51 protein-coding genes and 2 pseudogenes (2 of these 53 only partly in view) are annotated in these 57,671 nt (G+C 64.8%); 40 read left to right on the top strand and 13 right to left on the bottom strand.

Annotation, left to right across the window (positions count from 1 at the left end; genetic code table 11):
- On the bottom strand, nt 1-851 hold the 5' portion of the coding sequence (locus ACUDP5_RS17295) for a LysR family transcriptional regulator (RefSeq protein ID WP_445656708.1). It extends 58 nt beyond the left edge of the window; only the first 851 of its 909 coding nucleotides appear in the window; its start codon is at nt 849-851; its stop codon lies beyond the left edge, outside the window.
- A gap of 86 nt (nt 852-937) precedes the next feature.
- Here ACUDP5_RS17295 and ACUDP5_RS17290 point away from each other — a divergent pair.
- The 5 genes and pseudogenes from ACUDP5_RS17290 (at nt 938) to ACUDP5_RS17270 (ending at nt 4,898) form a co-directional block, all read left to right on the top strand.
- Nucleotides 938-1,723: pseudogene (locus ACUDP5_RS17290) on the top strand (SDR family oxidoreductase).
- Nucleotides 1,716-2,126, top strand: a complete 411-nt coding sequence (locus ACUDP5_RS17285) for a GlcG/HbpS family heme-binding protein (RefSeq protein WP_445656707.1) — start codon at nt 1,716-1,718, stop codon at nt 2,124-2,126. Before ACUDP5_RS17290 ends, ACUDP5_RS17285 begins: the two are co-directional and overlap by 8 nt.
- A gap of 129 nt (nt 2,127-2,255) precedes the next feature.
- A complete protein-coding gene (locus ACUDP5_RS17280) occupies nt 2,256-3,398 on the top strand; it encodes a DUF3883 domain-containing protein (RefSeq protein ID WP_445656706.1) in 1,143 nt (380 codons plus the stop codon).
- Between the two features lie 112 nt (nt 3,399-3,510).
- A complete protein-coding gene (locus tag ACUDP5_RS17275; RefSeq protein ID WP_263914141.1) occupies nt 3,511-4,539 on the top strand; it encodes a MerR family transcriptional regulator in 1,029 nt (342 codons plus the stop codon).
- 8 nt (nt 4,540-4,547) lie between these two features.
- Nucleotides 4,548-4,898, top strand: a complete 351-nt coding sequence (locus ACUDP5_RS17270; protein ID WP_025136157.1) for a VOC family protein — start codon at nt 4,548-4,550, stop codon at nt 4,896-4,898.
- A 12-nt stretch (nt 4,899-4,910) separates the two neighbouring features.
- Here ACUDP5_RS17270 and ACUDP5_RS17265 read toward each other — a convergent pair whose 3' ends face one another.
- Nucleotides 4,911-5,897: an AraC family transcriptional regulator gene (locus ACUDP5_RS17265; RefSeq protein WP_445656705.1), complete on the bottom strand. Its 987-nt coding sequence runs from the start codon at nt 5,895-5,897 to the stop codon at nt 4,911-4,913.
- A gap of 170 nt (nt 5,898-6,067) precedes the next feature.
- On the opposite strand from ACUDP5_RS17265, the gene ACUDP5_RS17260 reads away from it, so the two are divergent.
- Both ACUDP5_RS17260 and ACUDP5_RS17255 read left to right on the top strand, forming a co-directional pair.
- Nucleotides 6,068-6,919, top strand: a complete 852-nt coding sequence (locus ACUDP5_RS17260) for an SDR family oxidoreductase (protein WP_263914029.1) — start codon at nt 6,068-6,070, stop codon at nt 6,917-6,919.
- A gap of 111 nt (nt 6,920-7,030) precedes the next feature.
- On the top strand, nt 7,031-8,092 hold the full coding sequence (locus tag ACUDP5_RS17255) for a hypothetical protein (RefSeq protein WP_445656704.1): 1,062 nt from the start codon (nt 7,031-7,033) through the stop codon (nt 8,090-8,092).
- A 15-nt stretch (nt 8,093-8,107) separates the two neighbouring features.
- Here ACUDP5_RS17255 and ACUDP5_RS17250 read toward each other — a convergent pair whose 3' ends face one another.
- Together ACUDP5_RS17250 and ACUDP5_RS17245 are read right to left on the bottom strand one after the other, a co-directional pair.
- Complete coding sequence (locus ACUDP5_RS17250; RefSeq protein WP_445656703.1) at nt 8,108-9,589, bottom strand: FAD-dependent monooxygenase; 1,482 nt, start codon at nt 9,587-9,589, stop codon at nt 8,108-8,110.
- 123 nt (nt 9,590-9,712) lie between these two features.
- On the bottom strand, nt 9,713-10,837 hold the full coding sequence (locus ACUDP5_RS17245; protein WP_445656702.1) for an MBL fold metallo-hydrolase: 1,125 nt from the start codon (nt 10,835-10,837) through the stop codon (nt 9,713-9,715).
- Between the two features lie 78 nt (nt 10,838-10,915).
- Between ACUDP5_RS17245 and ACUDP5_RS17240 the strand changes: the two genes are divergently transcribed.
- The 29 genes from ACUDP5_RS17240 to ACUDP5_RS17100 all read left to right on the top strand — a co-directional run bounded on the left by ACUDP5_RS17240 (nt 10,916) and on the right by ACUDP5_RS17100 (nt 34,135).
- Nucleotides 10,916-11,563, top strand: coding sequence for a TetR/AcrR family transcriptional regulator (locus tag ACUDP5_RS17240; RefSeq protein WP_263914017.1), 648 nt, complete (start codon nt 10,916-10,918; stop codon nt 11,561-11,563).
- Between the two features lie 198 nt (nt 11,564-11,761).
- A complete protein-coding gene (locus ACUDP5_RS17235; RefSeq protein ID WP_445656701.1) occupies nt 11,762-12,394 on the top strand; it encodes a putative 2OG-Fe(II) oxygenase in 633 nt (210 codons plus the stop codon).
- A 164-nt stretch (nt 12,395-12,558) separates the two neighbouring features.
- On the top strand, nt 12,559-13,566 hold the full coding sequence (locus ACUDP5_RS17230) for a hypothetical protein (RefSeq protein WP_263914015.1): 1,008 nt from the start codon (nt 12,559-12,561) through the stop codon (nt 13,564-13,566).
- Nucleotides 13,556-13,822, top strand: a complete 267-nt coding sequence (gene fliQ, locus ACUDP5_RS17225) for a flagellar biosynthesis protein FliQ (RefSeq protein ID WP_025136168.1) — start codon at nt 13,556-13,558, stop codon at nt 13,820-13,822. Before ACUDP5_RS17230 ends, fliQ begins: the two co-directional genes overlap by 11 nt.
- A 7-nt stretch (nt 13,823-13,829) precedes the next feature.
- The gene (locus tag ACUDP5_RS17220) at nt 13,830-14,594 is read left to right on the top strand and encodes a flagellar biosynthetic protein FliR (RefSeq protein WP_263914014.1); all 765 of its coding nucleotides are present in this window, start codon (nt 13,830-13,832) and stop codon (nt 14,592-14,594) included.
- Nucleotides 14,594-15,673 carry an EscU/YscU/HrcU family type III secretion system export apparatus switch protein gene (locus ACUDP5_RS17215; RefSeq protein WP_445656700.1) on the top strand — a complete coding sequence of 360 codons (1,080 nt, stop codon included), beginning with the start codon at nt 14,594-14,596 and terminating at the stop codon, nt 15,671-15,673. The genes ACUDP5_RS17220 and ACUDP5_RS17215 overlap by 1 nt, the downstream gene beginning before the upstream one ends.
- Nucleotides 15,670-17,748: a flagellar biosynthesis protein FlhA gene (locus tag ACUDP5_RS17210; RefSeq protein WP_445656699.1), complete on the top strand. Its 2,079-nt coding sequence runs from the start codon at nt 15,670-15,672 to the stop codon at nt 17,746-17,748. The genes ACUDP5_RS17215 and ACUDP5_RS17210 overlap by 4 nt, the downstream gene beginning before the upstream one ends.
- 17 nt (nt 17,749-17,765) lie before the next feature.
- Nucleotides 17,766-18,494, top strand: a complete 729-nt coding sequence (locus tag ACUDP5_RS17205; RefSeq protein ID WP_263914011.1) for a flagellar hook-basal body protein — start codon at nt 17,766-17,768, stop codon at nt 18,492-18,494.
- Nucleotides 18,495-18,505: 11 nt separating this feature from the next.
- Nucleotides 18,506-19,288, top strand: coding sequence for a flagellar basal-body rod protein FlgG (gene flgG / locus ACUDP5_RS17200; protein WP_445656698.1), 783 nt, complete (start codon nt 18,506-18,508; stop codon nt 19,286-19,288).
- Nucleotides 19,289-19,296: 8 nt separating this feature from the next.
- Nucleotides 19,297-20,259, top strand: a complete 963-nt coding sequence (flgA, locus tag ACUDP5_RS17195; RefSeq protein WP_445656697.1) for a flagellar basal body P-ring formation chaperone FlgA — start codon at nt 19,297-19,299, stop codon at nt 20,257-20,259.
- Complete coding sequence (locus ACUDP5_RS17190; protein WP_263914008.1) at nt 20,256-20,861, top strand: flagellar basal body L-ring protein FlgH; 606 nt, start codon at nt 20,256-20,258, stop codon at nt 20,859-20,861. The genes flgA and ACUDP5_RS17190 overlap by 4 nt, the downstream gene beginning before the upstream one ends.
- 23 nt (nt 20,862-20,884) lie before the next feature.
- Nucleotides 20,885-22,000, top strand: coding sequence for a flagellar basal body P-ring protein FlgI (locus tag ACUDP5_RS17185; RefSeq protein ID WP_445656696.1), 1,116 nt, complete (start codon nt 20,885-20,887; stop codon nt 21,998-22,000).
- Nucleotides 22,001-22,020: 20 nt separating this feature from the next.
- On the top strand, nt 22,021-22,398 hold the full coding sequence (gene flgB, locus ACUDP5_RS17180) for a flagellar basal body rod protein FlgB (RefSeq protein WP_263914006.1): 378 nt from the start codon (nt 22,021-22,023) through the stop codon (nt 22,396-22,398).
- Between the two features lie 2 nt (nt 22,399-22,400).
- Nucleotides 22,401-22,838: a flagellar basal body rod protein FlgC gene (gene flgC, locus ACUDP5_RS17175; protein WP_263914005.1), complete on the top strand. Its 438-nt coding sequence runs from the start codon at nt 22,401-22,403 to the stop codon at nt 22,836-22,838.
- Nucleotides 22,835-23,137 (top strand): flagellar hook-basal body complex protein FliE, encoded by a 303-nt coding sequence (gene fliE, locus ACUDP5_RS17170; RefSeq protein WP_263914004.1) that lies wholly within the window; start codon nt 22,835-22,837, stop codon nt 23,135-23,137. The genes flgC and fliE overlap by 4 nt, the downstream gene beginning before the upstream one ends.
- A 17-nt stretch (nt 23,138-23,154) precedes the next feature.
- Nucleotides 23,155-24,582: a flagellar basal-body MS-ring/collar protein FliF gene (gene fliF, locus ACUDP5_RS17165; protein ID WP_445656695.1), complete on the top strand. Its 1,428-nt coding sequence runs from the start codon at nt 23,155-23,157 to the stop codon at nt 24,580-24,582.
- Entirely contained in the window at nt 24,582-25,103 is a 522-nt protein-coding gene (locus ACUDP5_RS17160) for a hypothetical protein (RefSeq protein ID WP_263914001.1), read from the top strand. Before fliF ends, ACUDP5_RS17160 begins: the two co-directional genes overlap by 1 nt.
- Complete coding sequence (locus ACUDP5_RS17155) at nt 25,100-25,879, top strand: FliH/SctL family protein (RefSeq protein WP_445656694.1); 780 nt, start codon at nt 25,100-25,102, stop codon at nt 25,877-25,879. Before ACUDP5_RS17160 ends, ACUDP5_RS17155 begins: the two co-directional genes overlap by 4 nt.
- A complete protein-coding gene (locus ACUDP5_RS17150; protein ID WP_445656693.1) occupies nt 25,876-27,213 on the top strand; it encodes a FliI/YscN family ATPase in 1,338 nt (445 codons plus the stop codon). Before ACUDP5_RS17155 ends, ACUDP5_RS17150 begins: the two co-directional genes overlap by 4 nt.
- Nucleotides 27,210-27,668: a flagellar export protein FliJ gene (locus tag ACUDP5_RS17145; protein ID WP_445656692.1), complete on the top strand. Its 459-nt coding sequence runs from the start codon at nt 27,210-27,212 to the stop codon at nt 27,666-27,668. Before ACUDP5_RS17150 ends, ACUDP5_RS17145 begins: the two co-directional genes overlap by 4 nt.
- Entirely contained in the window at nt 27,655-28,338 is a 684-nt protein-coding gene (locus ACUDP5_RS17140) for a hypothetical protein (RefSeq protein WP_445656691.1), read from the top strand. Before ACUDP5_RS17145 ends, ACUDP5_RS17140 begins: the two co-directional genes overlap by 14 nt.
- A gap of 5 nt (nt 28,339-28,343) precedes the next feature.
- Nucleotides 28,344-28,733 carry a flagellar hook assembly protein FlgD gene (locus ACUDP5_RS17135; RefSeq protein ID WP_025136186.1) on the top strand — a complete coding sequence of 130 codons (390 nt, stop codon included), beginning with the start codon at nt 28,344-28,346 and terminating at the stop codon, nt 28,731-28,733.
- An 11-nt stretch (nt 28,734-28,744) separates the two neighbouring features.
- Nucleotides 28,745-29,944 (top strand): flagellar hook protein FlgE, encoded by a 1,200-nt coding sequence (locus ACUDP5_RS17130; protein WP_445656690.1) that lies wholly within the window; start codon nt 28,745-28,747, stop codon nt 29,942-29,944.
- On the top strand, nt 29,944-30,708 hold the full coding sequence (locus ACUDP5_RS17125; RefSeq protein ID WP_445656689.1) for a FliM/FliN family flagellar motor C-terminal domain-containing protein: 765 nt from the start codon (nt 29,944-29,946) through the stop codon (nt 30,706-30,708). The genes ACUDP5_RS17130 and ACUDP5_RS17125 overlap by 1 nt, the downstream gene beginning before the upstream one ends.
- Before the next feature lie 75 nt (nt 30,709-30,783).
- Nucleotides 30,784-31,098 (top strand): FliM/FliN family flagellar motor switch protein, encoded by a 315-nt coding sequence (locus ACUDP5_RS17120; protein WP_263913992.1) that lies wholly within the window; start codon nt 30,784-30,786, stop codon nt 31,096-31,098.
- A gap of 50 nt (nt 31,099-31,148) precedes the next feature.
- Nucleotides 31,149-31,421, top strand: a complete 273-nt coding sequence (locus ACUDP5_RS17115; protein WP_263913990.1) for a flagellar biosynthetic protein FliO — start codon at nt 31,149-31,151, stop codon at nt 31,419-31,421.
- On the top strand, nt 31,418-32,167 hold the full coding sequence (fliP, locus tag ACUDP5_RS17110; protein ID WP_445656688.1) for a flagellar type III secretion system pore protein FliP: 750 nt from the start codon (nt 31,418-31,420) through the stop codon (nt 32,165-32,167). The genes ACUDP5_RS17115 and fliP overlap by 4 nt, the downstream gene beginning before the upstream one ends.
- Nucleotides 32,168-32,178: 11 nt before the next feature.
- A complete protein-coding gene (locus ACUDP5_RS17105; protein WP_263913989.1) occupies nt 32,179-32,955 on the top strand; it encodes a sigma-70 family RNA polymerase sigma factor in 777 nt (258 codons plus the stop codon).
- 61 nt (nt 32,956-33,016) lie between these two features.
- On the top strand, nt 33,017-34,135 hold the full coding sequence (locus ACUDP5_RS17100; RefSeq protein ID WP_445656687.1) for a hypothetical protein: 1,119 nt from the start codon (nt 33,017-33,019) through the stop codon (nt 34,133-34,135).
- 24 nt (nt 34,136-34,159) lie between these two features.
- Here ACUDP5_RS17100 and ACUDP5_RS17095 read toward each other — a convergent pair whose 3' ends face one another.
- The 6 genes from ACUDP5_RS17095 to ACUDP5_RS17070 are packed head-to-tail and all read right to left on the bottom strand — an operon-like array spanning nt 34,160 to nt 39,531.
- Entirely contained in the window at nt 34,160-34,546 is a 387-nt protein-coding gene (locus ACUDP5_RS17095) for a hypothetical protein (RefSeq protein WP_263913987.1), read from the bottom strand.
- Between the two features lie 8 nt (nt 34,547-34,554).
- Nucleotides 34,555-35,118, bottom strand: coding sequence for a tetratricopeptide repeat protein (locus ACUDP5_RS17090; RefSeq protein WP_263913986.1), 564 nt, complete (start codon nt 35,116-35,118; stop codon nt 34,555-34,557).
- A gap of 25 nt (nt 35,119-35,143) precedes the next feature.
- Nucleotides 35,144-36,262, bottom strand: coding sequence for a hypothetical protein (locus tag ACUDP5_RS17085; protein ID WP_445656686.1), 1,119 nt, complete (start codon nt 36,260-36,262; stop codon nt 35,144-35,146).
- Nucleotides 36,259-37,161: a hypothetical protein gene (locus ACUDP5_RS17080; RefSeq protein WP_445656685.1), complete on the bottom strand. Its 903-nt coding sequence runs from the start codon at nt 37,159-37,161 to the stop codon at nt 36,259-36,261. Before ACUDP5_RS17080 ends, ACUDP5_RS17085 begins: the two co-directional genes overlap by 4 nt.
- Before the next feature lie 11 nt (nt 37,162-37,172).
- Entirely contained in the window at nt 37,173-39,353 is a 2,181-nt protein-coding gene (locus ACUDP5_RS17075) for a YcaO-like family protein (protein WP_445656684.1), read from the bottom strand.
- 43 nt (nt 39,354-39,396) lie between these two features.
- Nucleotides 39,397-39,531 carry a hypothetical protein gene (locus tag ACUDP5_RS17070; RefSeq protein WP_255358774.1) on the bottom strand — a complete coding sequence of 45 codons (135 nt, stop codon included), beginning with the start codon at nt 39,529-39,531 and terminating at the stop codon, nt 39,397-39,399.
- A gap of 242 nt (nt 39,532-39,773) precedes the next feature.
- On the opposite strand from ACUDP5_RS17070, the gene ACUDP5_RS17065 reads away from it, so the two are divergent.
- From ACUDP5_RS17065 to ACUDP5_RS17050, 4 genes are all read left to right on the top strand, one after another.
- A complete protein-coding gene (locus ACUDP5_RS17065; protein ID WP_445656683.1) occupies nt 39,774-54,890 on the top strand; it encodes a LysM peptidoglycan-binding domain-containing protein in 15,117 nt (5,038 codons plus the stop codon).
- 11 nt (nt 54,891-54,901) lie between these two features.
- Nucleotides 54,902-55,162, top strand: coding sequence for a hypothetical protein (locus ACUDP5_RS17060; protein ID WP_445656682.1), 261 nt, complete (start codon nt 54,902-54,904; stop codon nt 55,160-55,162).
- Between the two features lie 157 nt (nt 55,163-55,319).
- Nucleotides 55,320-55,886: a hypothetical protein gene (locus ACUDP5_RS17055; RefSeq protein WP_445656681.1), complete on the top strand. Its 567-nt coding sequence runs from the start codon at nt 55,320-55,322 to the stop codon at nt 55,884-55,886.
- A 179-nt stretch (nt 55,887-56,065) separates the two neighbouring features.
- Entirely contained in the window at nt 56,066-56,656 is a 591-nt protein-coding gene (locus ACUDP5_RS17050) for a hypothetical protein (protein WP_445656680.1), read from the top strand.
- Nucleotides 56,657-56,807: 151 nt separating this feature from the next.
- Here ACUDP5_RS17050 and ACUDP5_RS17045 read toward each other — a convergent pair.
- The 3 genes and pseudogenes from ACUDP5_RS17045 to ACUDP5_RS17035 all read right to left on the bottom strand — a co-directional run.
- Nucleotides 56,808-56,948: pseudogene (locus ACUDP5_RS17045) on the bottom strand (IS110 family transposase); the annotation flags it as partial.
- 109 nt (nt 56,949-57,057) lie between these two features.
- Nucleotides 57,058-57,402, bottom strand: a complete 345-nt coding sequence (locus ACUDP5_RS17040) for an antibiotic biosynthesis monooxygenase family protein (protein WP_445656679.1) — start codon at nt 57,400-57,402, stop codon at nt 57,058-57,060.
- A 34-nt stretch (nt 57,403-57,436) separates the two neighbouring features.
- Nucleotides 57,437-57,671, bottom strand: partial view of a zinc-dependent alcohol dehydrogenase family protein gene (locus ACUDP5_RS17035; RefSeq protein ID WP_445656678.1) — the 3' end only. Its footprint extends 749 nt past the window's final position; 235 of the gene's 984 nt are visible here — the last part of the coding sequence; the start codon falls outside the window, past its right edge; the stop codon is at nt 57,437-57,439.

Below are 57,671 nucleotides of genomic sequence, written 5' to 3'. Positions count from 1 at the left end.
TGCCCCGAGTAATACAGACACAGCCCCGGATACGCCGGGCACCAATCGTCCAGCACCCGTTCCAGCCTGCCGTCCTCCAGCGCCTGCACCGCAAGATGGTCCGGCACGAAGGCAATGCCGATGCCATCCACCGCCGCGTCCACCATCAGCGGCTGGTCCGTCAGCGTCAGCGGCCCGTTCACGTTGATGCTTTCTTGCACCCCATGCCGCACGAACTCCCAGCGGTACAGGCCCCCGCTGTCAAAGCGAAACCGGATGCAGTCGTGCTGATGCAGATCCTGCGGCACCGTGGGCCGGCCTCGCGCCGCGAAGTAGGCCGGGGATGCGACGGCCGCGAAGCGCACCGGGCCGCCGACTCGCACCGAGATCATGTCCTGCGGCACGGCCTCGGCCAGCCGGATACCGGCGTCGAAGCCTTCGCCCACCACGTCGCTCAGCCTGCCGTCGCACACGATATCCAGATGCACCTGCGGATACGTGCGCAGGAAACGCGCCAGCAGCGGGCGCAGGACCAGCCGCACCGCGCCTTCGCTGGCGTTGATGCGCACCGTGCCGCGGGGCGTCTCGCGCAGGTCGTCGATTTCCTGCAGGGCTTGGCTGAGCGATGACAGGGTCGGGCGCAGCCGCGCCGCCAGCCGCTCGCCGGCATCGGTCAACGACATGCTGCGCGTGGTGCGGTTGAGCAGCCGTACGCCCAGCCGTTGTTCCAGCGTCTTGATGGAATGGCTGACCGCCGATGCCGTGATGTCGACTTCCTTGGCCGCCGCACGAAAGTTGCGGTGCGCAGCGACGGCCAGGAAGACGTTCAGGGCCAGCAGGTCGCAGCCTTTGAATTGGTGAATGAGATTCATCGAGTCGCCAAGCATTGATGTGATTGTTTTGATAGTAGCGTGTTCCTACACTGGCTGGCAGCAGTGCACATCTCAGTACGGAAGGAATGCAAACCATGTTTCAGAAGATCTTGATTACAGGTGCCAGCTCGGGTTTTGGCCGGGGCGCCGCAATTGAATTGGCGCGTCAGGGCCACCAGGTCGTGGCCACCGCCGAAACCTGGCCGCAGGTGCGCAGCCTGCGGGCAGATGCCGCGTAGGCGGGCGTGGCCATGGAGGTCATCAAGCTCAACCTGCTCGACAGCATCGACATCGCGCACGCCGGCCGTTTTGATCCCGACGTGTTGGTGCTGAACGCGGGCGTGATGGAAGGCGGCTCGATTGCGGATATCCCGATGCAGCGGGTCCGTGAGTCGTTCGACATCAATGTGTTCGGACATTTGCAGCTGGTGCAGGCCATCGTGCCCAAGATGGTGGCGCGCCGGTCGGGGAAGGTGGTGTGGACGTCGTCGATGGGCGGCATTCTGGTGGTGCCGTTTCTGGGCATCTACTGCGCGACGAAGCACGCCATCGAAGCGATTGCCGGATCGATGAAGGCCGAGTTGGAACCCCATGGCGTGAAGGTCGCCACCGTGAACCCCGGCGTCTTTGGCACGGGTTTCAACGACACGGGCGCAGAGAGCTTCGTGCAGTGGTACGACGCCGACAAGGCGGTGGTGCCGATGCCGGACTTCAGCGCAAGCCTGCTGAACCAGGCCGATCCGCAGGAAATGATCGACGCGATGGTCGAGATCATTCCCGCCGAGAAACACCTGTATCGCACCATGCGGCCGCTTGCGACGATCGATGTGGCCAAACAGTGGCAGGCCACGGAGTGGTCACAGAATGCCTGACATCGCGATTGACGAGGCGCATCGCCTGGTGGCCCGTGGCCGCCAGGCCGCCGAGCAGGCCGGGGTGAAGGCGGTGTTCGCGGTGCTGGATCGCGGCGCGAACCTGGTCACGTTTACGCGCATGGACGATGCGTGGCTGGCATCGAACGAACTGGCGCTGGCCAAGGCCCGGGCATCGGTGATGTTCCGGATGCCCAGCGAAGCGCTGAATGCGCCGTTGCAGGTGGGCGTGCCGGCGCCGCATTTTGATCATGTGCACGCAGGTGGGCTGTTGCTGATGGGCGGCGGGATACCGCTGTTTGACGAGCAAGGGGCGTTGCTGGGGGCGCTGGGGGTGTCCGGCGGTACGCCGGAGCAGGATGCGGCGATTGCGCGGGCGGCGTCAGGTCACGGCCGTGAGTAATACGGCAAAGTAGGATGCTGTAGCATCGAGTGTTACTTCTAAATTCTTAGTCGTCATACTTTCGATGCCACAACGTGAATGCATCGCCTGCGGCAGGCATTGCCGGGCAGGCAATAGGGTGGGGGCCTGATGGCAGTGGAACTGTCCCGCTTGCAGAGCCCGGCCGCCGTTCAACGCGCACTGGACGAGTTTGCGCAACTTGGCCGAACGGCCTTTCTGTCGCGTTACGGGTACGCGAAGTCGCGCAGCTATCTGGTGCGCGACGCCAAGACCGGGCAGTTGTGCGATTCCAAGGCCATCGTCGGCGTGGCGTTTGGCTATCAGTTTCCCGACGAGGGGCCGCTGAAACCCACGGACTTTTCGGGTGGCGAGGCGACCGTCGTGTCCCGGCTGCAACAGCTGCATTTTGACGTCGTGACCATTGGCGAGGATTGGACCGCGGACGAGGTGCAGGCGACCGTGGCGTCGTACTTCGAGATGCTTCGGCTGGAAGCCGCGCAACAGGGCTATGTGAAGTCGGAATTCAATGCGCAGCTGCGTCCGCAATTGCGCAACCGCAGCAAAGCGTCGGTGGAACTGAAGTACCAGAACATCAGCGCGATCTTGAACGGTCTGGAATTGCCGTTCATTCGTGGCTACAAGCCTCGAGGCAATGCGCAATTGCTGCTGCGCCAGGGGGTGCAGCGGTTCATTCAAGCGCAGCCGGCCCTGGTTTCACAGGTCGTTGACGCGCTCGAGGAAGTCAAGACGCCGGGCGAACGGACGTTTCATGCGTCGTTGGTGGAGCCGCCGGCCCTTGAGACGGTGGCGCAGCTGGAAAAGGGTGCGTCCAAGCTCAGGTTGCCGCGTAAAACCAACTGGGCGCAGCGCGACGAAGCGAACCGAAAGTTGGGGCGTGCCGGCGAACACTGGGTGATCGGGTTCGAGCAACGCCGCCTTGTCGAAGCCGGGTATCCGGAACTCTTCGAACAGCTGGACTGGGTGTCGGATCGGCTGGGCGATGGCATCGGTTACGACATCCTGTCGCACGAAACACCCAGCCAGCACCGCTTTATCGAGGTCAAAACCACGAACGGTGGCCATGCGTCGTCATTCATCATCAGCCGCAACGAACTGGAATTCTCCGAGGAAGCGGAAGATGCATTTCACCTTTACCGTGTATTCCAGTTCAGCGAAGCGCCCAAGCTTTACATACTGAAGGGCCGGCTGCACGATCAGCTTCACCTGGAACCGATTGATTATCGGGCGTCATTTCGGCGCGTGGCCGGGTAGCGCACGGCCGCCGAATGTCGCTTGACCGAGGTCGAGCGGACAACGGATGCTTGACCCGACCCCTGGGGCCACCCTCACGCTGACGGCTCTTGGTCAACATAAAGGGTGATGTATGCGTGCTTCTCAATCGTGCATGAGTGCTTCCGAGGCCGCCAGGCAACTTGGCGTGTCGGTCAAGGCGTTGCGGCTTTATGAGCGCCAGGGCTTGGTCAACCCGGGCCGCAGCGAGGCGGGGTACCGAATGTATGCCGCCGCAGACATGGCGCGTGCGGCGAAGGTGGCGGCGTTGCGCGGGTTGGGGCTTAGCCTGGCGCAGGTGGCCAGGGTGCTGGATGGCGATCCGGCTAGCCTGCAAGCGGCGTTGGCGGCGCACGATGCGGCGCTTGCCGGTGACATCCAGGCGCTGGCGGGCAAATTGGATAAAGTGCGGAGCATTCAGGCGGATCTGGCGCAAGGCCAGATGCCGTCGGGCGCGGCGCTGGCCGGCTTGCTGGGTCCGACGGCAGACATCCGTGCGGCGTTTGCGCTGCCCTGGCCGTGGGGCGGAGAATGGTTCGAACTGCGGGACGTCCGGCCCTTGAATTACCTGATCGGCTCGTTGGGTAGCGGCAAGACCCGATTGGCGCAGCGCCTGGCCCAGGCCTTGCCCAATGCCGCATTCCTGGGCTTGAATCGCCTGGACGACGGATGCGCTGCTGCCAAGGCGCAACTGGCGGCCGACGCAGCGCTGCAGGCACGCGTCAATGAGGCGCTGGCGTGGCTGATCGGCGAGGGGGCGACGCGATCCGACGCCCTGGTGGCATTGCTGGGCAGCCTGCTGGCCGACGGGCCCGACGTGTGGGTGGTGGATATGGTCGAGCAAGGGCTGGACCACGCCACGCAGCAAGCCCTGATGGCGCATCTGCGACATCGCGCCAGGCATGCGGGCCCGCCGCTGTTCTTGATGACGCGCTCTACGGCTATTCTTGATCTTGCTGCAGTCGGCCCGGACGAGGCGATTCTGCTTTGCCCGGCCAATCACAGTCCGCCACGTCGCGTCGCGCCCTATCCCGGCGCGCCAGGCTACGAGGCTGTGGCGATGTGCCTGGCATCGCCTGAGGTGCGGGAACGCATCGCGCGACACTCACCTGACCACCCATAGGACGCCCCATGCAAGTCAAGCGCATCATCGCCAATATCCCTGCCGCCGATCCTGCCGTGGTGGACCGGTTCTATCGGGAAATCCTCGGCTTGGACCTGGCCATGGACCATGGCTGGATCCGCACGTACGCAGGGTCGGCCAAGATGACGGTACAGCTCAGTGTCGGCAGCCAGGGCGGCGCGGATACGCCGCTGCCGGCGCTGTCGATCGAGGTGGATGACCTTGCCGAGGCGCTGCGCCGGGTCGAGGCGGCAGGTGTTGCCGTCGAGTACGGCCCGGTCAGCGAACCCTGGGGCGTGCGCCGGTTCTATGTCAGGGATCCCGTGGGGACATTGGTCAATATTCTGCAGCACGAATAGCGTGCGCCGCGATCAATGCGTCGACGCCACGGCTTCCAGCTGCGCCGCCGGCAACAGCGCAAACGCGAATTTCATTTCCCGCGCTTCTTCCCCCGGGCTGCGCCCGAACTGCCGCTTGAATTCCCGGTTGAACTGCGAGGCGCTTTCGTAGCCGACGCGGGCGGACGCGGCGGCGGCGGTGAGGTTGTCGCGGATCATCAGCAGGCGGGCCTGGTGCAGCCGGACGGACTTGATGTACTGGATGGGCGAGGTGCGGGCGATGGCCTTGAAGTGCGCGTGGAAGGCGGGCACGCTCAGGCCGGCTTCGCGCGCCAGCAGGCTGACGTCCAGCGGCCGCGCGTAGTCGTTGTGGATGCTTTGCAGGACGCGCGAGATGCGGCCGAAGTTGCCCTGGCTGGCCAGGGCGGCCCGGATCGCACCGCCTTGCTCTCCTTGCAGCACCCGAAAGCACAGCTCGCGCACGATGCCAGGCGCCAGTACCCGGGCTTCGATGGGTGAAGACAGGGCGCGCAACAGGCGCAGGGTGGTGTCGGCCAAGGTAGCGTCCAGCGGTGTCGAGACGATGCCTTCGGGCGCGGGGGCGCCTTGCGCGTTTGAGCCAGGCGCCGGCCGTTGCGCGCGCTGCGCCTGCCGCTCCTTGTCGTCGCCGTCGACTTCGATCGCCAGGTCTGCCACGGTGGTCATGTCCAGGCGCACGGACACGGCCAGCAGCGGCTCTTGCGGGGTGGCGTCGGTTTCGGTGGAGAAGGGGAGCGGCACGGACAGCACCAGATAGTGCTGCGCATCGTAGTGGTAGACCCGGTCGGCCAGGTAGCCCCGCTTGGAGCCTTGGCAGACGATGACGATGCTGGGTTCGTACAGCACCGGGGTGCGGCCCACGGGCCGGTTGGCGCGCATGAAGCGCACGCCGTCCAGCCGCGACCGGGTGTACCCCTCTTGCGGGGCCAACTGGGCGAGCAGGGCGGTCATCTGGTGCTGGGCAGTGGTGGCAGTCGCCATGGCGTGAATCTCCGGCTAAGAGTCTTAGGCATGATTTTGCCCGGTATTGGGCAAGAGTGGGGTCTTGGGTTTAGGAATAGGCAATCATCCGATAGCTGTGTGCCTATTCGACCAGGGCCTGCGCGCCTAGCATCTGTTCCTGCAATCCCCTCACATCAGGAGCACAGCAAATGCAAAATCATCAAGGCAACAACGTGTGGTTCATTACTGGCGCCGCTCGCGGCATCGGCCTCTCGCTGGCTCGCCAATTGCTGGCGCGCGGCGACAAGGTGGCGGCGACGTCGCGGACGTTGGACAGTCTGCACAAGGCGCTGGGCAGCGACACCCCGAATCTGCTTGCGCTGGAAGTCGATCTGGTGTCGGAAGCCAGCGTGCAGGCGGCCATCGAGCAGACCATGGCCACGTTTGGCCGCATCGACGTGGTGGTCAACAACGCCGGCTATGGTCAGCAGGGGGCGGTGGAGGCGCTGACGGACGAAGAAGTGCGGCGCAATTTCGAGGTCAACGTGTTCGCGCCGCTGCACGTGTTGCGTCACAGCCTGCCGCATCTGCGCCAGCAGCGCAGCGGACATATCTTCAACGTGGCGTCGATTGCCGGCTTCATGGGTGGCTATGCGGGCTGGGGTAGCTACGTGGCGACCAAGTTCGCGCTTGCCGGGCTGACCGAGACGCTGGCAGCCGAGGCGGCGGAATTGGGCATCAAGGCGACAGTGGTGTATCCGGGGCCGGTGCGCACGGAATTCCTGACGAACAACAGCCTGGTGATCGCCAAGCGGTCGATTGCGGATTACACCGCGGCGCAAGCCTCGCTGGATCTGCATCAGGGGCTGGACGGCAAGCAGGACGGGGACCCGGAAAAGGTGGCGTTGCTGATCCAGCAGGCTGCGTCGGTAGCCGAACCGCCCGTGCATCTGTTCGTGGGCAAGCTCGCCAACGGCTTTGCCGACGAGAAGCAGGAAGCGGTCCGCCGCGATCTCACGGGGTGGAGAGGCGCGTCCGAAGCGACGGATTTCGCGAACTGAACGGGGGCGGGCCGGTGTCGCTCCGGCCCGCCCGGCCTTCGGGTATCGTCTACGGCTGCGACGACCGGAGGTCCGGTAGCACTCGCACATCGATGAGGAAAGGCGATAGGCATGTCCGGTTTCCATACCCTGTTCAAGCACGGCGCGCGCCTGGCGCAGTGGGCATTGCTCGCGGCGTGGCCTGTGGCGCACGCCGCCCAGGCGGGCTCTTACACCCACGCCAACGATATCCCGCCGCGTCAGCAATGGACGGCCAATTACGGTTATTGCGGCGAGGTCGGATTGATCAGCGCAGGGCTGTATTACGGGCAGTATGTGTCTCAGTACGACGCCCGAGCGCTGGCCAGCCGCAATCGGGATCAGGCCAGGCAGGGCAGCCAGTTGCTGTTGGGCGTCAATGACGCCTACGCGGCCGCGCAAATGCGCTTGCAGGCCGTGCCGTGGCAGGGCGGTTCCGGGACGAGCGCGAATGACTTCCTGGTCTGGGTCAAGACCCATGTGGCGTCGGGCCATCCCGTCCTGATCGGTGTGTATGAAAACCTGCGCCTGTTCGAGGATACGGATGACGACGACGCGGGCGATGCGCAGTTCGACCATATCGTGTCGGTGATCGGCGTCTCGTCGACGCGGCCTGTGACGACACCGGCGGCCTATGCCGCCGATGAGGTGTTGACGTTCAGCGACCATGGATTGTGGTCGCCTGAGGGTAAGCCGGATTATCTGTACCGCTACGCCTTCGGGGCGTTTCAGGCGACGCGGCAGCAGGCCAACGCAGCGGACGGCGCGGTTTATTCCTTGCCGCGTGGCGCCGGCAACCATGGCCTGGCGATCACGGGGATCATTGACCGCGACGGGCAGACGCTGCCGGTGCGCTTGTCGACGAGCGTCAACGACGAGCAACCCGCGATGCCGGAAGGCGGCCGAGCCCGGCCCGCGTCCCGGCCGCTGACCTTGACGGTGACGGTGTCCGGCCTGAAGCCCGGCGTGCCGTACACCTTGTATCGCTACGACAGCTTCCAGGCGGTGCCGGATGCGGCCTTCAACGGCAATGCGTCCAAAGCCAGCAAGCAGTGGAAGCTGCGGGGCGATGGCGGGTCTACGTATACCTTGCAGGAATCGATTCGGTCCGATCAGGTAGCGGTGTATCGCGCCGTGCCGGACTCGGCGCCGTGAGGTGCCCGGGCGTCGTCAAAGGTCCACGACGCCATCCGGACGAATCGCCAGCGCAGCGTCATCCGCCAGTCCGGTCAGCGATTGCCACGTGACGCCGTCGTCGATGAACCGAAAATCCGACCCCACCCGGTAGGCGGTCCCGGTTGCAGGGCGGGGTGCTCGAGCGCCGCCGACGTTCACATAGCCTGCACCAAATAGATCCAGCGTCGAACGGCGCTGCCCCAGATGTTCTATCCAGGCGTGCGGAAAGCGCGTGCCAGGTTGCGCGCGCAGGGTCGGCACCGTGTCGTCGGCGCCGTAGCGGGTGCGCATCTGCAGTTCGCCATAGTCGACCAGCCGGTCAAAGAAACCGGCGTTGTCGTCCGTGCGGATCTGGAAGCGGGCGTCGAAGTCGGTGCGCAGCCACGCCTGTTCGCCGTTGCGGCGGGCCACCGGGCGGCGTTCGCGGTCGTAGGTATCCAGCAGGGTGGGGGCGGCGACGCCTTGCAGGACGTGGGCGATTTTCCAGGCCAGGTTGTGCGCATCGGCGATGCCGGTGTTGGCGTTGAAGCCGCCCCAGGGCGGCATCAGATGCGCGGCGTCACCCATCAGGAAGACGCGTCCATCGCGGTAACGGTCGGCGACACGGACTCGTGTGTTCCACGGAGACCGGTGCAGCAGGGTCACGGCAATATCGGCGCCGATGGCGGCCTGCACCAGACGCGTCAGGTGGTCGTCGGTCCACTGCTCGGGCTGCTGCGTCGCGGGGTCGCAGGCCAGGTGGAACGACCAGCGGGTGGCGTTGTTCATCGCCAGGAACAGGCCGCTGACCCGCTCGTTGTGCACCTCGCACTGGCTGAAGGTTCTGTCGGCGACCTGGCGGGTCAGGTCGGCTTCGAAGAACAGGTTCAGGTAGTGGCGGTTGGCGTCGATGCCCTGGCGCTCGATGCCCAGGCGCCGCCGGATGTCGCTGCGGCCGCCGTCCGCGGCGAACAGGTAGTCGGCGTGCAGGCTGTGTTCCGCGTGGCCTGCGATATCGCGGACCGTTGCGGTGACGCCGTCTGGCTGTTGTTCGAAACGCAGCAATTCCCAGCCGAAACGCACGTCGCCGCCACGCGCTTGGAGGGCCTGGCGCAACACCGGTTCGACCAGCGTCTGCGGGCAGGCGGTCAGCTCGCATGGCGACGGATCGGCCAGTGCGTGCAGCTTGGCGATGTCCGCGAGCGGCAGCGATTCGGCTTCCCGCATTGACCGGCCACGCCGGGCGCCGCCGAATTTGCCTTGCTTCCAGGCGGTCTTGGCGACGGCTTCGATGTCGTCCTGCAGACCGACCGAGCGATAGAGCTCGAGCGTCCTAGCCGAAAAGCCGCGGGCGCGCGGCAGGGGCGAACCGGTCTGGCTGCGTTCGACCAGGATGAAGGGGACGCGATGTCGTTGCAGGAACAGGGCGGCGGACAAGCCGACGATGCCGCCGCCGACGATCAGGACCGGAACTGCTTCAATGCGTGGGTGTGTCATGCCGTGGGCTCTCAAGCGGGGTTGGGCCCCGGGGTTGTATCTCTTGAGCCGCACTATAATTTATCAGTGATAAATTTTCAATTCACGCGTGGTCATTCCGGTACGCCGTCGCGGCGTGACCATTCAGTCCGCCTGGGCGGCGACCTGAACGGCTCGCTTGCGGGGCGTCTGCGATACCCGTTTGCGCCACCATGGCGACCCTGCATGCGGGGCGGCAAGATCCAGGCGTTCGCCCATTTCCGGGGTGGTCAGCGCCACGCCTTGCGCCGCCGCCAAGGCGCTGATGCGTTCGAAGGGTTCCTGCCAGGCATGCATGGCCAGGTCGAAGGTGCCGTTGTGTATCGGCAGCAGCACGCGGCCACGCAGGTCCAGGTGGGCCTGCAGGGTTTCTTCGGGCTGCATGTGCACGAAGGCCCAGCGCTTGTCGTAGGCGCCGGTTTCCATCAGGGTCAGGTCGAACGGGCCGTACGCGTCGCCGATGGCTTTGAAGCCGTTGAAGTAGCCGGAGTCGCCGCTGAAGAATACGCGCAGGTCCTCGTCCTGGATGACCCACGATGCCCACAGGCTGCGGTCGCTGTCGGTCAGGCCACGGCCCGAGAAATGCTGGGCCGGGGTGGCGGTCAGGCGCAGGTCGTCGACCACGGTGGATTGCCACCAGTCCAGCTGTTCGACCTGCTTGGGGTCGATGCCCCAGGCGATCAGCTGGTCGCCCACGCCCAGCGGGGTGATGAAACGCCCCGTCTTGCCGGCCAGTTGCAGGACGGCAGCGTGGTCGAGATGGTCGTAATGGTTGTGCGACAGGATCACGCCGGCCAGCGGCGGCAATTCTTCAATGCTGATGGGCGGCGCATGAAAGCGCGCCGGCCCGGCCCATTGCACCGGCGATGCGCGATCGGAAAACACCGGGTCGGTGATCCAGTAACGGCCGCGCAGTTTCAGGAGGATGGTGGAATGGCCCAGGCGGTACAGGCTGCGGTCGGGGGCGGCGTCGAGGTCGGCGCGGGTCAGGGCGCGCACCGGCACCGGCTGGTCGGGCACGGTGCCGGTGGGCTTGTCGAACAGGAAAGCCCACGTCAATTTCAGGCCGTTCCACCAGCCCATGGACGGGCGCGGCGACGGGTTGGTGAAGCGGCCCTCGCGATGTTGGGGAGAATCGGGATAGCTGGGGTTGCGGCTGCACAAGGCAAAGCTGGTCAGGGCGGTCACGGCAAGAAGTCCTAGCAGGAGAGCGGCGAAAGTGCGCGTCATCGGTAGTGTCCAAAATTACACTGTACAGTGTAGTTTTATTTTTCTGAAAAGTACACTCACCGGTGTAAAATTATCGATATGCCGACGACCCGACCTTCCAAGCCCCAGCCTCCCCAACGCCTGACCGACCGCAAGCGCGCGGCCATCCTGCGCGCGGCGGTCGAGGAATTTCGCAGCGCGGGCTTCGAGGCCACCAGCATGGACCGCATCGCCGCGGCGGCCGGTGTGTCCAAGCGCACGGTCTACAACCACTTTCCCAGCAAAGACGAACTGTTCGGGCTGACGCTGGAGCACCTGTGGAACAGCAGCGCCGACAGCGAAGATCTGGCTTATCGGCCGGATCTGCCGCTGGACCAGCAATTGCGCCAGTTGCTGATGCAAAAACTGGCGCTGCTGGGCGATGCGAGTTTCATTGACCTGGCGCGCGTGGCAATGGCCGAGATCATTCACTCCCCGGAACGGGCGCAGGCGATCGTGTGCCGCATGGGGGAAAAAGAGAGTGGGGTAACCGCCTGGATCCGGGCGGCCATAGCGGATGGCCGGCTGGCCAAGGTGGACGCGGATTTTGCCGGGCACCAGCTGCAAGGGCTGGTGAAAAGCTTTGCGTTCTGGCCGCAAGTGACGCTGGGCCAGCCGCCGCTGGCGCTGGCCGAGCGGCAACGGGTGGCGGATTCGGCGGTGGCGATGTTCTTGGGGTGTTATGCGCGGCCCGAGGCCGAGCCCTGAGGCGGTGGCATTTGGCGTCACGCAGGCGGCCGGATGCTCGAACGAACTTTTCGGAATACTGGATCAGGCGCTTCGGCGCCTTTTTTTCATATTCAAAAAATATTTGATTTTGACCCCTAAACTGATTTCGGACCGGGGGGATAACTTAGGAATGTAGCGGCGCGAAAGGCGCGCCGCGTGTGCTTGCCTGGTTTATCCATGTCCCGCGAAATCCAATGGTTGTGGCCCACTCCGATCATGCATTACAACCTGCGCGAAAGCGGTCAGGTGGATGCGGGTCTGCATGACGCACTGCAGGCGTTCTCGGAACGCAACCAGAGCCGCTTGCTGAACGACGAAAAGCGCTCGGCCACGCTGGAAACGCTTTATACCCGCTATGACACGGGCATATTCAAGCGCACGCGCAATCCGCAACTGAAAGCTATCCGGGAACTGATCCTGTCAGAGTGCGACGACTATGCGGCGCAGGTCTATGGCGACCAGGTGCGTCAAGCCAGGCGCGACCATACCATGTGGTTCGTCGTGCAGCGGTCGGGCCAGGCCAAGGACGCCGTGCACGCGCATTATCACGAAGGCTCGGACCTGGCCTTTGTCTATTACCTGACCATGCCAAGAGACGGCAGCGGCCAACTGGTGCTGATGGACCCCCGCGGCACGGTTGGCAGGGGCGGTTTCGTCGTGCCCCGCCACGCCCTGGTGAACATCATCCAGCCCCGTGAAGGGGACCTGATTCTGTTCCCCCGCTATCTCATGCACTACACCACGCCCAATACCGACAATGTAACAAGGCGCGTGATTGCAGGCAGCGTCAAGTACGAAAGACCGCAGTAGTTAAGGCTGAACGCAATGTTCCGTCAGGATCTTTGCGCTCTTTGATAGTTACAACATACATGTTCTGCAAATATAGGTTTCGTCTTGAGAAGGGTGCGCAGCGCCTTCAAGCCTCCAAGAATTCGCGCTGATACGCCGCAGTCGCCGTTTGCTCCGGGTTTTACATGTACTTCCTGTTCCGTCCCATCAAGCATCTGCATCCCATCCGCGAATGGGCGCTTGCACATGGCGCGGACGCCTCGTTGGACCCGTTGACGTTCGAAATGACGTTGCGCCACGGCGGCCGCACGGTCGTGCTGTATCCGCGCTTCGTGCGCCAGCACGAGGGGCGCACGATGTATCAGCGCCCGTTTGCCGGGGATGGCGATTTCATCGGCTGGATGCCGTATCCGGTGAAGTCCTGGGGCCTGTCCACGGACAAGACACTGTTCAAGGATTACGCCTTGGCCAACGGCCTGCGTGTCACGGCCAGCTGGACCGACGGGCCCGAACTGGTGCCGGACTACATCGTCAAGCCGGCGATCAGCTCGTTCGGCGTGGGCATACGCGGTCCGTTCGGCCCGCTGGCGCCGCCGGTGGGCGGACTGGCGCTGGAGTCGGGCGAGTTCTGCGAACAGTTCATTCGTGGCCGCAGCGCCAAGGCCTGGTTCTGGAATGGCGAGCCGGCAGCGCTGGAAGTGCTGACGCCGCCGCAGATCGTCGGTGATGGCCGGCGCACGCTGCGCGAGATCGCTACGCAGCCGCGCGGCAATTTCGACCTGGTGATGGATCTGGACGCGTCCGTGCAGATCCTGGCGTGGCAGGGCTATCACCTGGATTCCGTGGTGCCGGAGGGTGTGGAAGTGATGTTGGACTTTCGCTACCTGACGCCGCACGATCGCGTCACGCTCAAGAATCGCGATGTCTGGGACGCGGTGTCGACCGAGATCGCCGCGCAGTTCTGTTATGCCGGTCCGTTGCTCTACCGCGGCATCGACGAGCCGCTGCGGCGCAATTCGGTGTTCACGCTGGACGCCGTGATCGATGGCGACGACAGGGTGTGGCTGCTGGAAATGAACAGCCACCCCATGATCCACCCCAACGTGTACCCGTTGATGCTGGCGTCGGTCTTCGCAGACGAGCCCGCGGGGGCAGAGCCGGCGCTGGAGATCGGGAGCACACATGCGGCCTGATCTGGCGATTCAGCTGATGAGCGACCTGTTCTGGACCGGGTTGATGATCTGCGCACCCGTGCTGCTGCTGACGCTGGCGGTGGGCGTGGCCATCAGCATCCTGCAGGTGGTGACCCAGGTGCAGGAGATGTCGCTGACCTTCATTCCCAAGATCGTCGCGGCCGTGGTTGCCATGGTGATCTTCGGCCCCTGGATGCTGCGCACCCTGATGCAATACGCGACCACGCTGTTGCGGGATGTGCCGGGACTTCGCTGAGAGCGCCATGCTTGCCATTGATATTCCTGTCCTGGCGACGGCCGCCCTCGTGTCGATCCGCATCGCAGCGATGCTGGCGTTTACGCCCGTCTTCACGCAGTTTCCCATTCCGGCGACCGCCCGCGTCCTGTTGGTGGCCATGCTGTCCATGACGCTGGCCATGGCCTTGCCACGGACCGGCCAGCCGGTGCCGACCGACCTGGGTGGCTTCATCCAGGCCGCGGCGCTGGAATTCTCTTTCGGCTTGCTGCTGGCTTGCGGCATCTTCTGCGCCTTTTCGGCGATTGCCTTTGCCGGGCGTGCGCTGGACATCCAGATCGGCTTCGGCATCGGCCAGGTGTTCGATCCGGTCAGCCGCGCGCAGGTGCCGATCATGACGTCGGTGTTCCTGTACACCGGCGTCATCGTGTTCTTTCTGCTCGACGGCCACCATGCCTTGCTTCGGGGGCTGGCCTACACATTGACGGTGGTTCCTGTTGGCGGGTTTTCACCGCAGGACGTGAACGTGCGCGCGGTGATCGCGGCCTGGGGCAACGTCTACGGGCTGGGTTTCATGTTGATCGCACCCGTTGCGGCGCTGTTGCTGCTGGTCGAACTGGGGCTAGGCATCCTGGCGCGTGGGCTGCCGCAGATGAACGTGTTCGTGATTGCGCTGCCGATCAAGATCGTGGTGGGCCTGGCGGCGCTGGCCGCCTGGGCGCGCTTCATGCCGTCGGGCCTGTCGCGCATTTTCGGCCTGACGTCGGATGTCTGGAACGGGGCGGTGCGCTGATGCAGGAATTCGACAAGAGCGAAGCCGCCACCCCGTTCAAGCTGCAGCAAGCCCGCAACCGCGGCTCGGTGGCGCGCAGTCCCGACCTGACGGGCGCAGTCGCCATGCTGACGGCCGCGGCGGCGATGTATGCGTGGGCCTGGGAGGCCGTGCAAGCGCTGGCGGCTTTGGCGCGCGCGGCCCTCATCCATGGCCTGGGCATGCATGTTTCGGCAGCGTCGGTGGTGTCATTGATCGGTCGCGTGGGGGCGGATGCGTTGCATATCGTTGCGCCGTTCGCGCTGACGGTGGGCGCTGCCGCCCTGATCGCCAACGTGGCGCAGACAGGGCCGGTATGGAGCGGATTTCCGCTCAAGCCGGATCTGAACCGCATCAATCCGGCCAGTGGCCTGAAACGGCTGTTCTCGCTACGCACGGTGTATGACGCCGTCAAGAGCGTGCTCAAGGTCACCGTGCTGGCGTGGGTGCTGTACCTGGTGATCAAGGATTTGCGGTCGATGATCTACCTGTTGGGCGAGCGCACGCCCTTTGTTGCCTTGAGGCAGCTGCTGGAAATGCTGACGTCAATGGCTTTGAAGCTGGCGTTCGCAGCCTTGCTGTTGGCGCTGATGGACCTGGGTTACACGCGTTTCGAGTTCAAGCGCAAGATGCGCATGAGCAAGCGCGACGTGAAAGATGAGGTCAAGAACCGCGAAGGCGATCCGCGCGTGCGCTCGCGCCTGCGCGGGCTGCGGATCGAGATGCTGCAAAAGGCGGCGTCCGTGCGCCAGGTGGGCCAAGCCGATGTGCTGATCGTCAATCCCACCCATATCGCCGTGGCGCTGCAATACAAGCGTGGCGAGATGGCCGCGCCCGTGATGCTGGCCAAGGGCGCCGGCAGGCTGGCCGCACGCATGCGGGCCGAGGCCGCCCGGTATGGTGTGACGGTGGTACGCAGCCCCGCGCTGGCGCGCGCGCTTTTCTTCCAGGGCGACATGGGCCAGGTGATTCCGACCGCGCTGTACGCCGACGTGGCGCGCATCATGGTCTGGCTGATTGCCCAGCGCAATGCGCGCAATGCGCTCGGGGGGGCGGCATGAACCGGCTGTCGCAATGGCTGGCGAGCAACCGGGACATCGTGATGGTCCTGGTGGTGATGGGCGTGCTGATCGTCCTGTTCATGCCGATTCCACCGGCGGCGCTGGATTTCCTGATCCTGGCCAATTTCAGCTTCGCCTTCCTGATCCTGCTGCTGACGTTCTACATGACGCGGCCGGTGGAGTTTTCGACGTTTCCGTCGCTGCTGCTGATTGCCACGCTGTTCCGTCTGTCGTTGAACGTGGCCGCTACGCGCCTGATCCTGTCGGAGGCGAACGCCGGCAGCGTGATTTCGGCGATCGGCGGCTACGTGGTGGGCGGCAATTACGTGATCGGGCTGATCGTGTTCCTGATCCTGATCGTGGTGCAGTTCGTGGTGGTGACCAGCGGCGCGCAGCGCGTGTCCGAGGTGGCGGCGCGCTTCACGCTGGACAGCATGCCCGGCCAGCAGATGAGTATCGATGCGGACCTGAACATGGGTTTCATCACCCAGGAACAGGCGCAGGTGCGCCGCAAGACGCTGGAAAAAGAAGCCGCCTTCTATGGCGCCATGGACGGGGCTTCCAAGTTCGTCAAGGGCGATGCGATTGCCGGCATCCTCATCATGGCCATCAATATCATCGGCGGCCTGGTGATCGGGGTGATGCAGCTGGGTATCCCCTGGAGCGAGGCGATCCGCATCTATACCTTGCTGACGATCGGCGATGGCATCGTGACGCAGGTGCCGGCGCTGGTGATCGCGGTGGCGACCGGCATCATCGTGACGCGCTCGGCATCCGATGGCAATTTCAGCCAGGAGGTGGCGCGCCAGATCACGCTTTTTCCCAAGACGCTGTTCCTGGTGTGCGCGGCCCTGTTCGCGCTGATGGCGTTGCCAGGCATTCCGGCGCTGCCGGCCTTCCTGCTGGCGGTGACGGTGCTGGCGCTGGGCTGGGCGGCGCATCGGGCGGCCCGGGCCAAGAGCGCCGCGGAAAGTCCCGCCCAGGACGCGTTGCCGGCGGCGGCCGCGGCCGGTGACCCCTACGACGCCTTGAAGGTCGAAGCCGTCGAGATCCAGGCGGGCGCGCACTTGCTGCCGTCGGTGATGGACCACAGCGGCTTTGCCGACCGCATCGCCGCATTCCGCAATCAGTATGTGCAGGAAATGGGCATGGTCATTCCCACGGTCAAGGTGCGCGCCAGCACCCGGTTGGGGCCGGACGACTACGAGATCGTGGTCTACGGGGTGCCAGCAGGCAAGGGCCAGGCGATGGCGGATCGCTGGCTGGCGATCCATCCGGCTGGCGTGACCAAGACCGTGCGGGGCATCGAGACGCGGGATCCGACGTACGGCCTGCCCGCCGTGTGGATCGAGGAATCCGAAAAGGCCAATGCGCAGCAGGGCCGCTACACGCTGATCGACGGCCTGACCGTGTTGATGACCCACCTGACCGAGGTGCTGCGGCGCGAGTCCGCCAATCTGTTGACGCGTGCCGAGACCGATCGGCTGCTGGAGCGCGTACGCCAGGCGCAGCCCGGGCTGGTGGAGGAACTGACGCCCGGAATCCTGTCCATGACCGAAGTGCAAAAGGTGCTGCAGGCGTTGGTGCGCGAGAAGGTCAGCATTCGCAATCTGGAGGCAATCCTGGAGGTCCTGGCCGATGCGGGACGCAACCAGCGCGACCCTGGCTTTCTGGCCGAGCAGGTGCGCCAGCGGTTGGGGCAGGCGATCTGTCGCTCGTTGTCGGGCGATACGAGTACCTTGCACGTCATCACGCTGGACCCGCTGACCGAAGCGCACATCGGCAATTCCTTGCGCCACACCGCCGAAACGGGCGGCCGCCTGGCGATCGAGCCACGCGTGGCGGACCAGTTGATCGGCAGCCTGGTGCAGCAGGCGGAAGCCATGATGAAGGCCAACCTGCTGCCGGTGCTGCTGTGCTCGCCGGACCTGCGCCGCCATCTGCGCATGCTGACCGAACGGGTGCTGCCGCATCTGCGGGTGCTGTCCATGGCCGAGATTCCCGGCAGCATCGATCTGAAAGCGTTCTCGGCGGTGTCCGTTGCAGCACTGCAGGAAGCCGCGAACCGCGCCTGAACCAGAAGGAGTGAACCATGGAAATAATGAATCTGATCGGACAGGGCATGGGCGTGGACCAGGACCGCCTGACCGCCATCGCCGTGAACCTGGCCAATGTCCGTACACCGGCCTACAAGCGTGAACTGGTGAATGGCGCGGCTTTCGAAACGCAGATGGACGCGCTGGAGCGGCGCAGCGCCGGCGCCGGCACGCCGTCGCCATCGGCCACCTATTCCGACATGCGACCCGGGGCGGTGCGTTACACCGGGCGTCCGCTGGACGTGGCGCTTACCGGCGAAACCGCCTTTATCGAGCTGTCGCGCGATGGCAAGACACTGTATGGACGCCAGGGTTCGCTGCACGTGGATAGCCAGGGTCGCCTGGCCACGGCGGGCGGAGACCTTGTCATGGGGCAGGGCGGCGAGATCAGGTTGACGTCCACGGCGCCGCGGATCGACCCGATGGGCAACGTCTACGACCAGGGCCGCTTTGTCGACAAGCTGAGCCTGGCGTCGTTCACCGATCCGCAAGGCCTGACGCGCCTGGGCGGGGGCGTCTACGCGGCGTCGCAAGGCCGTGCACAACCGGCGCGCGAAGGCGAATCGTCGGTGCTGCAAGGCTATCAGGAAGGCTCGAACGTGGATCCGGCGCGCGAGATGGTCGGCATGATCGACGTCATGCGCCACTTTGAAAGCCTGCAAAAAAGCGCGCAGTTCATCGACGAGATGACCGGCCGAGCCGTCCAGAAATTGGGCGAATTCTAAGGAGAAACCGAATGATCGATTCCCTCTACATCGGCGCGACGGGCATGCATGCGCAGCAGACCGGCGTGGACGTCGTGGCCCAGAACCTGGCCAACATGAATACCACTGGCTACAAGAAATCGTATGTGGTGTTCGAAGACTTGATGACGCGCGCGGCCACCGGCGGCCAGCCGGCTGGCGTGTTGGGTGCGGACCCCGCCGCCAATATGGGCCTGGGGGTTGCGATTGCGCGCAACGCCAAGTCTTTCACCACCGGCGAAATCAAGCAGACCGGCAAGCCGCTGGACCTGGCCATTCGCGGCGACGGCCTGCTGGAGGTCAGCATGCCGGACGGCAGCATTGCCTACACCCGAGGCGGCACGTTGAAGATCGATCAGGACGGCATGCTGTCGACGCTCTCGGGCCTGCCTCTGAAAGCCTCGATCTCCGTGCCGGCGGACACCGAGAAGCTGACCATCGCGCCCGATGGCCGCGTCACGGCGTGGCGCAATGGCGGCCGCGATGCCGACGAGCTGGGCAAGCTGGAACTGGCGCGCTTTAACGCGCCGGAAGACTTGAATTCGTTGGGCGATGGCCTGTATCAGGCGACCGAGCGCTCTGGCGAGCCGGTGCAGGGTCGTCCGGGTGAGGACGGCCTGGGCCTGTATGCGCAGGGCTTTTTGGAATCTTCCAATGTGCAGCTGAACGAGGAAATCGTCAATTTGATGGTGGCACAGCGCGCTTACGAGGCCAACGCCAAGGTGGTGCAGGCTTCGGACGACATGCTCGGTCTCGTCAACAACCTGCGGCGCTAGGCGAAAACGTGCGCAAGCTGCTGTTGCTGTCGATGCTGTGGCCGTGCCTGGCCGTAGCGGTGCCGCAGGACGAGACTGCGGTGCTGTTCCTGCGCGCGGCGGTAAAGGTGCCAGCGGCGGTCCTGACGTTGGGCGATGTGGCGCGTATCGAGGCCCCCGCCGAACGGTTGCCCGCGTTGGCGGGACTGGCCATCGGTATCGTTCCGCCCGCAGGCGCAACGCGTGAGATCGACCGCGCGGAGTTGCAGCGCTGGATCGATACGGCTGCGCAAGAGTTGGGATCGGTGCAGTGGCGTGGCAACACATCGGTGCGAGTCACGCGCAAGACGGCGGCGCTGGATGCGGAGGCGGTGCTGCGGGTGGCGCAAGACGCGGCACGCAAAGCCTTGCAGGCGCGCTTTGACGATTTTTCCGTGGATGCGGCGGGTAGCCCCTTGCCGGATCTGGTGGCGGCAGGCGCTTTCGAGCTGCGGGCCCGCCCCGTGGCAGTGAGCGACACCCTGGCGTCACGTCTGGTTGTATGGGTCGAGCTTTGGCAACAGGGCCGGCTGTACCGGGCGGTGCCGGTGGCGCTGAAGGTACGGGCCATGGCACCGGTACTGCGGGTGAAAGCGGGGCTGCCAGTGGGGGCATCGGTATCAATGGCTGATGTCACGGTGGAACAGCGCGACGTCGCGGCCTTGGCCGGTGGGTACTGGCCGGCCGATGAGCCGTTGGGTGCGGTTCGGACCCGCCAGGCCGTCGCCGCGGGAGCCGTGTTGATGCGGTCGCAACTGGACGCCTTGCCGGACGTGGAGCGAGGCGATCAGGTGGCGCTGCGCGTTCGTGCCGGCACCGTGACCATCGAGACCACGGCACAGGCGATGCAGGATGGCTGGGCCAACCGCACGCTGCGGGTGCTGCCGGCCAACGCGACGGACACGATACAGGCACGCGTGATACGCGGCGGACTGGTGGAGGTAGTGCAATGAAGTTGAACGCTGTCTGGGTGCGGGTGGCGTGCGTACGCGCCATGGCCTTGGCGCTCGTGCTGGCATCGGGCTGGGGAGCAGCGCAGGCCGAAAGCCTCTACGACCCGGCGCTGTACCGGTCCCTGGGCACGGACCGCAAGGCCGCCCGGATCGGCGACGTGCTGACCATCCAGGTGGTCGAAACGTCGTCGGCAACCAGTTCGGCCGACACCTCGACGGGCCGCAAATCCAGCATCGATGCGGAATTCCGCCTGTCGCGCCGGCCGACGACCGCCGGCGGGTTTGAGATCGACAACGATTTCGAGGGCGGCGGCAAGACGCAGCGCTCGGGCCGCTTGCTGGCGCAGATGTCCGTGAACGTGGTGAATATCGCGCCCAACGGCGACCTGTACGTCAAAGGCGATCAATTACTGACCGTGAACGACGAGCAGCAGAAGATTCATGTCAAGGGCAGGGTGCGGCCGCAGGACATTTCACCGGGCAACGTCGTCCTGTCCACGCGTCTTGCGGAAGCCGAAATCATATACATGGGCGAAGGCGAGCTGGCCGGTCGGCAGCGTCCCGCCTGGTGGAACCGTTTTCTCAATTGGCTGGGCTTCTGATGCGCGCGTGGATCGTGGTTCTGATGATGGCAGGGATGCTGGCGGCGTCGCACGGTGCCGTGGCGGCGCGCGCGACCGATACCGAGGTGGTACGCATCAAAGACCTGGGCAAGCTCAAGGGTTGGCGCGAGAACTCGTTGGTGGGTTACGGCATCGTGGCTGGCCTGGCCGGCACGGGCGATTCACCGTCGAACAAGACCACGCGACAGGCGATGGCGAACGTGTATTCGCAGTTCGACCTGACCGTGGCGCCGGATCAGGTGCAAAGCCGCAACGTGGCGGTGGTGATGGTCAGCGCCATGTTGCCGCCTTTCGCCCGGCCGGGCGATGCCATCGATGTGGTGGTGACGTCGGCCGGCGACGCTCGCAGCCTGGTGGGCGGCAATCTGCTGGTGACGGCGCTGAAGGCTCCCAACGGCAAGATCTACGCGCTGGCCCAAGGGTCGTTGTCGGTAGGCGGCTATCGCTATGACATGAACGGCAACGTGGTGCAGAAGAACCACCCGACGGCGGGTTCGATTCCAGGCGGCGCGATGGTGGAAGTGGGCGTGAATGCCCAGATGCTGACGGAAGAGGGCACCATGACCTTCCTGTTGGCCAACCCCGACTACACCACGGCTGGCAGGGTTGCCGCCGAGATCAACCGCGCGCTGGGCCGGCCGCTGGCCAAGGCGCGCGACGCCGCGGGAGTGGATATCCGGGTGCCGGAATTCGAACGCGACGATCTGGTGGCATTCGTGTCGCGTATCGAAGCGCTGTCGATCACGCCTGACCAGCGCGCCAAGGTGATCCTGGACGAACGCACCGGCACGGTGGTGTCCGGCGGCAACGTGCGGTTGTCCAAGGTGGCGATTTCGCACGGCGATCTGCGCATTTCCATCGTGACGGACAACCAGGTGTCGCAACCCATCTTCGTGCGCCAGGGCGATGGCGGCGGCATCCGCACCGAAGTCGTCTCCAACTCCAGCATCGACGTGCGCGATGGCGAGGCCAGCGCTTTCGTCATGTCCGAGGGCAGCACGGTGGCCGACCTGGTCCAGGCGCTGACCAAGATCCGGACCAGTACGCGCGACATCATTTCCATCCTGCGCGCCATCAAGACGGCCGGCGCGCTGCATGCCGATCTCATCATCCAGTAACCCAATGAGCCCATCACGCCATGATTGATCCCGTTACGCTCGCAGTCCTGGGCGCTGCCCTGGATGCCGCCAGCCTGCGTCAGCAGGCCGGCGCGGCCAATATCGCCAACGTCAATACCGCGGGCTATGCCCCGGCGCGGGTCCAGTTCGAGGAACTGATGCCGTCGGCCGCCGCCGCGCTGGATCGCAACGGACGGATTGCCCGGCAGGACCTGGCCACGCCGCGCCTGGCGGTCGAGAGCCGCGTGTCGAACGTGCCTTACGGCGCCAATGGCGTGGCCATCGACCAGGAAGTGGCCGGCCTGGCCCGCAATGCCTTGCACTATCAGGCGCTGGTCAAGTCGCTCAATGGACAGTACGCGCTGGTCGAGTCTGCCTTGAACGACGGGAGGCGCTGAGCATGGATTACCAGAGCGCATTCGCCATCAGCGCTGCCGGCATGAGCGCCGAGAAGCTGCGCGCGGACGTCGCCGCCCTGAACCTGGCCAATGCCAACACGCCGCTGTCGGCCAAGGGTGCAGGCTTTCAGCCGCTGCGGGTAATGTCGTCTGCGCGCGCGACGCCCGCCGTCCGCAGTTTCGGCGCCATGGTCGAACAGGGCCTGTCGGTGGACCAGCGCTTGAGCGTGGCGCCATATCGGGCGCCGGCTCGGCGAGTCTACGAACCCGGGCATCCCCAGGCGGACAAGGACGGCTATGTCTCCTATCCGGGCGTGGACACGCTGACCGAGATGATGACGCTGATGGTGGCCAGCCGCGCCTACGAGGCGGACGTGGCGGCGTTCAACGCAGCCAAATCCATGGCGATGAAGGCGCTGGAGATCGGAGGCCGTCCATGACCGTTGCCGCAATCGATGCGTTGCAGTCCGCCGCGGTTCAGCTCCAGGCCCAGGCGCCTGCCGCGGCCGCGCCCGTGGCGGCGCAGTTCGACGCCCTGGTGCATTCGGGACTGACGGGCGTGAACCGCGCGCTGCTGCAAACCGAGACCGACGCTCAGCGGCTGGCCGTTGGCGATGTACAGAACCTGCACCAAGTCATGATCCATATGGAAGAGGCCAAGGCCAGTTTCCAGTTGTTCCTGCAAGTGCGCAACCGTCTGTTGGACGCATACCAGGAAGTCATGCGCATGCAGATTTGAACCGGGGTTGACCTGACATGTCTTTATCGGAGTTTTGGACGCGCCTGGACCGGCGTAAGCGCTACACCTTGATCGCGGGCGCCGTGGTCATCGTGGCGGTGGTGGCGACGGCGGGCTGGATGCTGACGCGCGGCAATTACCAGGTGCTGTTTTCCGGCATGAAGCCGCAGGACGCCTCGGTGATGCTGAGCGAGCTGGACAAGCAGAAGATCCCTTATCGGCTGGAGGCGGATGGCACCGCCATCCTGGTGCCCCAGGAGGTGGTGCACAAGACCCGCATCCGCCTGCTGGGCCAGGATCTGCCGCTGCATGGCGCGGTGGGGTTCGAGCTATTCAACAATGCCGATTTCGGCATGACGGAATTCGCCCAGCGCATCAATTACCAACGCGCGCTGCAAGGCGAAATTACGCGCACGATTCTGTCGCTGGCCAATGTGGAATCGGCGCGGGTGCTGATCGCGATGCCGGAGCAGGGGCTGTTCCATCGGGGTGCGGGCGTGCCCACGGCGTCCATCGCGGTGGCGCTGCGCGACGGCCGCAGCCTCACGCCCGAGCAGGTGCTGGGCATTCAGCGGCTGGTGTCGGCGTCGATTCCGGATATCGAGACGCGCAATGTCACCATCGTCAACCAGAACGGCGTTGCGCTGACGGCGGGGGCAGGCGAGTCGGACGGCGCCACGTCGGCCGACACGCGCCTGGCATTGAAGCGATCCACGGAGGAGTACCTGGCCCGCAAGGTGACCAGCATGCTGGACCAGACCTTCGGCAACGGTACGGTGGTCGCGACGGTGGACGTGTTGTTGAACATGGACCGGATTCGGATCACGACCGAAGACGTGCTGCCGTATTCGCCCGCCGGCAAGGGGCAACCCACTGGCGTGGTGGTGCGCGAACGGCGCTCGAACCGTGACGGCGAACCCGGTGCGGGGGTCAACAACGGCCGGCGTGCGGGGGGAGGAACGGACAACGAAACCGATTACCAGGCCGGCCGCAAGGTCGAGGAGATCGTGTCCACGCCCGGCGTCATCATGAAAATGGGCGTGACCGCCGTGGTGCGGGGGCCCATGGACGGCGTGGCGCTGGAACGCCTGAAGACGCTGGTGGGTAACGCCGCCGGCGCACAGGTCGAGCGCGGCGACACGGTCATCGTCTACAGCACCGAACAGATGGCCGCGCGCAGCGGCGTGGTGGTACAGGACGTGGGCATGACGGTGGCCAAGGCGGCCGAGCCGCCGCCATTGCGAACGGAGTTCGAATGGACCCCGCGCCTGGCGATCGCACTGCTGCTGGCGGTGGGCGGGGTGGGATTGATCCTGTTGCTGCTGGTGGGCCGCCGCCGGAACCAGGCCCCCAGACTGTCGGCCGAACAGCGTGAAGTACTGCTGCACCAACTGCGTGGCTGGCTGGAACCCGGCAAGACGCCCGCCGACGCGGAGAAGCCGTAATGGATGGTCTGCGTCTGTGCGCCCTGGCCCTGCATGCGGTCGCCGGCCGTGACCGGGCCTGGCTGCTCTCGAAGTTGCCGGATGGCCAGCGCCGTCAGTTGACGGCGCTGGTGGACGAACTGCGAGGCACGGGCATCCCCGCCGACCCTGAATTGGTGCGCCAACTGGTACGCGAACGCGAGCTGTTGGCGGGCGATCCGGCCCAGGCGCCGGCAGGGGCGCGCCTGTTGCGGGCCAGCGCCCAGGATGTCTGGGCCCTGTTGCGCGGTGAGTCGGACGCTTTGGTCAGCCGCGTGGTGCGGCGTCATGAGTGGCCCTGGAAGGGGGAACTGCTGGAATTGTGCGGTATTGCGCGGGCCAGGCGGATCGAGACGTTGGCGCTGCAACTGGCGCCCGCCGTGGCGCTGGAGCAGGCCATCGTGGACGAGCTGGAGCAGCGGCTGGGTGCGCGTCAGTCGGCGCTGGGGCGCCCGCGGCCCGCGCGTTGGCAATTCCTGCGGCGCGACGGGAGATCGGCATGAAGACCGCTGCCATCCTGCGCCAGATGCCGGTCGCGCCGTCTTCGCGCCTGTTGGGGCAGCGGCCGGCGTTGGCGCCGCGTCCGCCGGTAGCGGCCCATCCGCCCGCCACGCGACCGGCGCCGGAGGCGGTCGTCTCGCCTGCGCCCGCCGCCGCGCCGCCTGCGGTGGTGCCCGTGGATCCCGCCTTGACCGAGGCCGAAATCGAACAGCGCAGCCTGGCGCTGGCGCAGCGCATGATGCAGACCGAGTCGGATCAGTTGCGCAAGGCTGCCCGAGAGGAAGGCCTGCGGGCAGGTCGCGAGGAAGGGCTGCGCCAGGCGCAGACCCAGGTGGTCGAACAATTGGCGGCGCAACAGGCCCGCTTCCAGGAAGTGGCGGATGCGCTGGTGCAGGCGCTGGCGCGAGATCGCCAGGCGACCGAGGACGCCGCGCTGGAACTGACCCTGGCGGCCCTGGCGCGCATGCTGGGCGAGGCGCCCGATGCGGCGCGGGTCGCGGCGGTCGTGCGGCAGGCCGGCGCACAACTGCGCGACCCTGGCCAATGGCGGGTGCGGATGGCGCCGGCCGACATCGAACTCTTGAAAGAAGCCGGCATTGATCCGGCCGCCCTGGCGCCACAAGCTGCCGACGTGCAATGGGTAGCCGACCCTGCAGTGCAGGGCGGTTGCGTCTTGCAGACGGCGACCGGCAATCTGGATGCGCGCCTGCACAAGCAGGTCACCGCGCTGGCGGATGCGCTGTCGCAGGCCTACCGCACGCGTGGAGAGCAGGCATGAGCATGCCGGCCATGGCGCCCTATCTGAAGGCGATCGACAGCGCGGCGCTCTATGCCCGCGACGGGGCTGTGAGGCACGTCGCCGGCCTGGTCGTGACCTGCGCCGGTCCTGACGCCAGCCTTGGCGAGCTGTGCCGGATCACGCCGCAGGGCGCAGGGGCGGACATTCTGGCCGAAGTGGTGGGCGTGAGGCCCGATGGCGTGGTGCTGATGCCGTATGGCCGGCTGGACGGGGTGGCCGCGGGTTGCCGGGTCACCGTGGCGGGTAGCCTGGCGGGGGTGCCGGTAGGCCAGGCGCTGCTGGGCCGGGTGGTGAACGCATTTTGCGAACCGCTGGACGGCGGCGTGCCCGTGGCAGCGGACGCCCTGGCGCCATTGAAGGCGGCTCCCGTCAATCCCCTGCATCGCAAGCCGATCGACACGCCGCTGGAGACGGGGGTGCGGGTCATCGACGCCATGTTGCCCCTTGGGCAAGGGCAGCGGATCGGCATCTTCGCTGGCAGCGGCGTCGGCAAAAGCACGCTGTTGGGCATGTTGGCAAGGGGCGTGCAGGCTGACGTGAACGTGATTGCCCTGATCGGTGAACGCGGCCGTGAGGTACGGGATTTCATCGAGCGGCAGTTGGGGCCTGATGCCCTGGCGCGGTCCGTGGTGGTGGTGGCGACGTCGGATGAGCCCGCCTTGATGCGCGCCCGTGCCACCTATGCGGCGATGGCGATTGCGGAGTATTTCCGTGACCAGGGGCAAAGCGTGTTCCTGACGATGGATTCGGTCACGCGATACGCCATGGCGCGGCGCGAGATCGGGCTGGCTGCGGGCGAGCCCCCGACCGCTCGCGGTTACACGCCGTCGGTGTTCGCCGATATTCCCGAACTGTGCGAACGCTGCGGCCGGCTGGAAAACGGCGGATCGATCAGCGCCATCTTCACGGTGTTGGTGGAAGGCGACGATTTCAATGAACCGATCGCCGATAGCTTGCGGGCCACGCTGGACGGCCATATCGTGCTCACCCGCGACCTGGCCCATCGGGGGCATTACCCGGCTATCGATGTGCTGCGCAGCGTCAGCCGCCTGGCCGGCGAACTGTCCAGCAAGCCCGAGCGGGCGCTGATGGCCGAGGCGTCAGCCAGCCTGGCGCTGCTCGAGCGCAATCGCCAGATGGTGGACATCGGCGCCTATCAGGCAGGCACCAATCCCGCATTGGACGCCGCGCAGGCGCTGGCCCCCGCACTGGACGGCTGGCTGCGCCAGGAGACCGATGCGCCGGACACCCGCCGCGGCGCCTTCGAGGCGCTCGCGGCAATCATTGCCGGCGGGCAGCGGGAGGCGTCATGACGGCGCAGACCCGCTTCAAGTATTCGCTTGCCGCGTTGGAGTCCTTGTATACGCATCGGCTGGAACAGGCGCGTCTGGCGTTGACCCAGGCGCAGCAGCGGCTGGATGCGCATCAGGACGTCCTGCAAGGGCTGCGCCAGGCGTTGACACGGCATCACGCGGATTGGGCATCGACGGCGGCCGGCGGGTTCGACCCGGCGCGCCACGAGGTGGTGCGCGCGGCCTTGAGCGTGATGCAGGGGCGGCTGGATGCCGCCCGCGGCCATGAGGCGGCCTTGATCGAGGCTGTTCAGGCATGCCGCGAACAGGTGCTGCGCGCCCATCGGCGCAGCGACACCCTGGACCGTCACAAGCAGGACGCCGCGCGCGATTTCCAACAGGAGTCCGCGCGCAGCGACCAACGGCAGGCCGATGACGCCTGGCCGCTGCGGGGAGGCAACCATGACCGCCTTTGACGCACTGATGCCAAGCGGCGTCGGCCCGGCCGGCACGGCTGCCGGCGGCACTCGCCCAGGCGGTGGCACAGGCGATTGGCGCCAGGCGGTGGAGCAGGCCCAGGCCCGGTCGTGGCTGCGCGACCGGACCCCGGCGGCGGGGCAAGAGCGGGCGCCAGCGGGATCGGGTCCGTCTGCGCCGCCCGCCCGGCCCGGGGCGGAGCGCGCGGGGCAGACAGACGCGCCGTTTTCCGGCCCGCAGGACGAGGCACCCGCTTCGCCCAGCGCCTCGGCCGAAGTCGGGCCGCCCACAGCGGTTGCGCGCCTGACGATGGGCGCGGGCGCTGTGGCGCAAATGGGGTTGCCGGCGCCGCTGGCCGCCTTGCCGCAGCCTGCCGCCACATCGACCCGCCTGCAGGGCAACTCGGCGCTGCTCGCTGCCACGGCTGGCCAGGGGGAAGTCTTGCGCAGCGCCCGTGCCCGCAAACAGTCCATCCATGCAGAAAGCGGCGAGCAAGGGGTATCCGTCTGGATTCGGGACGCCTCGCTGAACAGTCGCGAGGCCAGCCATCTGGCCGCCGCCATTGCCGCCAGCCTGTCGTCGGGGCGGCAAGACGTGGCATCGCTGTATCTCAACGGCCGTCCAGTGGTGGACGGATCGCAATTGTCCTCATCCAAATCGTCGGAGTAAGCATCATGGCAATCGATTCGACCGCGGCGGCATCCGCCTCGACCCAACTGGGCATGCAGGACCTGCTCAAGGTGTTGCTGGCGCAATTGACCAACCAGAACCCCCTCAAGCCGATGGAAAACCAGGACTTCATCGGCCAGATCGCACAGTTCTCGTCGCTGGAGCAAAGCCGCCAGACCTACGCCAAGCTCGACCAGCTGGTGGGCCTGCAATCCACCCTGCAGTCGGTGGGGCTGATTGGCAAGACGGTGGACGTGCAGTCGGCCACGGGCAGCATCACTGGCGTAGTGACGGCGCTGAGCCTGGCGTCGGGCAGCCCCATGCTCAGCGTGCGGACCTCCAGCGGGTCCATCGTCAATGACCTGAGCCTGGGCTCGGTGTCGGCCATCCGTTAAAGGGGAAGGGCATGCTCGACAGCATCTGGCTCAGCCTGGCGGGAATGAACGGATTTTCCAAGGGGTTGCGCACCATCAGCAATAACGTCGCCAACATGAACACGCCGGGCTTCAAGAAGTCCCAGCTGCTGTTCGAAGAGCAGTTCAATGCCAGCGTGCCGTACAAGCACGATCGGCAGGGGCTGGGCGGCGATGGCAACGGCGGCGGCGTCAACGCCTACGCCAGCCGTATCGATTTCTCGCCGGGCGAGGCCCGCCAGACGGGCGCCAGCCTGGACATGGCCGTGGACGGCGCCGGCTATTTCATGCTGCGCGCGCCGGACGGCGAGGTGCGCTACACACGGGCCGGCCAGTTCGACTTCGGCGATGACGGCATCCTGCGCAACAAGAGCGACGGGGCGATCGTGTTGGGCACCGACCGCAAAGGCGAAGGGCCCCTCGGGCAGATCTCGCTGGCGGGCATGACGACGTCGCCCGCCAACTCCACCTCGTCCATCCGGTTCACGGGCTATCTGTCTTCGACAGGCACGGACCACCAACTGGCTGCCGTCAAGATCTACGACCGCAGCGGCGCCGAACACCTGCTGAAGGTGTCGTTCGCCAACATGGGGGCCACGCAGCCGGGCGCCTGGAAGGTCACCGTGGAAGACGGGCCGAACAAGATCGGCGAAGGCATGCTGGTATTCAAGGACGGCCGGCTGGACCCCGCTTCGGCCAAGATCGGCGTGACCTACGCGCTGCCGTCGCTGGCGACGCAGTCGATCACGCTGGATTTCAGCGAGGGCGTGACCTCGTTCGCGTCGGGCACCACGTCCACTCTGACCGTGTCCGGCCAGGACGGCTACACCGCAGGCACCGCCACGGGCGTGACGTTTGATGCCTCGGGCACGCTGTCGGTGGCCTATTCCAATGGTCAATCCGTGCAGGGCTCGCGTATCGCGCTGGCGCGCTTTGCGTCAGACGACGTGCTGTCGCCGCTGGGCGCCAGCCAGTTCGTGCTGGCGGACGCGCGCGGCCGTACGGTGGGCAACCCCCGCGAGGCGGGCTTCGGGCGCTTGCAGACCGGCCGCGTCGAAGGGTCCAACGTCGACCTGTCGCAGGAATTCAGCGACCTGGTCGTGATGCAGCGCGGCTACCAGGCGGCGTCGCAGACGATTTCCACCGCGAACGACCTGATCCAGTCGCTGTTCGACCTGAAAGGCAGGCGCTGATGACGACCTGGACGATAGCGTGGTGGGCGCAGGCGGAACGCGACCGGGCCGCAGACCAGGTGCGTCAGGCGTTGCGCGACTGGGCGGGGCAATGGGGCGCTGACGAATCCACCGTGTCCGGCGGCGACGTCACCGAAGCCGAGGCGGTTGTCGCGGGCTGGTGGCGCCTGACCGGCAGCGGCGACCGGGATGGCGTCTGGCTCACCCATCCGGATGCCGCGGCGCGTGAACTGGGGGCCGCGTTGTGCGACGACGCGCGAGATCCGGATGCGGTGACCCGCCATGGCGGTCCGGTATCGCAGGCTGCGGCGCGTCAGGCCGCCCGTGCGCTGGCGGCATCGCTGTGCACCCATTTCGATTGGACCGTGGCCCATGACGAGGCGGCGTGCGCCTTGCCCGCGGGGCTGTTGCGCGGCGGCCTGGCGCTGTCGTTGTCGGTGGCGGGTGCGCCGCTGGTGCTGGTGTGCAGCGCAGGCGTGGCGCGCAGCGTCGCGGCGCGTATGCCTGACGCGCTGGATACGCCGCTGGTGCCGCTACCGCAGGTGATCGGCCGGCGTCCGGTCACCCTGTCCGTCGCGCTGCGTTCGGTGCGGCTGGACATCGGCAGTCTTTGTTCGTTGACGGTGGGCGACGTGATCGCCCTGGACCACAAGCTGGATGAACCGGTGGCGCTGCTGGCCGGTGATGCGTCGCCGGTCGCCGACGCGCATCTGGCAAGACTCGGCCCGCAGAAGGCCATCCGGTTTGGACGGGCGGCGCCGTAGGCGACGTCCGCAATATTAGAAAAACGCTTCAGGAGTATGGATTTGACTACGCAACACGGAGACATTGCCGGCGCAATGGCTCAACCCATCGATTTTCCGGAAGGCGTGGACGCCCAGGCCGAGCAGCAGGCGCTGGCGATCCGCAATCTCAACCCCATCCACAGCGTCAGGGCGACGCTGTCCGTGCGGGTCGGCGAGGTGGAGCTGACGGTGGGAGACCTGATCAACGCCAAGAGCGCGCAAGTGTTCGCGCTGAACCGGCGGGTCGATCAGCCGGTGGACCTGCTGCTGGAAGGCAGCGTGGTGGCGCGAGGCGAACTGGTCGCGGTCGGTGACCATTTCGGCGTCCGCGTCATTGAGCTACCCCTGGATCTGCGTTCGCTCGCATGAGCGCCGGCACGCCCCTGGAGTGGGCGCGAGAAACGGCTCCAACCACGGGATTGCAGTCGTGGTCCTGGGCGCTGGCGATCTTGCTGGCGTTGGCTGCGTGCGGCATCGTGCTGTGGTGGCGCGCGCGTGCCGGGTCGCCAGCAGGCCGCCGGACTTCCGGTCCGGCGCTGCGGCGCCTGGGCGGCACGCGTCTGAGTCCGAAGGTCACGCTGGAGGTCATCGAGTTTGGCGGCCAGCGCCTGCTGCTGTCTGTCAGCGACGCCGGCGCCTGCGAACTGGCGCGCGAGCCCGTGGCGGACGAAGACGCGCGGAGCGCACCATGAAGCCGCGTCACTTTGCCGCCATCATGGCGGCGCTGTTGCCGCTCGCGTATGCGGGTAGCGCCTTGGCCGCCGGGCAGGCGCCCTCGGCGGGCTCTATGCTGTCCCCCACCGCAGCGCCAGAAACCGCCATGGCGCTCAGAGTCGCCATCGGCCTGACGGTGTTGAGCCTGTTGCCGGCCATGCTGGTCTGCATGACGGGATTTCTGCGCATCATCATCGTGCTGTCGATGCTGCGCCACGCCTTCGGCATGCAGGAGACTCCCCCCAATGCCGCGCTGCTGGGCCTGTCGCTTTTCCTGACGCTGTTCGTCATGGCGCCGGTGGCGCAGGACGTCAACCAGCACGCGCTGCAGCCCTTCATGCAGGGCACGTTGTCGATCGAAGACGCCTATGCCCGCGGCGCCCAGCCACTGCGCGCCTTCATGATCAAGCAGACCCGCGAGGAAGACCTGGCGCTGATGCTGGAGCTGTCGGGCGCGCCCAAGCCGAACACGCTGGAAGAGGTCAGCAACGTGCAGCTGATTCCCGCATTCATGCTGTCCGAACTGCGCGTGGCCTTTCAGATCGGTTTCGTGATTTTCCTGCCCTTCCTCCTGATCGACCTGATCGTGTCCAGCGTCCTCATGGGACTGGGCATGATGATGATGCCGCCGGTCACGGTTTCCCTGCCGATCAAGATCCTGTTGTTCGTGCTGATCGACGGTTGGGGGCTGGTCTTGCGTTCGACGATCGGGTCATTCCATTGAGCGCCCTGGCTATGAGCACAAGCTCCTACGAATCGGACTGGCCGCTTCTACCCGAAGAGGACCGGTTGTGGCTCGCCTACCGCGAGGCCCCCACCCAGACCCTGCGTGACCGGCTGGTGACCCGGTACCTGCCTTATGCCCGCGCCATCGCGGCCCGCATGTATTCGCGGCGGGGCGGGCAGGACTTCGAGTTCGACGATTACCTGCAATATGCGTCGCTGGGCCTGATGGAATGCGTGGACCGTTACCAGCCCGGGCTGGGCGCGTCCTTCAAGACGTACGCCACGACCCGCATGGCTGGCTCCATCCTGAACGGCCTGGAAAAGCTGACCGAGCGCCAGCAGCAATTGTCGATCCAGCGCCGGCTGACCGCCAATGAAGACCGCATGGCGTCCTGGGCCGAAGACGATGGCGAGGACGACGGCCTGGAATCCACCGAAGCCTTGTTTCGCCGGCTGGCCGCCGTGGGCGTGGGCGTGGCGTTGGGCGTGCTGCTCGAAGGTTCCGGCCTGATCGAATGGCAGGCGGGCCAGGCGGCTACTGGCCTGGGCGCCTACGAACAGGTCGAACTCAAACAATTGCGTGATCGCGTGCTGGCGCTGGTGACGGCCTTGCCCGAGCGCGAACGCCACATCGTGCGCGCGCACTATATGCAGGACGTCCCTTTCCAGGACATCGCGGCCGAGCTGGGGCTGACCAAAGGGCGGATTTCCCAGTTGCACAAGCGGGCATTGGAAATGCTGCGCAACGAACTGGCCAAATACCGGCAATCTTCGGCCGATTTCTGACCGCCGCGGATCGCGCTACGCTAACCCCTTGAACACATTTCGCTATACAGGAACGCTTGCCATGTCGAATCCCATAGACCGCCTGGATCGCTTTGACGGCTACCTGCGGCAGGACCCGGACAACACCGCTTTGGCGGTCGAGGCGTTCGAGCTGGCCCTGAGCCTGGGTCTGCACGAGCGGGCCGGGGCCTACCTGGACGCGGCGCAGGCCAGCGCGGGCGACGACCCGTACCTGGCGTACCGGCGCGGCGCCTGGCTGGCGGCGCAAGGCCGCTGGGGCGAGGCGCTGACGCTGCAGCAAGGCTTATGTGAGCGAGACCCGGAGGACGCGGATCTGGCTGCCGCGCACGCCAGTCTGTTGCACTACGCCGGCCGTCATGACGAAGCCGAAGCTGCCTGGGCGGTGCTGCAAGCGTCCGGCAAGTTGCCCGATTACGCGTGGGCCAACCGCTTGCGCACGCTGCACTTTCTGGGCCGCCTGAAAGAAGGCCTGGCCCTGGCCGGCATGCGCGGCGAGCTGTTGCGTGAGCAGCCCGAGGCCGCCGGGGTGCTGAGCCTGATGGCGCTGGACGCGGGCGATTTCGCCGCCGCCCGCCTGTGGGCAGATCTGGCGCTGGACGGCGAACCGCCTTCGCTCGAAGCGTTGACCACGCGCGGCGCCCTGGCATTGGCGGCCAAGGATGCGCCGGGCGCCTTGGCGGCGCTGGCACAGGTGGTGCAGGCCCGGCCCAATGAAGGCCGAGCCTGGTCGTCGATGGGCATCGCGCATCTGCTGCAGCAGGACGCCGGCGCGGCCCAGGCCGCATTTCTGCGGGCCACGGCCTTGATGCCCGCCCACATCGGAAGTTGGCACGGGCTGGGCTGGGCGCGGCTGCTGGGCCGCGATGTGGCGGGTGCGTCCACGGCGTTCCAGCAGGCCCTGGAACTGGACCGCAACTTCGGCGAAAGCCATGGCGCGGTGGCCATCGGCCTGGCCCTGGCCGGCCAGCGCGATCAGGCCGAGCATCACATCGAGCGGGCCCTGCGCCTGGATCCGGCATCGCTGTCTGCGCGTTTCGCCCAGGCGGTGCTGGGCGGCGCATTGCAGAATCCAGACGAATTCCAGGCGCTGGCGGCGCGGGCGTTACGCGGCGTCGAGGCGCCAGACGGCCGATCCCTGGCGGACTGGATTCGCCAGTGACAAGCGGCGCCCGAGGGCGCCGCTCTATTTTTCCGCCGTATCCTTCGGCATGGCGAGGAGCAGGCGCGCAGCGCGCCGGCTGGCCGCCAACAGGTCAGGCTGTGCTTCCATACGCTGCTGCACGATGTCCACCAGTTGATGGAATTTGGGGTCGTTGATCAGGTTCGTGCCCAGGTCCGAGAGCAGGGCGGCTTCCAGGAAGTAGCGAAAGGCCTTGCGCTCCCTGCCGGGGTCGTCGGGGCTCAAGGCCCCGACACGGGTCACGAGTTCGGTGAACGCGGGCGGTTCCGCGGTCTTGGCTGCGCCGTTGGCGCGGGTGGCCTTGTCGGCCTTGCCGGTGATGCCCGCGCGTCCGCCTGCCGCGGTCCGCTGCTGAATAAGCTGGGCCAGGCGCCCAATGCCGTCAATCATCGTGGGGCCTACAGGTTCTGCTTGTAGGATGCCAGCACGAACTGGGTTGCGGCTTCGTCTTGTTCCCCGGGTACGGGGTCGTCGGCGCGGCCTTGCAGGGCCTGGATATGCGCGGCGACCATGCGCATGTCGTGGTTCAGCGGCGCGTTCTCTTGATTGTTGGCGATGCCTTTTTCAATCAGCAGCAGCGCGTCGTCGAAGGCGTCGATCGCCAGCGCCGCGAAGGCGCGCTTGAACAGCACCAGGAAGTGGACTTCGCCCAGGTCCTCGAGCGGTTGCCAGGTCTGGAACGCAGCCAGGGGCCGCGCACTGGTGAACTGCAACAGGCCCAGCTGAAAGCGTGCGGTGGCCAGCGTGGGTTCAAGCTGCAAGGCGCCGATGAAGGCCGCTTCGGCCGCATCGGGTTCGCCGCGCTGCATATGGTGCGCGGCCAATACCGCCAGGACTTCGCCGGAGCGAGGCTGCGCCTGGCGGGCCTGCTGCAGCACGGCCAGCGCGGCGTCGTTGTCGCCGCGCTCCAGCGCCTGGGCATACGGTTCGAGAAAGGGTGGGGGAACGGGGGCTTGGGTCATGGCAATGGCGCGCGGCAGATGAGGGTCAGAGAGAGGCGATGGCGGACAATTGCAGATTGCCTGCCAGGGATTCGGCAAGCTGTGCGCAGTGCGTCGCATCGTGCCCGGTGACCGCAAACATGGGCCATGCGTGGCCGAGGTCGTAGGGGCGGCTCGAATCGTACGCCAGCTCTTGAATCAACGGCACGCATCCTGCGCCGAATGTCGCCTGGCGCCGGCCATGCTGCAAGGGTAACACCAGCCGCCGGATACCCACATAGGGGGTTGGCCAGGAGAATTCGAGGGTATCGGCCAGGCCCAGCATGTAGGCCAGCGCGGCTGGGTAGAAGGGCAGGCCCAGGCCGAGAAAAGCCCGGTCCGGCATGGTGCCGGGCCGCAGGTTGATGTCGATGGGGCACAGCTCGCCGTCCTTCTCCACGCATTGGATGTAGATGATGGACTGCCGCAGCCCGATATCGTGCAGCGACTGGATCATGCGGCCGATCTGCGTGTGGCGGGGGTGGCGTTGGCCCAGCAGCATCCATTCGCATTGCATCGAATCGCGCGTGAACCGCAGGCGGCCGCCTTCGTGAATCACGATCTTTTCCGGACCGGCCACGGCCGCGGCGGTGTACACGTCGCTGTCGCCGATGTACTCCATCGTCAGATACCGGCCGTACCAGGAATTGGGGTCGTTCTGGTAGGCCAGGAAGGCCTCCAGCAGGTCCTGGGCCACCAGCCAGTCATGAAAATGGCGCAGGCTGTCATAGCGCTGGTAGGCCCAGGGGTGCTCGGCGAACGAGCCACTGCCCTTGTCCGGCTTGACGATGATGGCGTAGGGCAGGTCCAGCAGCAGGTCTTCGGCGCGCAAGGGGGCATGCGCCCAGAGCGTGCTGAAGCCGCAACGCGCGAAATGGCGATAGGCCAGCGATTTCTGCGTGGCAATGGTGGTGGCCAGCACGTCGGGGCCGGCTACCCGGTGCAGCGCGGCGAGGTTGGCGGCGTCCACGCTGCGAAAGTCGCTGCAGGCGAACACGCCCAGCGTGTGGGCGTCGGGGTAGGGTACGACCGTCAGGTCCAGCGCGTGGGCTGCGGCGTGATATTGCTTTTCCTTGGCGGCGCTTTCGCGGCTGTGCGAGGCAAGTAGAACGATATTATGTTTCATGTGGATGCCTTCAGGTCGGGGTGCAACATGCCGCCGCGAAGCAGGTCAAAGGGATGCGTCCTGCCGAAGTGCCGGTTGGCCTGCCAGCTATCGCGCTGGGCGTCATGGTCGAACCAGGGCGCAAACCCCAGTACCAGGTGGATGCGGGGCGTATTGCTGGGTTCTTTCACGTAGACCCGGTGGGGGATGTTGGTATTGAAGGTGTAGGCATGGCCGGGCGCCAGGAAGTGCTCGGTCATGGTGTCGGAATCGGCCTGGGGCGTGTCCTTGGCGTGCTCGATCTGCAGGCGGTACGCCGGGTCGGACGTCAGCGGGATGTTCAGCCGAAGGTTCTCGAACACCGGCTCGTCGCGGTGCCAGCCGTCCATGAAATCCGCCGTGATGCCGCGTTCGCCGATCAGCACCGACAGCCGGGAACGGATCAGCGTCAGGCCGCACTGATCCAGGAACGTGCCCAACGCGCCCAGCCGGGCCGCGGGCGTGCGGACCCGAAAGCCGTACGAATCGAAGTAGGTGTTCTTCAGGGTGCGATGGCGCTCGACCGAGTTGTAGTAGAACTCGCTGATCGGGTTCATTGAGGTGCCCAGCGTGGCCTGGTGCACATCTTGCACGCCGGGGTCGTGCATGTCGGGGTTGTGCACCAGCGACAGCGACTGGTAGTTGTGATCGTCGTAGCGTCCTTCGGCCGACAGCCAGCCGTGCAGGCCGTGCGCCTCGATCGCCTGGATCGCGGCGTCCTGCAATCCCTGGTACAGGCCGGGCGGCAACGCAATCGCCAGCAATTGCGACGATGTCTGGCCCTGCATCGCCGCGCAGGCGTCGGCAAACGGCGTTTGCGCCTTCAGGTGCTGAACGATCGTCAGCGCCTCGGGCGCATCGTGAACCGGAAACGGAGTCATGGCGGAGCCTTTCAATTGAAGGGATGAGGGAAAGCGTGCTGGCGGCGGGGCCTGCCTGCGGCCTGCAAGGTGTGTTGATAGGCGGGATGCCCCTCTGCCGCGTTGCCGGCGCCGAACTTCAGGGGAATCAAGCCGGGTATGAATGCGCGCACGGTGGGCGTACGCAGCGGCGCGCCCTCGCTCAGGTCGACGGCGATCAGCCGTTGGCCGTCGCGGCGCAGGCGCGCGAGCAGGTCGTTGCCGTCCCGCGCGCCGTCGCCACGATGTATCGGCGGCAACGGCATGGACACCAGATGGTCCGCACGGCGGAAATACGCTTTCTGGCGATACAGCTCTGCATGGCAGGCGGCTTCTTGCACTTGCGCCGGGCGCAAGGGAGACGGCTGGGGTTGATGCATCGTCACGTAGACCTGCGCTTCCAATTCCATCAGCGCATGGTCCATGGCTGCGTCAAGCGTGTAGCCTGCGCTGCTGGCAACACGCGTGAACGCGTGCGCCGTGGATTGCGCAAAGCAGAAGGCGACCTGGCAGTACGGCGATGGCAGATTCCGCAGTTCGATCCGCAGGCCTGCCGCCCGCAAGCGCTGCACGCGGGTTTGTACAAGCGCAGGCAGCACCGTTTCGTCCACGGCATGGGCGGCCTGTCCCAGCCACAGACGCACAAAGGCGTCGCGTTCAATCAGTTCCAGCACGGCGTTTTCCAGCGCAGCTTGCATCGAGGCATGACTGGCGACGCCGGACGTATTGCCGCCGGTGTAGGCGGTGGGGCGGTGCAGATCGGAGAGTGCGTCTTCCAGGTACACCAGGTCTGCCAGCATGAAGCAGGGCTGGTCGGTGAAGACGTCGTGGGCCGCTTTCCACCAATAGGTGGCCGCGTCGTCGAAACGTTGGTAGGGAAAGCTTCGCCGACGATACTGGGCGTCGCGATAGCGCAGCACGTCGGCCGGGTGCACGGCGCCTGGCAGGTCGCGGCGCCGCGCCGCCACCAGGCCGTGCGGATGCAGCAGCGCCGCACGTTCGCGGCTTTCCATCTCGGCTTTCAGCCGGGCCTGGGCGGGTTGGGCATCGCGGCCCCACGACCAGGGGTGCGAGGGATCGCATCGGGCGCGGCCCAGATAAAAGCTTGCGTCGCCGGCGGCCTGCAGGTCGACCCAATCGAATTCGCCTTCGGTCGGCGCGTCAGCTTCTGCGCTGGCCGAACCGATGAACACGCTCGTGATCGGCACGACGGCGGCGGACAAGCCCAGCAAGCGGCCCAGCTCGCGTTCGATGAAGCCGCCGATCTCCACCGCGTGGCAACCGCTGGCGGCGGCTGCCAGCAGCGTGTTCTGGGCGGCGTGGCCGGCTTCCAGCGGAACATACGACAAGGCCCGGGGCCCGTACTTTGCCGCGCTGACGGAAAAATCGGCCGCGATCACCAGCACGCCCTGGGCGTGGTCCAGCAGTTGCGGCGAGGAAAATGCGGCGCAACTGCGCGACAGGTCGGCATCGATAGGCCCGTAATGCAAACGGCCGGCGGGTGCAGCGGTCAATCGGTACACCCCGGCAGCCAAGAGCGCCGGGCAGGACGCATCCGCGGCGCCGCAGTCTCGCAGATTGACGTAGAAATATTGCAGGGGATACAGCGCGCCCGCGGACGGACTGGTGGTGCGCGTGGCGTCGGCGTCGGCCACGATGCCGGCGGCCGCCCACAGCATCGCCGTCAATGTTGGCGCGTCGATGGCATCCGGGCCGAAGCTGCGCCGCGATCGGCGGGTGGCCAGCAGCGCATGCAGGGCCGTGGCGGGGCCGCGGCTGTCGATCGCGATCGCATCGCGTCGCGGCGCGGCATTCAAACGCTGTTGGGCCGCCAACACCAGGGCTTGCTGCGCCTGCGCATCGGGCAGCTCGCCCAAGGTGCGCGGGTTTTCGGCATAGGCCCACCAATGCCGCGGCGCATCGTGAAGGCTGACCAGCGCGCCTTCGTCGATCAAGGCCTGCAACAGGCCCGTGACGGAATCGGCGTGCCAATGCTCGGCTTGCCGACGCTGCAGCCAATCGCGCGGGGTGAGCGTGCCGTCGAATTCATGCAGGGCGCGCAAGACGCGCGCCGGTGCATCCAGCGACAGCGTGCGCGTCGGCAGCCGGCATTGCAGGCGATCGCCATGCAGCAGGCTTCCGGGCATCAACACATAAGGAAGATCCAGTTGCATGGGCGGCGCCTGCGCGGGGCTGCCGCCGCAGGCCTCGGTCTGCTTACTTGCCGCTGCTGCCCGCGGGAACGGGCACGGACTGGCCGCGACGCTGCTGGCTGGACGCGGTCCAGGTGAAGCGCTTGGGGTCGTTCTGGCCGGCGACGGGCTGGGGAGTGGTAACGGGGGTCTGGCTCATGGTGGCTCCGGTTTCAGGACATCTGCACGCCTTGCGGCATGCGTTGGATGAAGAGTCCGGGTATCAGCCGGCTCGCATAACTTGTCCGGGTGAAGACGGGGCGGTTTAGGGCGGTGAAGGAATTGATGAAAGGCAAGCGGCGCCGCTAAACCCGCGGCGCGCCGGTCGGAGAAGTTGAGTGCGGATAGTGCGCCCTCGAAGTGAGGGACGGCTAACAACGACTTCAAGGACTACGTAGAAAAATGGTCGCGATCGTAAGCGGGAACAGCCTGGGAATTAACCTGAGTTCTCTTGCCAAGCTGGGAGACCAGGGGGTATTTGGCAATGCCAATCTTGGCCGCAGTAACGACCAGGTCTACGTCAATGCCTGGAGCGGAAACCTGGTTTTCCGGACGCCGGATGACCAGTTGTCGGGTCACGGGTCGCTGTTCGGCTCGGTGCGCACCTACAACAGCCAAGGCAAGCTCGGACACACGGATGCGTGGTCGATTGGGGCGGCTCTGAAGAAGGTGCGATTGAACGGGCAACTGTTCAACTCGATGAGCTCGATGACGCGTGTCGACGACGATGGATCCGAGCAATCTTTCCTGACGGACTCGTCGACGGTGGCGACCTACGTGTCGTCGGCGGGCGCAGGGGCTTATGACAAGATCACGTACGACTCGGTCAAAGGGCAGTTTGTCTGGCAGGATGGCGCGACCGGCCTGATTGAACGCTACGAGGGTAGCGGAGCCGGCCGGCTGTTGAGTTCGACGGACGCCAGCGGCAATACGCGTACCTATGCCTATGGCCCGAATGGCAAGCTCAGCAGTGTGACCGACGCCAGCGGCGGCGTCACCTACTACGACTATGTCGGCCAGAACCTGACCCAGATACGCACCGTCACGGTCGAGAACGGCGTTCAGGTCATGCAGACGCGCGTCCGTTACGGCTATGACGGGCTTGGTCGTCTGTCCGCTGTGTCCATCGACTTGACGCCGGAAGACGGCTCGATTGCCGATGGCAAAGTCTTCCAGACGTTCTACACCTACGATGGCGATAGCGATCGCCTGGCCTCGGTGTCGCAAACGGACGGCACGCAGTTGTCGTTCACCTATGTACAGGATGGCGCGGATTTCAGGATTGCCAGCGTCACCGATGCGTTGGGACAGGTCACCCGTTACTCATACAGCTACGGGCTGACAACAGTTGTCAATCCCAAAGGCGAGGCCACGCTCTTCCAGCACAACTACTGGACGGGCGAACTGCGCACCGTGACCACGCCGCCGGTGAATGGCGTCAGCCAGGTCACGACATTCACGATGGACGGCAAGGGCAACGTCACTCGTATCGATCAGACGGGCGGCTATTCCGTCAGCATGACCTACGACACCCGAGGTAACCAACTGTCCTGGTCGGACTCGGGAAGGAACGTCATTACCCGAACCTACGACAGTGGGAACCGGGTGCTGACCGAGATCTCGTATGTCGTGCCCATGACGCAGACAGGCGGCGCGGCGCGAGGCGAACTGACCACGCGTTATGTCTACGATGCCGCGGGCCGGCTGCGTTTTCATATCAATCCGGTGGGCAACGTCACGGAATACCGCTACAACGCCTACGGTGAGCGGGTGTCGACACTGACCTACGCCGGTGATGTTTTCCCCCTCCGTACGTTGTACGTCAACGAATCCGCCACATTGGCGCAGATGGAAAGCTGGGCCGCCACGGTCAATTTCAGCCGGGTATCGCGAGTCGACTCGGTCTATGACTATCGCGGGCTGCTGCAGCAAACGATCGCCTACCAGCGGGTGTCGAGCAGCGGCGACGGCATCCTGGACGGCGATCAAGTCCTGACCCGTTATGTCTACGACCAGGCTGGTCGCCTCCTGACGTCGATCTCGCCCACCAATGGCGCGACGAGTTATGTCTATGACGGTCTTGGCCGTCAAATATCGGTGCAGGACGCCCAGGGCAACCTGACCTTGACGCAATACGACGATGCCGGCGGTCAAGTCGTCGTGAAGCAGGCGAATGGTCTGAGCATCGTCTCGACCTACGACAAGGCCGGCCGGCTGGTCAGCCGGATGAATCGAGATCAAGCGGGCGCGAACCTGGGCGAGACGCGGTACGCGTACGATGCCAATGATCGACTGATCATGACGACAGACCCGACTGGCGGGCGGCAGTTCAACATCTATGACGCCGCGGGTCGTAAGGCCGGCGAGGTCGATGCCAGTGGGGCATTGATCCAATATATCTACAACGATGCTGGCAAGCTTTGGCGTACCACGCGGTATTTCGGCAAAGTGAATCTGGCGTTGCTGGTGGACGCGCAGGGCAAGGCGCTGAGCCCTTCCATCGACAACATTCCCCCTAATACGGGCGGTTCGGCCACGACCTGGAATCTCTACGATACGTCTGGGCGCCTGGCCAAGACGATTGACGAGACCAACGCCATCACCGAGTACGTCTACGACGGCCTGGGTCGCATGACCGAGGAGATCAAGTACGCCCAACGCATGACGACGTGGAGGGTGGCGCAGCCCAGCCGCCCGGAACATGCCGTGGTGTCCGTCGATTCGGGCGATGTCCATCTCATGCGTTACTACAACGCGGACAGCTCGTTGCGGGGCGTGATGGATGGAGAGGGTGGTGTCATTGAATATATCTATGATGCTGCGGGCCAGGAAGTGCAAAGAATCTCGTACGCGACCAAGTCGTCGAGATCGGGCACCAACGCACAATTCGAAAGCATCAAGCCCGCGTCGTCGCCTAACGACATCAACGACTACAAGATCTACAACAACCTCGGCCGCCTGGTCGGCACCATCGATGGCGAAGGCTACCTGACCGAACTGGTCTACGACGCCAGCGGCAACCTCACCACCAAGATCCGCTACGCCACGTCGCTGACCGGGGCCAACAACCCCATCCGCAACACGTTGATCTTCACGCCGGATCTGGCCAAGATGCGGCCGGCGTCTTCGCCGCAGGATCAGGTCTGGACCTATTCCTATACCCGCCTGGACAAGGTGTCGTCCGAGCGCAACGCCGAAGGCACGCTGACCCTGTACGTCTATGACGACATGGGCCGCCTGACATCCACGGTGAAGGCCGCGGGCACCTCGACGTCGCGCAGCGTGCTGTCGCGCTACGACGTGCAGGGGCGTTTGATCGGTGAATTGTCCGGCGAAGGTGCGGCCAAGCTCGACGGCAACCAGACCCAGGCCGAGATCGATGCCATCTGGAAGACCTACGGCACCACCTACACCTACGACGCCCTGGGCCGCCGCACGTCCATGATGGACGGCGCGGGTCAGCGCACGCTGTATTACTTCGACGCCAGCGGCCGGGTCACGCATACGATCAACGCGCTGGGTTATGTGCAGGAACGGGTCTACGACAACATCGGCCAGCTGGTCGAAACCATCCGCTATGGCGCGCCGATTGCGCTGCAAGGCTTGAATGGGGGCCTGGTCAACGACGCGCTGCGCCTGGCCATCGCGGCCACCAGCAACGCCGACGTGGATATCCACGCCACCTACACCTACACGGCGGACGGCCGGGTGGCCAAGGAGACCGACGGGGCGGGTGGGGTGATCGAGCGCAGCTACGATGCGTTCGGCAATGAAATCATGCGGCTGACCAAGATCGCCGGGGCGATCAGCCGTACCGACAAGCGGGTGTACGACCGCATGGGGCGGTTGACGCAGACGATCGACGATCTGCAATACGGTCGCAAGACGTTCCGGGAGTACGACGCGTTTGGTCGGGTCACGACGACGCGCGACGGCAACGGCGTGTCTGTCAACTATCAGTACGACAAGCTCGGCCGCGAAGTGCTGACCTACGACAATATTGGCCGCAAGACCACCGCCTACGATGCGTTCGGCAATGTGCTGTGGCGTATCGACGAACTGGGCCGTCGGACCAGCTATGCCTATGACGCGCAGAACCGCAGCGTCACGATGACCACGCCGGATGGCGTATCGGTCACGACCGTTCACAACGCCTTTGGCCAGACGGTGGAGGTACGAGACGGCAACGGCAATGTCACCCAGCATACCTACAACGCCGATGGCAGCCTGGTGCGCAGCGAGCAGGGCGGCACGGTCGTCACTCAAGGCTACGACAGTCTGAACCGCCTGATAGAAGTGGTCGATGGCCGCGGCGTCAAGACCGTCTATACCTATGACGCCGTGGGGCAGCGTCTGAGCCGCACGGTCGACCCGACCGGGCTGAATCTGCAGACGCAGTATCGTTATGATGCCTTCGGCCGCCAGTACCAGACCACGGAGCCGGGCGGCAACCAGACGGTGGTGACGTTCGACAAGGCGGGGCGCGTCTTGTCGTCCACGGTGGACGCGAACGGCCTGAAGCTCGTCACGCGGTACACCTACAACGAGGCCGGCCAGCAACTGACGGTGACGGCCCCCAATGGCATTGTCACCGTCTATACGTATGACAAGCTCGGTCGCCGCGACAGCGAGACGGTGGACCCATCCGGCTTGGCGCTCAAGACTGTCTATACGTACGACATGAGCGACAACCTGACCACCAAGGTCGATCCCGGTGGCGCCAAGACGCAATACGTGCGTGACGGCCGTGGACGCGTGGTGTTTCAGGTCGATCCGGCCGGCTATGTGCTGGAGACCCGGTATGATGCGGCCAACCAGGTTGTCGGCACGATCGCCTATGCGACGCCGGTGGACAAGAAGCCCACGGGCTGGTTCAGTGCCTTTGAACTGCGCGGCCTGCTCAAGCCCAACGCCGCCGACATCGCCGAATACCGCTACTACGACAGCGCGGGCCGCCTGGCGATGACCGTCAGCGGTACCGGCAACGTCGTGGCCATGCGTTACGACGGCAACGGCAACCTGATCGAGCGCACCGCCTACGCCGCCCGCCTGCCGGCAGCCAGCATCGGCTCGGCCCAGATGCCCGCGGCGCCCACGGCCAGCCCGACCTACGATCAACGCCAGCGCACCGTCTACGACGCACTGAATCGCGCCGTGTTCCAGATCGACGGCCTGGGCGGCGTGGTGCGCCAGCGCTACGACGCCAATGGCAACGTGGTGGAGCGCGTGGCCTATGCCGGCCGCATTCCGATGGAAACGGTCATGACCGAGGCCGCCATCAACACCGCATTGGCCGCCGTGGCCGACAGCGCGCGCGACCAGCGCGCGGTCAATGTGTACGACAGCGTCGGCCGCCTGACCTACACGATGAACGGCCTGGGCACCGTGACGCGCAACGTCTACGACGCCTCGGGCAACCTGCTGCGCCAGACCGTGTTCGCCACGCGCCTGGCGCCGGGCAGCGACCCGGCGTCGGTGCCGGCCGCGGCTGGCGACATCACCGTGTCGCGGGTCTATGACAGCGCCAATCGCCTGGTGGCGTCCGTCGATGCCAACGGCAACACCACCCGCTATGTGCTGGATGCCGCTGGCCGCACCGTGTTCCAGATCGACCCGGCGGGCGCCGTCGTCGAAAGCCGTTACGACGCCGCGGGCCGCGTGGTGGCCACGCTGGGCTACGCCACCCCGATCGTCCTGCAGGGCCTGGGCCAGCAGGTAACCGACGCCGAGGTGCGCGCGCTGCTCAAGCCGCAAGCCGGCGACCAGGCCGAATACCGCTACTACGGCGCGGATGCCCGTCTGGCGATGACGGTATCGGCGCTGGGCGCGGTGGTGACCTACCGCTACGATGCCAGCGGCAACCTGGCCGAACGCACGGCGTATGCCAACCGGCTGCCCGCCGCCAGCATCGGCACCGCAGCCATGCCCGCGGCCCCGGCCGTGGACATGGCCTACGACCAGCGCCAGCGCACCGTGTACGACGCGCTGGGCCGCGCCGTGCTGCAGGTGGACGGCACCGGCGCCGTGGTGCGCCAGCGCTTTGATGCCAATGGAAATGTCATCGAACGCATCGCCTACGCTACCCGGGTGCCCGCCAACATCGCCCTGACGTCGGCCGCCATCGAGGCTGCCCTGGCCACGGCGGCCGATGCCGCGCGCGACTTGCGTACGGTCAATGCCTACGACGGCATCGGCCGCCTGACGCACGTGATGGACGGCCTGGGCGCCGTCACGGAAAACATCTACGACGCCGCCGGCAACCGGGTGCGCCAGATCCAGTACGCCACCCCGGTGGCGGCGGGCGGCGATCCGCGCAGTGTGCAGGGCAGCATGAAGGACCGCGCCAGCGACTGGGTCTATGACGGCATGGGCCGCCAGATTGCCAGCGTCGACCCCACGGGCGCGGTGACGCGCCGGGTGCTGGACGCCAACGGCAACGCGATCCAGGTCATCAGCTACGCCGTTCGCCTGGGCGCCGGCGTGCCGCGCACGGGCGAGGCCATCCTGGCCTCGTTGCAGCCCGGCGCGCTGGACCGCGCCACCACCACCGCGTTCGACGCCGCCGGCCGCGCCGTGCTGGTCATCGATGCCGAGCGCGGCGTGCAGCGCAACACCTACGACGCCGCGGGCAACCTGCTGGAGTCTTACCGCTATTCCGCACCGTTGACCGGCGCCGATCTGGCGGGCGTGGCGCCGGCCAGCCTGACGCTGGCCGCGCTGACCGCGCGTCTGCCGGCCACCGACAGCCAGGGCCGCAGCACCCGCAGCGTCTACGGCGCCAACGGCCTGCCGGTCTACAAGATCGACGCGGCCGGTTTTGTGACGCAATTGACCTACGACACCCGGGGCAACGTCACCAGCAGCCGCCGCTATGCCAATGGCGTGCTGCTGGGCAGCACGCCGTCGGCCGCGGACGTGGCCGCCGTGCTCAGCGCGGACAACACGCGCGACCGGGTGGATACCTTCGTCTTCGACGCGGCCGGGCGCCTGCTGGGGTCGACGGATTCGCTGGGCAAGTCCGAGTCCTATGGTTACGACGGCGTGGGCAACAAGGTCCGCTTCGTCAACAAGGCCGGCAACGAGTGGACTTACGAATACGACGCCGCGGGCCGCCTGCTGGTCGAGCGCACGCCGCAGACCAGCGTGGTGGATACCAGCTGGTCGGGCGCGGGCGACCTGGTGGTGGGCGCCACCAAGTCGATTTCCATGGTGACGCGCAACGTCTATGACGGCCTGGGCAACCTGGTGTCGCGGACCGAGGCCGACGGCCAGCCCCAAGCCAAGACCACCCGCTACGTCTACGACGCCGCCGGCCGGCAGATCCGGACGATCTTCGCGCCGGTCAATGTCTATGACGCTGCGGCCGACAACCTTCTGACCAACGGCGCTTCGGGCGTGGCCGCTCGCAAGGAAGGCGCGCCGATCTCGCTGACGTCGGACGTGCTGTACGACGCCTTCGGCAACGCCGTGGCCGGCCGCGACGTGGCCGGGGCCATCAGCTACAAGGTCTACGACAAGACCGGCGCGTTGAAATACGAGGTCGACGCCGAAGGCTTTGTCACCGAATACGAACGCAACGCCCAGGGCGACGTGACGCTGCGCCTGCGCTACGCCACCAAGACGGCGCTGACCAGCCACGGCTACACCGGCATCACCGCCGAAGCCGTGTCCGCCGCCGTCAACGCCGCCGGCATCGACCACAGCGGCGACCGCGGCGTGGTGACGCAGTTCGACCGCCTGGGCCGCGTGGTCGAGACCAGCCAGTCGCAGATCTACGCCTACGATTCGTCGGCCGCGGCCGGCGCGCAGTACTTCACCAGCAACAAGCTCACCCGTACGGAATACGACGCCTTTGGCCAGGTGGCGGCGGTGCGCGAGCTGGTCAACCCGGTGTCCCAGGTGTGGGCCACCACCACCCAGTACTACGACCGCGTCGGCAACATGACGGCCCGGGTCGATGCCCTGGGCTATGTCACGACCATGTCGTACGACGGCCTGGGCAACAAGACGTCGGTACGCGAATATGCCACGGCCACCAACATCTGGAACGCGCAGGGCTACGGCCTGCCGGTCACGCATGCCAACGACCGCCTGACCACCTACGCCTTTGACGCCCTGGGCCGCAAGGTCGCGGAAACCCGCGTCAACGTGGAATACAGCAACCAGTCCAACGGCACCGTGCAGCGCGGCGACCTGAAGACCACCTTCGGCTACGACGTCCTGGGCAACCAGACCTACGTCGCCAACCCCAACGGCGGCCGCACCTACAGCTATTACGACGCCCTGGGCCGCGTCACGGCAATCGCCGAGCCGATGCGCACCGATGCGTCGGGCAAGGCCTATGCGCCGCTGACGACCTTCTACCGCGATGCCCTGGGCAACACCGTGCTGACGATCCAGCACGCCAACGGCGCCTCGACCGTGCTGGAATCCGGCTATACGGCCGGCGTGGCCAGCAACCAGGACCGCTACAACTACGTCGGCTACGACAGCCGCGGCAACAAGATCCAGACCATCGACGCCAACGGCGCGCGCACCAACTTTTCTTACAACGCCGCCGGCCTGATGGCCAAGCAGTGGCGCGGGGTGACGGGCAACGACGGCAGCGTCAAGACCTGGTTCCAGGCCTACGAGTACGACAAGCTGGGCCACCAGACGCGGGTCATCGACCCGGCGTCCACCGCCGTCCTGAAAAACGGCATCCAGACCAGCTTCTCGTCGGCGCCCAAGGAATTCCGCCAGCGCGAGAAATACGTCGTCACCGGCGACAGCGCGATCAACCTGAACTGGTCGTCGCTGATCGATGCCGGCGGCGGCCTGGTGCGGGTGCAGGTGTACTACAGCACGGTCAGCACGCTCTACAGCGAAACCACCCCCACCGAAAGCGGTGGCGGTGGCGAAGGCGGCGAGGGCGGCGTGTCCACCGGCGGCACTACCATCACCTATGGCTCGGCCAGCGTGGCCACCAGCCGCACGGTGGACTTTGGCGCGGCGTCGGCCGCCTCGGGCGTGTCGATCCGCTGGAACGACTATCGGTCCAGCCAGGGCGGCATTGCCGAACTGAGCTATATCCGCATCTGGCAGCAGGATGCCGCGGGCAACTGGATCAGCAAGTGGGAAGGCAGCAATGCCCAGGCCAACGGCTCGGGCATCTTCGACGTGTCGCAACAGGAAGCCGGCTGGTCGGACACCGTCACGGAATACAACGCCTTTGGTGAAATGGTGCGCCGCGGCGTCAACGGCGGCCGCCAGGAATACTACCAATACGACAACGCCGGCAACGTGGTCCGCACCAACGCCAAGGACGGCAAGGACCAGATCACCCTGTACAACCTGCAGGGCAACGCCACGGCCAACCTGACCAGCGGCGGCGCGGGCGGCGGCAACGTCAACGTCGCGGCCATCGGCTCGATCCAGCAGGCCGCCAACATGGGCAACCTGCGGCGCGAAGACACGGTCTACAACCTGCTGGGCAACGCGGTCAAGACGCTGGCGCCGGAACGCTCGGTGTACGAAGGCGGCGTGACCGTCAACCGCGACTTCACCGGCGCGGCGATCACCTCGTCCGCCTCCCTGTATTACATCCCCAAGCCGGAAACCGGCGGCGGCTCGGAGATCGGCGAAGGCGGCAATGAAGGCGGCAATGGCCCGGTGGACCCGGGCACGCCGGCCTGGCGCGGTACCAACAGCGTGCAGCTGAGCTGGACCAGCCTGGCCAACCTGGGCGACGGCGACGTGCGCGTGGTGATGACCTACCAGAGCGCTGGTGGCACGCGCCGCAGCATCACCCAGAACTTCGCCGCGGCCTCGGCCACGTCGGGCGTCCTGATGAGCTGGGACGGCACCGCCACCAACACCACCGACGGCGGCGTGAGCCGCGTGGTGGCCATGGTGGTCTACAAGAAAGACACCAACGGCAGCTGGCAGGCGGTCATCAACCAGCAGGGCACCTTTGGCAACACCGGCAACTTCATCGACATTGCCGCGCCCGTCGACCCGGGCCTGAAGGTGCGGCTGGAAATCCGCGTGCCCAACGGCGGCTGGACCGAAGTCGGCCTGGTCAACTACGGCAATTCGCTGCGGTACGACGCCGAGGGCCTGGCCATCGGCAACTATGAATATCGCGTGTCGCAGATTGGCCGAGACGGCTTCGTCAAGGTGACCGGCAACGGCACCCTGTCGCTGACCGCGCCCAGCCTGGCATCCATCGGCAGCGCCATGGGCTTCGGGGCCGTCGGCAACGACGTCTTCAGCTGGCCGTCGTTTGGGGCGGGCGTGGATGCGCAGTTCCGCTACCGCGTGCCGGGCGGCGGCTGGGTGCAGCTGCCGGTGTCGGCGCGTGCATCGGGCCACGATGGCGTGGACTGGGTCAACATGGGCCCCGGCCGCTTCGAATACGAATTGCTGCTGATCGACCGCAGCTCGGGCGCGGCCTATGCCCACGCCACCGGCTACATCGACAAATCGGCCGCCGTGCCCGACCGCTGGGTGCCGCAAGTGGGCTATCCGCCCATCACCCAGGCCCTGACGCTGGATTCCAGCAACACCGGCATTTCCTGGACCACCATCGGCGACTGGCGCGAGCTGGAAGGCACCGCCACGCTGCTGTACCGCCTGCAGGGCAGCGGCGGCGGCTGGTCATCGGTGGTCATGAACAAGGTTCCCACCACCGTGCCGTTCGGCCCGGTGGGCACGGGCGGCGGCGTCACCGAAGGCGGCAACGAGGGCGGCGAGAACGGCACCGGCTTCATGACCTACTGGGTCAAGCTGGGCACGCTGCCCGCGGGCAACTATGACTTCGACCTGGTCTACACCCGGCCGGGCTCCAGCGAACCGTACAAGCACCGCGTCGGCGTCATTTCCCAGGGCGCCACCACGGGCGGTTACTACTACACCCGCTACTACAACGTCAGCGTCCCGTACCAGGTGTGGGTGCCGCCCGTGCCCGGCACGGGCGAGGGCGGCGAAGGCGGCGAGAGCGGCGGCACCCCTGGCTACTGGAGAACCGAGTACCGCACCGAGACCCGTTCCGAACAGGTCTGGGTCCCGGCGGTCACCCCGCGTCCCGGCATGTCCCAGACCACGGCCACCTACGTGCCGGGCTATACGGTGCCGGGGCGTCCCCCCGCGTATTCGCTGTCCAGCACCACCGGGTCCAACCCCAACCCGATCAGCACCAACGTGTCGGGCTACCTGGGTGTGGCCGCCTCGTGGACGCCCGTGGGCGCCAACGGCGGCGTGCAGTCCAGCCGTCCTACCGTGGAACGCACCTTCGACCGCTGGGGCAACGTCGCCACGGTCACCGACCCGCGTTCGCCGTACTGGATCACGCGCTACACCTACAACGCCAACAACCAGATCACGTCCGAAGTGCGGCCGTCGGCCGACGGCGTGGCCGGCGCCGGCCCGTCCACGACGCTGTACTACGACGCCCTGGGCAACAACGTCGCCACGCGTGACGGCAACGGCAACGTCAACGGCATCCAGTACGACGCCGGCGGCAACCGTATCGCCGAACTGCATGCCGATGGCGGCGTTTACCGCTACGGCTACAACGGCTTCGGAGAAAAAACCACCTGGGTCGATGCGCTGGGCAACACCACCAGCTACACCTACGACAAGCTCAGCCGGCTGGTCCTGACGTCCAACGCGGCCGTCACCAGCTACGTCATGAGCAACGGCACGACGCTGGCGGTCACAGGCACCAAGACCGTCACCGAGAGCGTGCGCTATGACGAACTGGGCAACAAGCTCAGCTCGACCAACGGCGCGGGCGACACCGTGTACTTCCGCTACGACCTGCGCGGCAACGTCACCGGCGTGCGCAAGCCCGGCATGTCCACGGAACTGCGCACCGCCTACGACGCGCGCGGCAACAAGACCTTCGAGGCCGACGGCAACGGCAACGCCTCGACCTGGGCGTACGACTACTTCGGCCGGCTGGTCGCGCACACCGACATCGGCGGTGCCAAGTACTACTACAGCTACGACAACGCGCGCCAGCTGCTGCAGCAGACCAACACGCGTGGCCAGAACCTGAACTACACCTACGACGCCACGGGCCAGGTCACGCGCATCTACGATGCCAGCCTGGGCAAGATCACCGACTTCTCGTACGACCACGCCGGCAACAAGGTGCGCGAGCGTACGAGCCAGGGCGGGGTGGTGTACCAGAACAACATCATGGCCTACGACGCGCTGGGCCGCCTGCGAGAGGTGTCCGACGGTTACCTGCGCCAGAGCATCGACTACGACGCCAACGGCAACCGCAAGCGGGTGCAGACCCAGTACACCGACGCGTCCGACACCTGGCGCAACCGGGAATACTGGTACGGCTACGACGCCATGAACCGCCAGACCACGGTCGAAGCGGTCAACGCCAACCTGGATATCAACGCGGCCCAGGGCCACAAGCTGACCTACGACGCCAACGGCAACCGACTGTCCGACACGTATTGGGACAAGGTCATCTACGCCGACGGCGGCACGGCAGCCGGCTTCACCACGGAAAGATACACCTATGACGCCATCAACCGCCTGACCACGCTGCGGCGCGACGGGCTGCTGCTGGACGCGCGCTACTACGACGGCGCCGACCGCGTGGTGCTCAGCGGCATCGACGGCTCATTGGGCAAGGCGTTCTTTGACCGGTCGGGGCTGGCGGGCGAACAGCGCCGCAACGTCTACGACGGCGCCGGACGCTTGTATTCGGCACGGGTGCTCAAGATGACCGATGCCGGCTTGTCGGGCGGCTACGCCACCACGTATTCCGGCTACGACCAGGCCGGCAACGTCACCCAGTACCGCATGGATGTGTATGACGGCTCGCCGTACACCAACACGTACACCTACACCCACGCCCGCTACGAAGGCTACCGCGAGGCCACCCTGTCCGGCACCAGCACCGCGCTGGACCCGGGCCAGACGACCTACCAGTACGACGTCAACGGCAATTTGATTGGCGTGGTCGACACCAAGGACGCCAGCAAGAACCAGACTCTGGTCAACGACGCCAGCGGCAAGATTTTGCAGCGGGTGCAGAACGGCCAGACGATCCGGTCGCTGGTGGTCAACGGCGAACTGCTGGGCACCACCGGCCCGGCCGCAGGCGCGGATGACTTCTCGCCGAGCTTCCGGCCGATTGACGGGGGCAACCCGTCGGCCAGCCCGGGGTCTTATCGGATTCAGGCGGGCGATACGCTGCAAAGCATTGCGCAGCAGGCGTATGGAGATAGCCGGTTGTGGTACCTGGTGGCCGAAGCCAATGGCCTGGCCAGCGACCGCGATCTGCGGGTCGGGGCCACGGTCACGATTCCGAATCGGGTGTCGGGTAACCATAACGACTACAAGTCGTTCAAGCCGTATGACCCGGGCAAGCTGATTGGCGATACGCAACCGACGATGCCGGTGCCGAAACCGGATAGCGGTGGCGGCGGCGGATGCGGCGGGATCGGGATGATCATCGTTGCGGTAGTGGCGGTGGTGGCAACGGTGTTTACGGCTGGGGCGCTGGCGCCTGTGGCGGCCGGCGCGGCTACAGGCTTTGGGGCCACGATGGCGGCAGGCGCTGCCGTCCTTACCGGTGCCTCAGCGGTGTCTGGATTGGCGGCTGTAGGGATTGGTTTGGCCGCTGGCGCGGTGGGAAGCATCGTGAGCCAAGGCGTCGGCATGGCGATCGGCGTGCAGTCCAAGTTCTCGTGGAAGGGAGTCGCGACGAGCGCGCTGGGCGCCGGAGTTACGGCGGGGGTGGGGTCAGCACTCAATGGAGCAAATATCCTGACCGCTGCGGGAGGCGGCACCGCGACAGGCCTTAGCACTGGGTCGGCCGCAATGGATCTGGCTTTGCGTGCGACGGTGAGTTCGACGGTTAGCCAAGGTCTGGCAATGGCGACAGGGCTGCAATCGAAGTTCAGTTGGACGAACGTCGCGGCGGCTGGCATTGGCGCTGGTGTGGGCTCTGCGGTTGGCTCCCAACTCTTCCCCAACGTAACGAATTTTGGCGAGCGCCTTGCACGCGGATTCGTGTCTGGCGCCGTGGGTGGGGTGGCAGCTTCGGTGCTCTCAGGCGGCAAGGCGAACTACATGCAGATCGCTGTTGACGCGTTTGGGAATGCTTTGGGCAATTCCGTACTGGACGAGATGGCTGGGATGTCGGGGCCATCGTCGCAACCCATTAGGGTGAACGATAGTGCAAGGTCCGGGCAGCAAATGCTGGGGTCCTTTGATTCACTGATGCCTGCTTCGTATCGTCCTCAGGGCGAGATGTCCTCCATTCCCGCCTTTTACGATTCGCAGCGAGAAGTGAATTGGGGAGCTTTGCAGGATCCGCCTCCTCAAGCGAATGTTGATGCGGTAGTGGATGCATTTTATCCGCGGGAGCAGAGGAGATTTGGTGGCTCCGTGACGGTGGCTTCGAGTACTGGTTTCGACTCTCAATCAGTCAGTCTGGCAATGAAGGAGCTAGATGCGGCCGACGGTGCGCGCTATGTCGAATTGGTCGGCCTTAAGGTGAATCAGGCACAATTGCCGCGGCCTCGGATGGGTGTGCTATCCGAGCTGGGAGAGCGAATGCTCGGAATGGTCGACATGACTGCCGGCATAGCTGGAGGAGCGGTGGGCTACGTTTATGACTCGGTGTTGACATCCGCAGACGCTGTATCGGGAGGGCGGCTTTCTGCCAACTTCGATGAGTTTGGTTACGCAGTTTCCAGGAACAGGGCCCGCGGTCAAATGTTGTGGAATGCTGGAGAGCGAATAGCTGGTTCCGGATTGCGCCTAGCCACCTTCAATATGGGCGTGGATGAGGCCTACCAGGGAGTTCGCGACTTCTTCCAGATCGACCGGGCCATGCAACTGGAGGCCAGTGGTGACTACCGCGGTGCGCAGGCATTGTGGGGGTCGATGGCGCTGAATGTGGCGGGTGGTGCGGCTGGGGCTACGCGAATTTTGCCGAGTGTGATGCCCGTGGCTTCGCAGGCGGTGCGAGAGGCGGGTATAGGTTTGCGCATGGTCGCGGAGGACTCGAAGTTCGTCCTTCGCAATGATAAAGTTTTGGACTTAGGGTCCAGGAAAGGTCTTGATCTTTCTGATAGGTTTGTTACGTCCAGGAGTGAGCAGGGTACGAGAATTCAATATGGCAGCCCTGATTATTGGGATGCAGTAGATTCCAGTCACGGTATTGTGGGTTTTGTCAACAAAGACGGCGTTCTAGGTTTCAATGTGTTTGCCAATCCAGAGTTGCGGGCTACACACGGTTCGGGTAGTGATATGTTTGTGGGTATGCTCAAGCGCTTGCGTCAGGATGGAGTCGATATCCAAGGGATAAGAGGGGCTTGGCTCCAAGGGGCAGATAGTGTTAATTATTCACAATACCGAGCAGGCATATCGAGAGGGTTGACTCCAGAACAGGCTGCCTTGGATACTTGGACAGGTAGGCAGGTCCAACAAGCGGGTTTTCCTCATGTTGAGAGTGTTTTGGATAAAGGCGATGTCTACGCTACTTTCCGTAAATTTAGATAAAGGAAATACGATTGTTTAGTATCCCTGTAAACGATATTTCTGAATGGAAGCAGCGACTTCGAAGTGAATCCACAGCGCTAGTGCTGAGAGAGATTGCTCGACGCTACTCAATAGGCAAGAGCGATTTGGGAATGGTTCTTCCTGACTTGTGTGATAACGTCATGCTGGAGCATATCCAAGTTGTTTGGAATTGGGATGTAGAGTGCAACGGTAAAGGCGTTTCTGATGAAAAGCTTGAAGCTCTATTAGCGGAATTGGATTTTAAAAAATAATCTGTGGAAATTGACGTTTAAACGTTTGATTTGACAGTATTTAAGAAGCCCCGACAGAAAAATGCTGTCGGGGCTTTTGTTTGATTAGCCCGGTAAATGTAGAACACATTTTCCGATTGGTCCGGTAAATTTGGTCTGACGCCTTTTTTACAAATAAATGAAAAATTCAGCCTCCTTGGTAAAGTTGTTGGACTTTATGTACGATGGGTATGGTGTTCCCGAAAAATATGGCGCGGAATATTTTTTGGAATTCAAAAATAATTTACTGTTGCATGATCCAATTGAAGTAATTTCTCTGCATATGGCTGCTTACTCTCATGTTTACGTGTTGGAGTTCATTATGGGGGCTCCTTACGTGTGGGAGGGATTTGACTCAAAAAAATGGGTTGAGTTGATGCGGCGGGTTTCTCCTAGACCGGATGCGTCTCGTTGTATTGAGGAGATTGCGGGTTATAGCGACATAGTTTTTTTAAATCGCTTTCTGCGTGTAGATGCATTGAGCAATTTTTTGGGCGACGAGCTGATTTCCGATATGGATAAGAGCCAAACTCGATCTTATTTCTCAAAATTTCCTGACCTCGTGGAAATAAACGATCTCGATAAAGATGACTTGAATGAAGTCTATTTGATGAGCGATGAGGAATTGAGGCGGAGAGCAAGAGTTATTTTGGGGGAAGGCGTTTTCAAAGAGTGTAAGCCGAAGCCTTCATCCGATTTTCATTGATTTATCGTTTGATTAACATGTCAGACTACGTTTGATGCCGCAAGAAATGGGAAACCCCGGCCACGGAGTGGTCCCGGTGTTTTTTATTTGCTGAGGTACGGTTTGGCTAAGCCAATTATTTAACTTGGTCATGATTTTTTCCTTGCACGGCCATTGCGAGATTCCGTCTGTGAGAGGAGTTGGACAGCTACCTGCGCCAGAACCTCGACTACGACGCCAACGGCAACCGCCTGTCCGACACGTATTGGGACAAGGTCATCTACGCCTACGGCGGCACGGCGGCCGGCTTCACCACGGAAGGGTACACATACGACGCCATGAAAGATCCTCATATTAAATGGGAGCCTGTGAATTCGGTTCCGTTGCACGACATTGAAGAAGCGATAAGCCCCCTGGTTGTCAATAAAGGGGGGTTTTCAATTATGAAAAACGGAACTCTGTTATTCATAAATAAATCTGATGATAATTATAAAAGTGCATGCTTAGCATTAAGTGAAGCCAAGTATTTGACGGACTTTAGAGTTAAAAAAATCGCGAATGGAAATTTTCTTGTGGCTTTGCATGGGGCTGTAGCGGTTTTTGTTGGGGCAAGAGAATTTTCAGAGAAAGTTGAAGAGATTAAGTCAAGGATTGATGATCTGAAATTTCCGGGTGAAGATATTATTGTTCCGCAGGGATGGACTGAGGAAGAATTTTTGGCGGGTTTGTACGGTAGGGCTAAAATGCAGCGAGATGTTCAGGAGCAGAATTTTTATATTCGCATAGATTGATGGAAAATTAACGTGCCAGAATACATTAAAAAATTAACGATTAACGTGCCAGGCTGTGTTTGATTCGATAGCAATTGGGAACCCCCGGTCACGCAGTCGTGCTGGGGGGGGGCTTGGACAAATTTAAGATACCGTCTTGCCCATCTAGCATTTAGCTGTAGTCGGGGCGATATGGTGAACGTGTTTTGAGTACACCGAAGCACAGAGGAGCGAGCTTTCTCATAGCAGCACCGAGTGCGGACATCTTGTTTTTGCCGGCCAGCAGAAGTCGGGGGTATAGGGCTTGGACGTGAGAAATTTAAAGTGTCAGAATAAATTTGTCGGAAATTCTCCTCCCCAACGCCAAGGCCTGACACCTCTTTACTGCTGAAGTCTGCGGTGTTCCTAACACCGCAAATCGATCAACCAGCGGGTCCGCCCGAACTCCAACCCGCTTTATCCATCGTGCCCGAGGCAAAGTTCACCTCGTGAACGTGATGCACCGTCGGCTCTTCGAAGAGATAGTCCTGCAATTCCTTCATGAAGATCCGATGGTCTTCGCTTGCTTCGAAGCCCGGGCAGTGATCTTCCAGTGATTGCCATTGGACGATCAGGTTGAATTGCCCGGGATTCTCGATTCCTTGAGCAAGCACATGCCCGCGATAGCCCTTTGCGCGGGTGAGCAAGGGAGCGACCTTGGCGAACGCCCGCTTGAACGACTCGGTATGTTCGTGGTGGACGGGAAGTTGTGCGATCTCGTAAATCATGGCGTTCCCATAATGTGGCGATGGTGGATTGGAATCATGCGATTGCACGATCCGCCAACGGCCCGACCGCAATCGCGATCTTCCCCTTCAGGCCATTGTTGGCGCTTTCCAACCGAGCATGGGCCGCCGGAATGTCCGCCAGCGTGTACACCGCGCCCACATGCGGCCGCAGTTGGCCGCGATCGACCAGCGCGCGCAGCTCGTCGAGCTTGCCGCGGTTCTGCCGGGTGAAGACGAAGTGGTAGCTGGCGTTCTTGCCCCAGGCCTGG

Source organism: Achromobacter sp. NCFB-sbj8-Ac1-l (assembly GCF_052695805.1).
Note: the sequence above shows the minus strand (reverse complement) of the source record. Positions and strands in the feature narration are given on the sequence as shown.

Coding starts and splice junctions, on each gene's coding strand:
- ACUDP5_RS17265 (WP_445656705.1), bottom strand. CDS start 5,897: ATGGCGACTGCCACCACTGCCCAGCACCAGATGACCGCCCTGCTCGCC.
- ACUDP5_RS17155 (WP_445656694.1), top strand. CDS start 25,100: ATGAAGACCGCTGCCATCCTGCGCCAGATGCCGGTCGCGCCGTCTTCG.
- flgC (WP_263914005.1), top strand. CDS start 22,401: ATGGATTACCAGAGCGCATTCGCCATCAGCGCTGCCGGCATGAGCGCC.
- ACUDP5_RS17245 (WP_445656702.1), bottom strand. CDS start 10,837: ATGACGCGCACTTTCGCCGCTCTCCTGCTAGGACTTCTTGCCGTGACC.
- fliF (WP_445656695.1), top strand. CDS start 23,155: ATGTCTTTATCGGAGTTTTGGACGCGCCTGGACCGGCGTAAGCGCTAC.
- ACUDP5_RS17215 (WP_445656700.1), top strand. CDS start 14,594: ATGCAGGAATTCGACAAGAGCGAAGCCGCCACCCCGTTCAAGCTGCAG.
- ACUDP5_RS17140 (WP_445656691.1), top strand. CDS start 27,655: ATGACCGCCTTTGACGCACTGATGCCAAGCGGCGTCGGCCCGGCCGGC.
- ACUDP5_RS17185 (WP_445656696.1), top strand. CDS start 20,885: ATGATGGCAGGGATGCTGGCGGCGTCGCACGGTGCCGTGGCGGCGCGC.
- ACUDP5_RS17090 (WP_263913986.1), bottom strand. CDS start 35,118: ATGACCCAAGCCCCCGTTCCCCCACCCTTTCTCGAACCGTATGCCCAG.
- ACUDP5_RS17065 (WP_445656683.1), top strand. CDS start 39,774: ATGGTCGCGATCGTAAGCGGGAACAGCCTGGGAATTAACCTGAGTTCT.
- ACUDP5_RS17270 (WP_025136157.1), top strand. CDS start 4,548: ATGCAAGTCAAGCGCATCATCGCCAATATCCCTGCCGCCGATCCTGCC.
- ACUDP5_RS17130 (WP_445656690.1), top strand. CDS start 28,745: ATGCTCGACAGCATCTGGCTCAGCCTGGCGGGAATGAACGGATTTTCC.
- ACUDP5_RS17255 (WP_445656704.1), top strand. CDS start 7,031: ATGTCCGGTTTCCATACCCTGTTCAAGCACGGCGCGCGCCTGGCGCAG.
- ACUDP5_RS17135 (WP_025136186.1), top strand. CDS start 28,344: ATGGCAATCGATTCGACCGCGGCGGCATCCGCCTCGACCCAACTGGGC.
- ACUDP5_RS17205 (WP_263914011.1), top strand. CDS start 17,766: ATGGAAATAATGAATCTGATCGGACAGGGCATGGGCGTGGACCAGGAC.
- fliQ (WP_025136168.1), top strand. CDS start 13,556: ATGCGGCCTGATCTGGCGATTCAGCTGATGAGCGACCTGTTCTGGACC.
- ACUDP5_RS17145 (WP_445656692.1), top strand. CDS start 27,210: ATGACGGCGCAGACCCGCTTCAAGTATTCGCTTGCCGCGTTGGAGTCC.
- ACUDP5_RS17105 (WP_263913989.1), top strand. CDS start 32,179: ATGAGCACAAGCTCCTACGAATCGGACTGGCCGCTTCTACCCGAAGAG.
- ACUDP5_RS17210 (WP_445656699.1), top strand. CDS start 15,670: ATGAACCGGCTGTCGCAATGGCTGGCGAGCAACCGGGACATCGTGATG.
- ACUDP5_RS17055 (WP_445656681.1), top strand. CDS start 55,320: ATGAAAAATTCAGCCTCCTTGGTAAAGTTGTTGGACTTTATGTACGAT.
- ACUDP5_RS17085 (WP_445656686.1), bottom strand. CDS start 36,262: ATGAAACATAATATCGTTCTACTTGCCTCGCACAGCCGCGAAAGCGCC.
- ACUDP5_RS17150 (WP_445656693.1), top strand. CDS start 25,876: ATGAGCATGCCGGCCATGGCGCCCTATCTGAAGGCGATCGACAGCGCG.
- ACUDP5_RS17230 (WP_263914015.1), top strand. CDS start 12,559: ATGTACTTCCTGTTCCGTCCCATCAAGCATCTGCATCCCATCCGCGAA.
- ACUDP5_RS17070 (WP_255358774.1), bottom strand. CDS start 39,531: ATGAGCCAGACCCCCGTTACCACTCCCCAGCCCGTCGCCGGCCAGAAC.
- ACUDP5_RS17095 (WP_263913987.1), bottom strand. CDS start 34,546: ATGATTGACGGCATTGGGCGCCTGGCCCAGCTTATTCAGCAGCGGACC.
- ACUDP5_RS17275 (WP_263914141.1), top strand. CDS start 3,511: ATGCGTGCTTCTCAATCGTGCATGAGTGCTTCCGAGGCCGCCAGGCAA.
- ACUDP5_RS17075 (WP_445656684.1), bottom strand. CDS start 39,353: ATGCAACTGGATCTTCCTTATGTGTTGATGCCCGGAAGCCTGCTGCAT.
- ACUDP5_RS17280 (WP_445656706.1), top strand. CDS start 2,256: ATGGCAGTGGAACTGTCCCGCTTGCAGAGCCCGGCCGCCGTTCAACGC.
- ACUDP5_RS17285 (WP_445656707.1), top strand. CDS start 1,716: ATGCCTGACATCGCGATTGACGAGGCGCATCGCCTGGTGGCCCGTGGC.
- fliP (WP_445656688.1), top strand. CDS start 31,418: ATGAAGCCGCGTCACTTTGCCGCCATCATGGCGGCGCTGTTGCCGCTC.
- ACUDP5_RS17260 (WP_263914029.1), top strand. CDS start 6,068: ATGCAAAATCATCAAGGCAACAACGTGTGGTTCATTACTGGCGCCGCT.
- ACUDP5_RS17190 (WP_263914008.1), top strand. CDS start 20,256: ATGAAGTTGAACGCTGTCTGGGTGCGGGTGGCGTGCGTACGCGCCATG.
- ACUDP5_RS17235 (WP_445656701.1), top strand. CDS start 11,762: ATGTCCCGCGAAATCCAATGGTTGTGGCCCACTCCGATCATGCATTAC.
- ACUDP5_RS17220 (WP_263914014.1), top strand. CDS start 13,830: ATGCTTGCCATTGATATTCCTGTCCTGGCGACGGCCGCCCTCGTGTCG.
- fliE (WP_263914004.1), top strand. CDS start 22,835: ATGACCGTTGCCGCAATCGATGCGTTGCAGTCCGCCGCGGTTCAGCTC.
- ACUDP5_RS17250 (WP_445656703.1), bottom strand. CDS start 9,589: ATGACACACCCACGCATTGAAGCAGTTCCGGTCCTGATCGTCGGCGGC.
- flgG (WP_445656698.1), top strand. CDS start 18,506: ATGATCGATTCCCTCTACATCGGCGCGACGGGCATGCATGCGCAGCAG.
- ACUDP5_RS17125 (WP_445656689.1), top strand. CDS start 29,944: ATGACGACCTGGACGATAGCGTGGTGGGCGCAGGCGGAACGCGACCGG.
- flgB (WP_263914006.1), top strand. CDS start 22,021: ATGATTGATCCCGTTACGCTCGCAGTCCTGGGCGCTGCCCTGGATGCC.
- ACUDP5_RS17120 (WP_263913992.1), top strand. CDS start 30,784: ATGGCTCAACCCATCGATTTTCCGGAAGGCGTGGACGCCCAGGCCGAG.
- ACUDP5_RS17100 (WP_445656687.1), top strand. CDS start 33,017: ATGTCGAATCCCATAGACCGCCTGGATCGCTTTGACGGCTACCTGCGG.
- ACUDP5_RS17040 (WP_445656679.1), bottom strand. CDS start 57,402: ATGATTTACGAGATCGCACAACTTCCCGTCCACCACGAACATACCGAG.
- ACUDP5_RS17240 (WP_263914017.1), top strand. CDS start 10,916: ATGCCGACGACCCGACCTTCCAAGCCCCAGCCTCCCCAACGCCTGACC.
- ACUDP5_RS17080 (WP_445656685.1), bottom strand. CDS start 37,161: ATGACTCCGTTTCCGGTTCACGATGCGCCCGAGGCGCTGACGATCGTT.
- ACUDP5_RS17160 (WP_263914001.1), top strand. CDS start 24,582: ATGGATGGTCTGCGTCTGTGCGCCCTGGCCCTGCATGCGGTCGCCGGC.